We start from the raw sequence: 56,992 nt of genomic DNA on the forward strand, positions 1-56,992 counted from the left end.
CACCTGGATGTGAAGAAGATCGGGAAGATCCCAGACGGGGGCGGTTGGCGCACCCACGGACGTGAAAGTGAAGCAGGCCGTGCTTCCAAGCGTGGTGCAGGCCGGCGGGTCGGCTACACCTACCTGCACTCGGCGATCGACGGGTTCACCCGGCTGGCCTACACCGAAGCGTTGGAGGACGAGCGGGCGGCCACGACCGTGAGCTTCTACTGCCGGGCGAGGGCGTTCTTCGCCGCCCACGGCATCACCGTGGACCGGGTGATCACGGACAACGGAAACAACTACCGGGCTGCGGACTTCACCGCGAAGGTGGTCTCGCTCGGGGGCCGGCATCACCGGATCCGGCCCTACACCCCGCGCCATAACGGGAAGGTGGAGAGGTACAACCGGCTGATGGTCGATGAGGTCATCTACGCCCGCCCCTACACCTCAGAGCAGGCTCGGCGTGAGGCCCTGGCGGTGTGGGTGAACCACTACAACTACCATCGGCCTCATACCTCCTGCGGGGACGCCCCGCCGGCCTCGTTGGCCCCGGCACGAGTCAACAACGTCATGCCCTCCTACAGCTAGGCTCGAAATGACGGCCTTTCCGGGCCCGGCTCAACCCTGAATCGGCTCGGAACTTGGCACTCCGGCAAGTTGCGGCCAGATCACGAATCCGCATTGTTGCATAACGTTCTGGCCACGGACCATTTCGACTAAGTGATAACTTGCTCGACGCGGAATTAGGAGGCCGTGGAAAAAGTCCAGAAAATGTACGCCAATGTCTACCGAGGTAACCCATGTCCTACCCCCACCCGCCGTGCCCGCATCGAGGCTGAAGCACAAGCCCGCCGTTCCCAGTACCGCCGTTCCCTCACCATGGGTGCGATAGGCCTGACCACCGTGGTGGGAGCCACGGTGGCCGGCATGGGCCCGGCCGCAGCCAACGAGGGCGCCTACTCCGCGCCCAGCGGCTCCACTGCTAATTCCTGTACGTGGGAGGGCGGTACCGCCGCCGAGACGTCCCGCTCTTCCAGGGTTCACACGCACTCGTCCGCGACCAGCAGTGAGCCGGCCCAGGATATCCAGCGGGCCTCTTACTCCACCGCTTCCTCCAGTAGTACTGGTTGGGGGGCGGCCGTGCAGTGGGCTACGGCCAAGGCTGCCGATCCGGGCGTCGGTTACGTCTGGGGTGGAAATGGCCCGACCGGCTACGACTGCTCCGGCTTCATTCAGAACGCGTTCGCGCAGGCCGACATTGAGCTGCCTCTGAACTCCAAGGCCCAAGTATGCGGCCGCTAGCCAATACGTCTCCCTGGACGACCTCCAGGTCGGTGACCTGGTCTTCTGGTCCAACAACGGCTCGGCCTCCGGGATCTACCACGTGGCCATGTACATCGGCGACGGCCAGATCGCCCACGCCCGCAACCCGCAAATGGGCGTGGCCGTGACCGCTGTCGACTACAGCCCCTGGAACATGATGGGCACCACCGCCCGCTACTGAACGGCACGCCACCACCCCGGGACGGCCCCGCAAGACGAAAGCCTCGGGGCCGTTCGATCTCAGGAGACCTCAGCCACCGTGCCCACCCCGCTGTCCCGCTGACCGAACCCCCCACCGGACACGCCAGCAGCTCACGTGGACGAACGTTGACATCCCTTGGGCCGCGTCCCGTCGGCCCCGTCCGGTGGTCCTTCCGGTGATGGGGCGTCATATGACACAAGTCTGGATGGCTCCCCCTCCCCTGTTGTCGCTTGCAGACGATGGGGCAGCGCCAAGAGCGCTAATTTGCAGCAGGTATGGCGCGGATGCGTCGGTAGAGGGTGGCTCGGGACATGCCCTAGCCAAGCAATGGCGCGGCTTGGCCACTCGTTACGACAAGCTAGCGATCACCTACCGCGCCGCCGTCACCCTCTGCGCCATCTTCACCTGGCTACGCGCATAAGGGAGACACGCCCTAGTCTGGCTAGAATCCCCTGCCGCACAAAGGACTTCCGATGACTGGAATACCGTTTCTGCTCGTCTTCATCCTCGCCGTCGCCCTGATGATCGTCATGATCTCCAGATGGAAGATCCACCCCTTCCTCTCGATCATGGCCGTCGCCTTCGCCTTGGGGATCATCGGTGGGATACCGCTGGTGAAGTCGACCGGCGCCGAAGGGGAAGCGCCCGTCAAGGGCATCGCCGACGTGATCGGGGAGGGATTCTCCGGGATCTTCACCTCGATCGGCATCGTCATCATCCTGGGCACGCTCATCGGACTCATCTTGGAGCGCACCGGCGGCGCCTTCAGGATCGCCGATGCGCTCGTGAGGGTCGTCGGCAAGCGCTACCCCGTCCTGGCCATGCAGCTCATGGGCTGGGTGGTCTCCATCCCCGTGTTCTGCGACTCCGGATTCGTCATTCTCAACCCCATCCGCAAGGCCCTGGCCCGTCGTACCGGGGCGTCACCCGTGGCGATGACCGTGGCCCTGGCGGCAGGCCTGTACACCTCGCACGTCTTCATCCCGCCGACCCCGGGGCCCATCGCAGCGGCCCAGAACCTCGGCATCGGCGACCACCTTCTGTTGGTGATCGGCCTCGGCGTCCTCGTCTCGATCCCCGCACTCCTCGTCGCGTACCTGTACGCCCTCTACATCGGCAAGCGGGTGACCTCCCCTGAGGAGACCGGCACGGAGGATACGGATGAGCTGGAGGCGGCCTACGACGCGCTTCGCCGGTCCTACGGGCGGATGCCTGGGACCGCTGCGTCCTTCGCGCCCATCATCGCCCCCATCCTGCTCATGGCTCTCGGCTCGCTCGCATCCGTCCAGAAGTGGACCGGCCCCGCGGGTGACTTCGCCCGATTCCTCGGCACGCCGATGATCGCGCTCGCCGTCGGCACCCTCTGCGCAGTCGGCGTGCTGTTCAGCGTGCGCCGTGGCGAGACGTTCTACGACCTGACAGAGGAGACCCTCCGGGTCGTCGGCCCCATTCTGTTCATCACGGCGGCCGGCGGTGTGCTGGGGCGCGTCATCGCCGCCACCGACCTCGTCACCTTCATCGAGAGCAACGCTGCGCCGTTGTCGGTCATCGGACTGTTCTTCCCCTTCCTCGTCTCCGCCGTCCTGAAGACCGCGCAGGGCTCCTCCACCGTGGCCCTCACGACCACGTCGGCCATGGTCTTCCCGATGATGCCCGCACTGGGCTTCGAGACCCCGGTGGCCAGCGCGCTCGTGGTCATGGCCATTGCAGCCGGCGCCATGACCGTCTCCCACGCCAACGACTCGTACTTCTGGGTGGTCACCAACTTCAGCGGCATGACGCCCTCGCAGGGTTACCGCACCCAGACGATGGTCACGCTCCTGATGGGACTCACCTCCATCGTGTTCATCTGGATCCTCGGCCTCGTCCTCGTCTGACCCCGTCACCTGACTCAGGAGATCCACGCGTGCAGCGCATCATCGTCATCCCGGACTCGTTCAAGGGGGCCCTGTCGTCGCGGGAGGCGGGCTCCGCGATCGCGACGGGTCTCGCGTCGGTCACCGACACCGAGGTTCTCGTGGTGCCCATCGCCGACGGCGGGGAGGGCACCGTCGAGGCCTTCGTGGCTGCCGCAGGGGGCGCCTTGCGATCCGCGACCGTCTGCGGGGTGTTCTACGGCGAACGCGTGCCCGTCCACTACGGACTGGTCGAGCCGGACGTGGCGGTGGTGGAGACAGCCTCATGTGCCGGCCTTCCTCTCGCCTCCGGACGCGAGGACACGGGGCGGGCCACGACGTTCGGGGTCGGCGAGCAGATCCTCGACGCGGTGTCCGCTGGCGCGCGCAGAGTCATCGTCGGGGCCGGCGGGAGCGCGACGACGGACGGCGGCACGGGCGCTGCCGCGGCCCTCGGCGTCCGGTTCCTCGACGCCGCAGGTGAGGAGTTCGTCCCGACCGGCGACACCCTCACCCGGATTGCGCGGATCGACTCCACCCCGGCACGAGACCGGCTCCGCGACGTCGACGTGGAGGTGATGTGTGACATCAGCAACCCCCTCACGGGGTCGCAGGGTGCAGCCCACGTGTTCGGCCCCCAGAAGGGGGCGGATCCTGCATCAGTGGCGAGCCTGGACACCGGACTGGTCCATCTCGCGGGCATCATCGAGCGAGACCTCGGGGTCGTGATCGATGCGCTCCCCGGTTCGGGAGCGGCGGGGGGTCTCGCCGGTGGCCTGCACGCCTTCATCGGGGCCACCTTGAAGCCGGGTATCGACGTCGTCCTCGAGACGGCGGGTTTCCACGACCTCGTGAAGACCGCTGACCTCGTCATCACCGGGGAGGGGCGCATCGACGGCCAGTCCCTGGCCGGGAAAGTGCCGGTCGGCGTGGCCCAGGCCGTGCGCGCAGCCGGCCGTGCGATCCCGGTGATCGTCCTCACCGGCTCCGTGGGGCAGGACGCGGACACCCTCTACGACGAGGGCATCACCGCGATCGTGCCCATTGGCCGCGGGCCCCAGGACCTGGCGACAGCGATCCGCCGTACAGCAGAGGACCTGACCGCGACCGCCCGCGACGTCGGGCGGCTGGTGATGGCCTGCTCCCCCGCCGGGCTCACACGGTGAGGAGGGTGAGGACGGGCGGAGGCTCGTCCTAGCCCACGAGGACTCGGTGGCGCTGCGCCGCATGGCGGTGTTCGACGTGATCGTCAACAACGCCGACCGCAAGGGCGCCCACATCCTCGCCATGCCCGGCGGTCACCGGTACGGGGTGGACCACGGGCTCACGTTCCACGTGCAGGACAAGCTGCGGACCGTGCTGTGGGGATGGCTGGGCGAGGCGCTGAGCGAGGAGGAGCGCGACGGCGTCGGCCGGGTAGTCGCGGAGCTCGACGGCGAGCTGGGGCGAAGGCTCGGGGAGTTGCTCAGTGCCGACGAGATCGGCGCCCTTGCCGAACGCTTACCCAGTTGTTCGACGACGGAATCTGCCCTGCCCCGAGCGGGCTGACGCCGACCGTGCCTTGGCCGCTGTTCTGAGCTGAAGGGGCCCTGAGTGCGGCGGGCCAGGAAGGCCGAGGGTCACCGCGTCCGTCGCCCATCACGTGACTCAAGGCGAGCCGACTCCCCTGCGGCGTTCCATAGTTGTGAGCCAGGAGGGACAGAGCACCTCGGACTTAGGGCGTGTCTGACAATGAGTCCAGGGGCCGGCTGACACCCTGAAAGGCATGTCTCGTTTCCAGATGCTCTCCGATGCCCAATGGGAACTGATCGCCCCGATGCTCCCGACCCGGACCGGTCGGCAGGGCCGGCCGTTCTCGGATGCCCGCACGATGGTGGAGGCAATCATCAACCGGTACCGGTGCGGGATTGCCTGGAGGGATCTGCCCGAGGTCTACGGGCCCTGGCAGACCGTGTGGACCTGGCACCGCCGGATGGCGGCCGAGGGCACCTGGGACACGGTGCTGACAAAGCTGACCGCCGCCGCTGACGCGCAGGGCTTGGTGGACTGGTCGGTCTCGGTGGACTCCACGATCGCCCGCGCTCACCAGCACGCCACGAACACCACCCGCCACACAGGGGGATGGATCGAACTACAAGAATCCGCGTGAAGAGCCGGCCGATCACGGCATCGGACGTTCTCGCGGCGGGCTGAGCACGAAGATCCATCAGCTCGTGGACGGGGCCGGGCTGCCGCTGGTCAGCCTGATCACCGCCGGCCAAGCAGGAGACTCGCCCATGCTGCTGCCCCTGCTGGGGCAGCTGCACGTGGCCCGCCCGGTGGGCCGGCCCCGGACCCGCCCGGACGCGCTCCTGGGCGACAAGGCGTACTCATCACGGGCGATCCGCGCCCACCTGCGTGCCCGCCGGATCAAGGCGGTCATCCCCGAGCCGGCCGACCAGCAGGGCCATCGCAGACGCCGCGGCCCCCGCGGTGGTAGGCCCGTGGGCCTCGACGCGGCCGCCTACAAGGGCCGCAACGTCATCCAGCGCCAGTACGCCCAACTCAAGCAGTGGCGCGGGCTGGCAACCCGGTATGACAAGTACTCCACCGTCTACCGGGCCGCCGTGGTGCTGAACGCGGTGATCGCGTGGTCCAAACGATTGTCAGACACGCCCTAGAGGCTCTTCACCCGAGTGAAGAGCTCACGCAGGGCCGCGTCTGAGAGATCAATGATCGGCTCGTACATGAACGAGTTCACGTGGATGTTCTCCGGCGTCATGAGCACGACGTCGTCGAGTATGCGGCGTGACTCGTCGGTTCCGTGGCCCCGGCCCTTGTACGCCTGGAAGAGCGCCTGGGTCTGGTTCCCAGTGATCCCATCCGTGAACGTCGGGTCGTCAAGGACGGCCACCATATGCTGCTCCGCGACAATGCGGGTGGCGATGGACAACACGACCTTGTTCTCGAAGTTGATGGCCTCGTCTGCGATGAGCGCCTCCTCTGCCTGCTCGAGCAGCAAGTCGATAACCGGCTTAGTGCCAGCATTCCACTTCTTCTTTTTGCTCGACTGGAAGGTCTCGTTGAAAATCCGGTCAAGCTCGGCGTTGTCGATGCTCGCCGATTCTGCCTTCCAATGCAACAGCGAGGTCAGCTTCAGGTAGTCGGGGTCATCCTCACCCCTGGTGTATTCGAGGATGTTGCGCACGAACGGCACCGAAGCAATACGCTGCATGCCGTTGCCAAAGAAGTTCTTCTTGAAACCATAGATGAATGGGTTCTTCACGTGGCTGGCTTGGTTCAGCGAGACCTTCCCCTCGCCCTTCTGCGCCATAAAGCACCTGTTGTAGCCAACGACACCTCGACTAAGAAGCGTGCGGAAGAAATCGAAGTTGTGCGTGAGGAGGATCAGCTTGAAGTTTGCGTGATCAGCCATCTCCTTGAGGTATTGGATGATGGCGTATTTGTTTTTGTAGTCGAACGAGTCGGCGAGGTCATCAATGATGAAGACCGTCTCCCGACCCGTCGCCTTGCGTGCTTCCATCTCGAAGAGGACGTTGAGGATGTAAAGCGCCTTCTTCTCGCCGTTGCTGAGCACTGACAGAAGGTCATCCCGCTCGACGCTGGCGGACTCCTGGCCGTCATTAAACTCGAAGACGAGCTTTAGCATGGAGTCCTGGCCGAGGGCCACTTGGTGCTTGTTCTCCGCGCGTAGAGTGAACGGCACGAAAAAGCGCTCGTTGAAGATCTTAATGACCTTGTCCCACTGGGTGCTTTCGGTAGCCGCCTGCTGTTCGATAGCCTTACGGCGCTTCTCGGTGTCTTTGTAGCACGTCACGACGCGCAGGTACGCCTCCTCGTGCGCCTTGAGATAGGACATCCAGACGTTCTGATGGAAGGTCTGGACGTTGGCGAACTCCGGGAGGAGGTCTTCGCGATTCGCGATGAACTCGAAGAACTTTCGCGTGTCCTCATTGCGCTGGACGGCGCGCTCGACACCTTCCATCTTCTTGCGTAGCGCATCATCATCGCTAATACGCTTCTTCTCTTCGGTGATCAGCGCCTGCAGGTCAGCGTCGCTCGTGATCTGGCGGGGCTCGTCCTCGCCGTGCAGTAGAAGCGAATGCTGAGCGGTGAAGAAGCCGTTGACACCGAGGCTCTTCGTAACGTTCGCAGCGTTGTAGTACGTGAACGAACTCCGGTTGAAGAACGTGGACTCGTCGAGAAGCTGGTTCAGCCGGGTCACATACGCTGCCAGCTGGGCTTGGACGTCAGCACCCTTGAGCGCGGTGGCCACCTTGTCGTTGAAGAGCACATCGTGGGGCAGGTCGGCAAACCGAGTGTCCTCGAGCTGCTCGACCTCGTAGGCAATGCGGACGAGAGCATCGTAGAACTTGTCATCGCTCTGCGTGAAGACCCTCGAGATCGTCGAGATTACGTCCTGTTTCGCACCCGACTGAGCCTTCAACTCCTTGACCAAGGCATCGCGGGCATCGAGGAGCTCCACCTGGAGCTCTTCGTACTCCTTCCTAAGCTCAGGGTTCACGAGCAGTGTCGAGGTCGACTCCGTCGGGCCGAGCTCCTCGTCGTAGGACAGGACAACGGCGACGCTGCGGGGGTCTGGCGACTGGCCGTTCTCGTCCGTGATCAAGCGAGAGGACTCCCGGTCAGGGAAGACTCGGTCGGTCGTCTCCTTGCCCGTGGCGAAGTCCTTAAACGTCCGGGCGAAGGAGGTCTTCATCGTGCCGTTGGGCGCGTAGATACCCACTGCGTTGCGGTCTCCAAAGTCCAGCGTCGCGTCAAACGATCGGATACCGTGGCAATTGGTCAGCTCGACCTTAAGCGTCTTCATGCCAACAGACTACGGTGCACACGGGCTCCGCGCGGCATAAACAGGATGAGCCACTGCCGGCAGCAGCACCTTGGGGCCGCCTACTCAGGCATACCATTGCCGAAGAGCACCTCGGAATGGAGCGTCTCGAGCTCGTCTTCAATTTCCCAAAACTCGCGGGAGAGCCATTTCAGGGCCGACTTCATGAAGGCCTTAGTGTCCCTCGCCGGGGCCGCTGTCCGGTACCCGCGCTTCATGGACACGAAGTCGAACGGCTCGCCCGTGTCCGGGTTCTTGACGAACGCGCCGTTGACCCACACGCCATGAACGACGAAGTGGCGGAGCTCAAGCGCTACCTCCAAGCGGTCGACGAGCGCTTTCGGGGCCGTGTCTCGGAGGGCTTTGACGAGACGTGAGCTGGTGTCGTCGTAACCTCTTGCCCGCGTATCCCAGTCGCCCGAGATCGCCTGCAGGAAGGTACCAGCGGCATCCTCGGCCCAGGCCGCCGCCATGACAACCTCACCGATGAGTTGCGGGAGCTCCGGGCTGACCTGCCGCCGGGACATCTGACGGGTGAGTGATTCTGGATCGTTGGCGAGAGCTCCCTTCAGCCGGTGGAGCAGCGCGGTGCCGACGGCAAGCTGCTCGGCCTTGGGTCGCGCCACGAGATCAGGCGGCATTAGCCACTCAACGAGCGCATCGATGAGGACGGGTTCGTCTTCCAAGGCCACGATCCCAATCATGCCAGCGAGCAAGTTCCGAAGTGACATCGGCCCCGCCATAGTCAGCTTCAGGCACGCTCTGACGCCATCCAGGAGAGCCAATCGTCCCATGCACCGAATGCGCCGTCATCCGCGGCGTGGTCAAAGCCGTGCGAATCGATGACCAGGCGAAAGTTGATGCCGACAGCAGTGTCACCGAGGGCCTCCAGCCCGACTATCAACAACTCACAGATGAACAAGGGAGCTGGATCAAGCACATCGTTCGCACTGAAGAAGGCCCTCGCCGCGGGCGGCCACGCACTGACGTACGCACGATCGTCAACGCGGCTTTCTACAAGACCCGCACTGGCATCACGTGGCGCGAGCTCCCAGCAGAGTTCGGGTCATGGCAGACCGCCTTGCGCCGGCACAACCAATTGATCGCGAGCTCCCAGTGGGACGAGATCACCCAAACGCTGGCGGAGGGACCCACTTGAGTGAGGACTTCCGTTTTGAGACAAGCCGACTTTTTGAGTCAGGCACGGGACGCTCTGAGCGACGGCAGGACGCAGATCTGCCCGCTCGACCCGGCAGCTTTTCCGGCGGCCGAGCACTGACCCGAACATCCGCGCACCGCACCCCGTCGAGCAAAACACCTGATGAGAGCCGGTTCCACAGCTGTCCCCCGCTCACGTCGCAATCAGGGAGAAGCAGAAGTCGTGATGCTCTCAAAAGTACGGTCTGACATGCCGTTTCTTAAACATTGAAGCGGAACTCCACGACGTCGCCACAGCTGCCAACCTCTGGCACGACACCGATCTACTCCAGGCGCGCACGACGGACCCCTTCCTTCGGTCGGCTTGACTCGTCATTACCGCAGCACTCGTCGCTCATCGCATGGCTCCTTCGATGTCGCAGCAGCCCGGGACCGTACGCCGGAGGCCGATGCACGGCACGCTCTGGTCGACGGCAAGGGTGACGTCAACCAGAGCGGTGAGCGCGGCGGCGATGTGAGGAGCTGCGGTCTTGTAACGGATCTGCTGACCCTTCGGCCCTGCGACGACGATCCCGCGGCCGCGCAGGCAGGGCGGCTGGTTGGAGACGTTGGTGCGCGCTCCTCGCGGCTCGATGACAGCCTTACGCCGACACGACAACGAGATGCGATTCCTCGGCCTGGATCAGTTCAGTGTCCTCAGGACACTGGAACACCTCGAGGTCGATTCGACTCGTGCCATCAGATGGGCTGTTGTTGCCGTCAGCGTTTTCAACGCGCCCATCCCCGAAATCAGGGAGATCGGTTTCCGGTGATGGCCCGTCGCCGCTGTCGCCATCGACACCGCCAGGACCAGGAGGCGTCGACGCGCTCAAGGCAGTAAGGCCCTGAAGAAGATGACAGAGCCGAACTGCGCCGGGGAGGCTGCCCAACGCTGCATCCTGCGCCGAAACATGCCAGGACCTAGCCGTGCCCGGCGTCGTGCCCTTAGCCCTGAGATGTGCATCAAGCATTGACGCTGGCAGGCACCATGCCCAGTGATTGAACCACGGTTGAAGTTGCACTTCGGGCGGTTCCGACTGCCACCTCGGGAGTATCCCGGACCAACGTCGCCGGGATGCCGCGTCACCTGCTGTCGAACTCGCGTAGCACGCTTGGCACCGTCCCCTGGAGTCAGGATCTGTAGTACAGGCACGCAGCCATGGCATGAACCGATTCGCGGGCTCAGCAGGCAACACGTAGGTGACATTCGCCGCCGTTCCTACGTAGCTGCTCAACTGGGTGCGGGGCACGTCCACGTACCACGGAGCCCCCGTGGCAGTACCAGAAGACAACGTCTTGAGCTCGAACACGATCGATCCAGATGAAACTGTGACCACGTGGTCTGGCGTTCCTGGCCCAGCATTGTTAGCTGGCGAGTAGACCTTTGCCGTTGGCAACGCCGCGAGCACTTCGAAGGCGAAGAGCGAATCGATCGTCCGCTCAGGCAGGATAGTTGGCACTTGCTCAAGATATCTCTACGCGCGCACAGAAGGCCACATGTAGCGCAGCAATCCGGCCGATATAAGCGCGTTCGCCTCGCTACGCTCGCTCAACGACCGCGAAGGGCTCACACGTTGAAGCGGAACTCCACCACGTCGCCGTCCTTCATCACGTAGTCCTTGCCCTCCATGCGCACCTTGCCGGCGGCCTTGGCCTCCGCCATAGAGCCGGCAGCGATCAGGTCTTCGAAGGACACGATCTCCGCCTTGATGAAACCCCGCTGGAAGTCGGTGTGGATCACGCCGGCGGCCTCGGGCGCCGTCGCGCCGACCGGAATCGTCCACGCTCGCGTCTCCTTCGGCCCCGCCGTCAGGTACGTCTGCAGGCCGAGAGTGGAGAAGCCCACGCGGGCCAGCTGGTCCAGCCCGGACTCGTCCTGCCCGGCCATCTCCAGCATCTCGGCGGCCTCCTCCTCGGAGAGCTCCACGAGGTCGGACTCGAGCTTGGCGTCCAGGAACACGGCTTCGGCGGGGGCCACCAGATCGCGCAGCTCCTGCTGCTTGGCCTCATCCCCCAGCACACCCTCGTCCGAGTTGAACACGTAGATGAACGGCTTGGCGGTGAGCAGGCTCAGCTCCCGCAGCCGGTCCATGTCCAGCTTGTCCTTGTCCTTCGCCGCGAAGATCGTCTCGCCCCGCTCCAGCACCGCGAGCGCGGCCTTGAGCGCCTCGAGGTCGGCGGGCTCCTTCTTCTTGCCCTTGACCTCCTTCTCGACGCGCGGGATCGCCTTCTCCACGGTCTGCATGTCCGCGATGATCAGCTCGGTGTTGATGGTCTCCATGTCCGAGGCCGGGTCCACCTTGCCGTCCACGTGGACGACGTCGCCGTCGTCGAACGCGCGCACCACCTGGGCGATCGCGTGGGCCTCGCGGATGTTCGCCAGGAACTGGTTGCCCAGGCCCTCCCCCTCAGAGGCGCCCTTGACGATGCCGGCGATGTCCACGAAGGACACCGTCGCCGGCAGGATGCGCTCGGAGCCGAAGATCTCGGCCAGCTGCGGCAGACGCTCGTCCGGCAGGTTCACCACGCCCACGTTCGGCTCGATCGTCGCGAACGGGTAGTTCGCCGCGAGCACGGTCTGGCGCGTCAGCGCGTTGAACAGGGTCGACTTGCCCACGTTGGGCAGTCCCACGAATCCGATAGTCAAAGCCACAGTCCGGCAGTCTACCGGCGGGCCCGCCGAGGCGGACGCGTCCCGCACCGGCCCCATTCCATGGGCAGAACCAGCAGCCCCGCCCGCTCCGTGGGCAGAAAGCGCGCTCTCCCCCGTTCCGGGGGCAGAACCGGCAGGGTTTTCGCGTCCGGGGGCAAAAACCTTCGCTTTTCCGCCCACGGAACCCAGAGGCCCAGCGGCCACGGGGCCCGCCAGCCCCAGCCCCCACGGAACCCAGAGACTCGCACCGCCCAGCACGCAGCCCCGCCCAGATGACCGATCTGGAGGGTGGTCGGGTCGCCCTGACCCCGATGAGAGGACGCACACCTGTGTCTGCCGAACAGTGGGCGACAGCCGAGACCGCAGGGCCACCGGGTCCGCCCGACGCCGAGGTCCGCGGCACCGTGCGCCTGCGCTCCAACGACTACCGGGACAAGCCGGCCGTGGACCCGCGCTACTTCACCGACCCGGAGGGCCATGACATGGCCGTCGCGGTGGCCGGCATCCGACTGGCCCGGGAGATCGTCTCCCAGCCGGCCATGGCGGAGTGGGTCGGCCGGGAGCTCGCCCCGGGCGAGCAGGCGCAGACGGATGAGCAGATCGCCGACGACGTGCGCCGCACCCACAACACCGTGTATCACCCGGTGGGCTCGGTGCGCATGGGCGCCGACGCCGACGCCGACGCCATGAGCCCGCTCGACGCCCGCCTGCGCGTCAAGGGCGTGACGGGGCTGCGCGTCGCCGACGACTCCGTGATGCCCGAGCACGTGACCGTGAACCCCAACATCACGTGCTTCATGATCGGTGAGAAGGCTGCGCAGCTGATCCTGGCCGACCGCTCCTGACCACCACGCAGATGCGGCGGGCCCCCGCTGGGGCCCGCCGCATCTGCGTTCGGGGGAACGGGCCGCGCGCCGGTCACGCCGGCCACGGCTCCGTCAGAGGGCGATCACTCGCCGGAGGCCTCGGCGGCGGAGCCCTCCACGGCCTCACCCTCTACGGCCTCGCCCTCCACCTGGGCGGCGGAGCCGGTGTGCTTGACCTGGATCTTGCGCGGCTTGGCCTGCTCGGCCACCGGGATGGTCAGCAGCAGCACGCCGTCGCTGTAGTCGGCCTCGATCTTGTCCAGGGCCAGGCCCTGGCCGAGGTTGAGCTGGCGGGCGAAGGTGCCGGCCGGACGCTCCTTGGTGAGCCAGCGACGGTCCTCCCCGGCGGGGGCCTCCTTGCGCTCGGCGCGGACGGTGAGCGTGCGCTCCTCGACGTCCACGTCGATCGAGCTCGGGTCCACGCCCGGCAGCTCCACCTCGGCGACGAACACGTCGCCCTCGCGGTAGAGGTTCATGGGCATGGAGGCGGCGCCGGAGGTGCGGGCGAAGCCGGTCATCAGGCGCTCCATCTCGCGGAACGGATCAATGGGACGAGCCATGGTCGATCACTCCTCATGCAGGGCGGGCCGCTCCGGTTGAGCGGCGACTGTCCTGTGCAACGCCGTCCCCCCACGGGGTATTCCACGGAGTTGAGTCAGTCCCGCTCAACCCTGTCCAGGACGGTCCGGAACGCGGCCTCCGCCGTGTCGCCGTAGGGCACGAACAGCACCTCTTCCACGGTGCCGCCCACCTCGTCCGCCATCGCGTGGCAGGTCTCGACGGCGATCCGCGCCGCGTCCTCCATGGGCCAGCCGTAGATCCCCGCGGAGATCGCCGGGAACGCGACCGTCCGGGCGCCGAGCCCGGCCGCCACCTTCAGGGACTCGCGGTAGCACGAGGCGAGGGTGTCGGACTTGTCGATCGTCTTGGCCCACACCGGGCCCACCGTGTGGATGACCCAGCGCGCGGGCAGGCGCCCCGCCGTCGTCGCGACGGCCTGCCCGGCGGGCAGCCCCTCCGGCAGGTCGGTCTCGCGCAGGCGGCGGCACTCGGCCAGGATCTCGGGGCCGCCGCGCCGGTGGATGGCGCCGTCCACGCCTCCGCCGCCGAGCAGGGTGGAGTTGGCGGCGTTGACGACGGCGTCCGCGTGCGTGGCCGTGATGTCCCCGGGGGCGATGGTGAGCTGCATGGGTTCACGCTAGGCGCGGGTGGGCGCCGTCGGACAGGGCCGGTAGCCTCGGCCCCATGAGCACCCCGACGCCCACCGGACCGACCCCCACGCCTCCCGGCGGCGAGCTGCTGCCGCTGATCAGCCTCGCGGTGGAGCACGTGTTCGACACGCTCGGCCGGCAGCCCGTGTTCGCCCCGACGATCCTCGCCGTCGCCGCCGACGGCCAGCGCGGCATGTGGGAGCACCCGGACCTCGAGCCCGAGCAGGCGGCCGCCACGGTCGCGAAGATCAGCCCGCGCCCCACGCGGGCGGTGGCCGTGTTCGACGGCGAGATCGAGACGGCGGACGGGCCCCGCCCGGCCGTCGCGGTGGAGGCCTTCGACGCCGCCGCCCTGGCCTCGACCCGCATGGTCTTCCCCTATCTGCCCGGTGTGGCCGCGGCGGGCATCGCCGCCCGCGTCGACGGCGACCCGCAGGTCGTGGCCAACGGCCCCAACCCGCTCTTCGGCTGAGCCGCCCACCACGACGACGGCGCGCCGCGGCCTACCGTGTCCGTGCGGCCTGCGAGGGTGGGGTCATGGAGATCCTCAGCCTGCTGCTCGCCCTCATCCTCGGACTTGTGCTGGGTGCCCTGGTGGGCGCGTGGCTCATGTGGCGCCGGGCGGCCGGCGGCGGTGAGGAGGCCCGCCGGGCCCAGGCCGAGCTGGCCGCGCTGCGCACCGAGCACCAGGGGACGCGAGAGGAGCTCGCGGCCGCCCGGGCGGAGCAGCGCGCGCTCACGGCCGCGCGCGCCGAGGACGCCGAACGCCAACGCGCGGAGTCCCAGGTGATGTCCACGCTCGCCCCGCTGGGCCAGCGGCTGGCGGCGCTCCAGGAGCAGGTGAGCGTGCTGGAACGGGACCGGGCGTCCCAGTTCGGCCGGCTCGGGGAGCAGCTCCGCGCCGCCGCGGCCACGGACCGGGACCTGCTGAACCAGACCACGTCGCTCATGGCCACCCTCAAGTCCACCTCCGCGCGGGGCCACTGGGGCGAGGCGCAGCTGCGGCGGGTCGTCGAGGCGGCGGGCATGCTCCACCACGTGGACTTCACGGAGCAGGCCACGCTGTCCGGCAGGGACGGCGAGCGCCTCCGCCCGGACCTCGTGGTGTCCCTGCCCGGCGGCAAGGCCATGGCCGTGGACGCCAAGGCCCCCATCGGGGACGCGCTGGCCGCCGAGGCCCTCGCGGATGAGCCCGGCGAGGAGGCGTACGAGCGGCGTCAGGCGCTGGCCGCCCAGCACGCCGCGGCCGTGCGCCGCCACGTGGACCAGCTCTCCGCGAAGTCCTACTGGGCCGGCCTCGAGCACTCCCCCGAGCTGGTCCTGTGCTTCCTGCCCGCCGAGTCACTCCTGGCCGCGGCCCTGGACGCGGACCCCGGGCTGCTGGACCACGCGTTCTCCCGGAACGTCGCGCTCGTCGCCCCCGTCTCCCTCCTGACCGCCCTGAAGTCCGTGGCCTATGCCTGGCGGCAGGACACCCTGGCCGAGAACGCCCACACCGTGGTGGCCAGCGCGAAGGACCTCTACGAGCGCCTCGGCACGCTCGGCACCCACCTGGACCGCATGGGCGGATCCCTCAAGACCGCCGTGGACCGCTACAACCAGCTCGTCGGCAACGTCGAGTCGCGCGTGCTCCCCGCCGCCCGGCGCCTCCGCGACGCCGACCCGGGCCTGGCCCCCACGCCGGACATCCGCACGCTCGAGTCCGCGCCCCGGCCCCTGGCCGCCCCGGAACTGGTCGCGGGCGTGGAGGAGGACGAGCTGCGCCGTCGTCGGGCGGAGTCGGCGCGGGAGGCGTGAGCAGGGCCGGGCGGGTGGGCCGTCGCGGCCCCGACGTCGTCTTTCCGTGTCCCGGGCCACTTGCTACCGTGAAACTCACAGAGAATTGCCAGGCCGCGCCGAGGGCCTGACTTGATGAGGAGGCCCCGTGGAGTCCCGATCGACCCCCCCGCCGAGCAACGTCAACGAGCACGTCTCCCGCTTCAACCCCCGGGCGGCCGCCCAGGAGTTCGAACACGAGCTCTCCCCGGGCATGCGTGACGAGCCGCTGCCCGGCGGCGAGAACGTCAAGCGCATCATCGGCCTCGTGGCCGGCCCCCTGCTCGCCGTCGCCCTGTTCCTGCTGATGCCGGGCGACCTCGGCGTCTGGCCCCGCCTCGTCGCCGCCACCGCCGTGCTCATGGCCGTGTGGTGGATGACCGAGGCCCTGCCCATCCCCGCCACCGCCCTGCTGCCGCTCGTGGTCTTCCCGCTCGGCGTGCCCGCCGAGGAGTCCGACGGCGGCATCACCTTCGACGCCGTCGGCGCGAGCTACGGCAACAACATCATCTTCCTGTTCATGGGCGGCTTCATGCTCGCCCTGGCCATGCAGCGCTGGAACCTGCACCGGCGCATCGCGCTCGGCGTCCTGACGTTCATGGGCGCCAGGACCGTGAACCTCGTCCTGGGCTTCATGATCGCCACCGGGTTCATCTCCATGTGGGTGTCCAACACCGCCACCGCCGTGATGATGCTCCCCATCGGCGTGTCCATCCTCGTGCTCGTCCAGCGCTACGGCACGGACGGCGCCCTGACCGGGGACGAGGCAGCGGACCAGGCCGACCGCCCCGCCGCGCCCGCATCCGCGCCCGGCGAGGCCCCCACGCAGGCCGAGATCCGCTCCCTGACGAAGACGAACTTCGGCACCGCGCTCATGCTCGGCATCGCCTACGCCGCGTCCATCGGCTCGCTCGGCACCATCATCGGCACCCCGCCCAACACCCTGCTCGCGGGCCACATGGCCGCCGAGCACGGCGTGGAGATCGGCTTCGGCCAGTGGATGCTGGTCGGCGTGCCGATCGCCGTCGTGCTGCTCTTCGCGTGCTGGTTCCTGCTCACCCGCGTGCTGTTCCGCCCCGAGATCGACGAGGTCCCCGGCGGCCGCGACCTGATCGCCACCGAGCTGGCCCGCCTCGGCCGCATGAGCGCCCCCGAGGCCAAGGTCCTCGCCGTCTTCATCCTCGCCGCGCTGGCCTGGATCACCGTGCCGCTGATCTCCGAGTACGTCCTGGGCCTGGAGTCCCCGCTGCTCTCGGACGCGGCCATCGCCATGGTCGTCGGACTCATCCTGTTCCTCCTGCCGGCCGGCGGCGGGGCCGGGCGCGGCGTGCGCCTGCTCGACTGGGAGGCCGCGAAGGAGCTGCCGTGGGGCGTGCTCCTGCTGTTCGGCGGCGGCCTGGCCCTGTCCGGTCAGTTCTCCAAGTCGGGCCTGTCCACGTGGCTCGGTGAGCAGGTCAAGGGCTTCGGCGACATCCCCGTGTGGGTGCTCGTGGTGATCGCCGCCGTCGGCATCCTGCTGCTGACCGAGATGACCTCGAACACGGCCACCGCGGCCACGTTCCTGCCGGTCGCCTCCGGCGTGGCCCTGGGCACCGGCGTCGCCCCGCTCATGCTGGCCGCGCCCGTCGCCCTCGCCGCGACCTGCGCGTTCATGCTGCCCGTGGCCACCCCGCCGAACGCCATCGCGTACGGCTCCGGCTACGTGACCATCGGCCAGATGGTGAAGGGCGGCGTGTGGCTGAACATCATCGCCGCCGTGCTCATCTCCATCGCGTCGATGACCCTGCTCGTCTGGGTCTTCGGGCTCTGAGTCCCTGACCACCCGCCGGCCCGGACACACCGAGGCCCGCAGACTCGCCGCTACGTCGGCGTCGCGACGGCGAGTCTGCGGGCCTCAGCGAGGAGACGAGGGGCGCGGTCAGGCCTCGGCGTCGCGGCGGCGTCCGCCGAGGGCGCGCCCGTCGTCGCCCACGCGCTTCATCTCGGCGCGCAGCTCCTTGGGCAGGGAGAAGATGATGTCCTCCTCGGCGGTCACCACCTCGTCCACCTGCCCGTAGCCGTACTCGGCCAGCAGCGCGAGCACCTCCTGGACCAGCACCTCGGGCACGGACGCGCCCGAGGACAGGCCCACGGTGGCCACGCCCTCGAACCAGGACTCGTCCACCTGGTTGGCGAAGTCCACGCGCTCGGCGCGGGAGGCCCCGTACTCCGCGGCGACCTCCTTGAGGCGCACCGAGTTCGAGGAGTTCGCCGAGCCCACGATGATCACCAGGTCGCACTCCGGCGAGATCGACTTGATGGCCGCCTGTCGGTTGGAGGTGGCGTAGCAGATGTCGTCCGAGGGCGGGTCCTGCAGGTTCGGGAACCGCTCGCGCAGCACGGAGACGATCTCGAGGGTCTCGTCCACGGAGAGCGTGGTCTGGGAGAGCCAGATCAGGTTGTCCGGGTCCTCCACCTGGACGGTGCGGGCCTCGGCGACGTCGTTGATCACCGTGGTGTGCTCGGGCGCCTCGCCGAACGTTCCCTCGACCTCCTCGTGGCCGTCGTGGCCGATCAGCAGGATCCGCTTGTCCTGCTTGGCGAAGCGCACGGCCTCGCGGTGCACCTTGGTCACGAGCGGGCACGTGGCGTCGATGGTGCGCAGGCTGCGCTGGGCGGCCTCCTCGACGACGGCCGGGGACACGCCATGGGCGGAGAACACGGTCAGGGCACCCTCGGGCACCTCGTCCAGCTCGTCGACGAACACCACGCCGCGCTCGGTCAGGGTGTCCACGACGTGCCGGTTGTGGACGATCTCCTTGCGCACGTACACGGGGGCCCCGTGGTGCTCGAGGGCCTTCTCGACGGCGACGACGGCGCGGTCCACGCCGGCGCAGTAGCCACGGGGGGCGGCCAGCAGCACGCGCTTCTCACCGGACACGGGCGCGGCCGCCTCCACCTCCTCACGGGAGCGACGAACGCGCGGGACCTGCGGCATCCCGAGGCCGACGGCGGACGGGCGGGCGGAGACGGAAGGAGCGGACATGCCCTCCATGCTATCGGCCGGGACGCAGACCGGGCCCGGGCTTCGCCGCGGGCTCAGCGCGACGTGACGTCGGCGGCGGTGTGGGAGCGGCCCACCGCGGGGGGACCGTCCGCCCGGGCGGCACGGACCCGGCCACGCCGAGCGACCCAGAGCTCGGCCAGGGCCAGCAGCAGGCCCGCGGCCAGCACGATCCAGCCCAGGGTGGTCAGGGTCTGGGGGTAGGGGGCGACGGCGGCCGCGAACGCCGGGCGGGCGGCCTCCTCCATCTGCTGGACGAACGCGGCCACCCCGGGGGAGGCCCCCTCGGGTGCCGTGAGGTGGACCGCGTCCGGACCCAGGCGGGCGCCGCCGATCAGTCCGCCGGCCAGGGCGACCGCACCCGCCACGGCCACGGCGAGGCCCCGCCGCCCTCGGGGGGCGAGCAGCAGGGCGCCCACGAGCGCCAGCACGGAGGCCGCGGCGGCCCAGCGCCAGTGCGCGGAGGCGTCCACCCAGCGGTGCACGGTGGCCCGGTCCGTGCCGGCCAGGGCGTCGATGCGCGCGTCCATGCGCAGCGCGGTGCTGTCCCGCAGATCCGCGGCGCGGTCGTACAGGGGCGCCAGCAGCGTGTCCGCGGCCCAGTCGCCGACGTCTGCGCCCACGATCCTCTCCAGCAGCCCCTGCGCGGGCAAGTCGAACCGGTCCTCGCGCAGGTCACGTTCGATGTCGCCCAGGGCGGCGGTGATCCCGGACTGCGCGACGGGACCGAACGGGATGGTCACGTCCGCGCCCGAGCCGGGCTCGTCCGCGCCCTCCGGGTCCTCGAGCTGGGCGAGCCAGGCGCGCCGGGCCTCGTCGGCGGTGTCGGACCAGCCCTGCACCACCTGCGGGTCGTCCGCCACGCGCTGGGCCAGCGGGCGCAGCAGGTCCTCGGCCGTCTGGGCCAGCGGGCCCGGCACCTGCTCCGGGACGGCGTCGTGCACGACGTCGTCGATCACCCCCGGCACGGCGGCGCGGACCTCGGGGTCCACCGCGACCTGCTCCGTCACCCCGCGCAGCAGCTCCGGGCGGTGCGTCGCCTCGTCGACGAGGGCGCCGGCCGTCGCGAACACCGCCAGCAGGCCCGCCAGGGCTGCGACGAGGAAGCTGAGGGTGGTGCGCATGAGGTCCTTTCCATTCCGTTCCGACCCCGTCGAGCGTACCGATCCTGGCCGGAGGTTCCCCGGTCTGAGCGCCCCGACCGGGTCGGCGGCGGCCCCGGAGGACGCCCGGGCGCCGTCTTGCGCGTCCGGCGAGGGCGGTACGGTGGGCCCGTGCCCGGGCGGACCGGGCCCGGACAGGAGGGACCCGGATGGACCAGCCCGTGACCGAGGGCGCCTCGGCGGCAACGGACGTGCCCGTCTCAGCACCCGCCCGCGCGGGCGAGACCTCCGCTGAGCGGCCGTGGCCCCTGCGGCGGCTCTCCGAGAACCTCAAGGCCCACATCGAGCGCGCCCCCGCCACGTGGATCGAGGGCCAGCTGATCGAGTTCAAGAACAACCGCGGCAACGTCTACATGACCATGCGGGACCTCGAGGAGGAGGTCTCCCTGCCGCTCACCGCCTGGCGGAACGTCGCCATGACCCTGGACGGGAGCGTCCAGCAGGGCTCCCGCGTGGTGGCGCGCGTGAAGCCGAACTTCTGGCTCAAGGCCGGGCGCCTGTCCATGAACGTGCAGGAGATGCGCCCGGTCGGCCTCGGCGATCTGCTGGCCCGCGTGGAGCTGCTGCGCCGGGCCCTCGCCGAGGAGGGGCTGACCTCCCCCGCGCGCAAACGGCCCCTGCCCCTGCTCCCCCACCGGATCGGGCTCATCACCGGCCGCGACTCGGACGCGAAGAAGGACGTGCTGCGCAACTCCCTGCTGCGCTGGCCCGCCGCCGAGTTCGAGATCCGTGAGGTCGCCGTGCAGGGCGCCGAGGCCCCTCGGCAGGTGGCCGCCGCGCTCGCCGAGCTCGACGCCGACCCGGCCGTGGACGTCATCGTCATCGCCCGCGGCGGCGGCGCGCTCGAGGAGGTCATCCTGCCGTTCTCGGACGAGGCGTTGGTGCGCGCCGTGGCGGTGGCGCGCACGCCCGTCGTCTCGGCGATCGGCCACGAGGCGGACCGCCCGGTCCTCGACGACGTCGCCGACCTGCGTGCCTCCACCCCCACGGACGCGGCCAAGCGGATCGTCCCGGACGCGGCCCAGGAGGCCGCCGGGCTCGCCGACGCGCGCCTGCGGCTGGCCGCGGCCGTCGAGCGCCGCGTGCGCGCCGAGGCCGAGGGGCTCGCGGCCCTGCGCTCCCGGCCCGTGCTGGCCCGTCCGCACGTGATGGTGGACACCCGGCAGGAGGAGACGGACCGGTGGCGCGAGCGCGGCCGGTCCGCCCTGGGCCACCGGCTCGTCCGCGAGCAGGACGCCCTCACGCAGCTGCGCGCCCGCGTCCGCGCCCTGTCCCCGCAGCGCACCCTGGACCGCGGCTACGCCGTGGTCCAGCACGCCGGACAGGTCGTGCGCGACGCGGACCAGGTCGCCCCGGACGACCGGCTCGACATCCTCGTGGCGGCCGGACGGATCGCCGCGGACGTCGTCGCGACGCATCGGCCCACCCCGACCCCATCCCACGAGAGGACACGACAGGCATGAGTGAGCAGGGCATGGAGCAGACGCAGGACGCGGGCCGCCCGAGCGGCGTGGAGGGCTTCACCTCCGCGGACGTCTCGGACGTGGCCCAGATGAGCTACGAGCAGGCGCGCGCCGAGCTGATGGAGACCGTGGGGCGGCTGGAGACCGGGGGCGCCGGCCTGGAGGAGTCCCTGGCCCTGTGGGAGCGCGGCGAGGCCCTGGCCGACCGCTGCCAGGCCTGGCTCGACGGCGCCCGCGTCCGCCTCGACCAGGTGCGCGGCGAAGCCGCCCCCGACGCCAGCTGACCCCGCCCCCCACTTTCGTTCGGGAAACGGCGGCCTCCGCCACGCTTTCGTTCGAGAAACGGTGGGGGCGGGGGCCATCGGCCCCCGCCCCCACGCGGCTCGCTCCCGACGTCGGTCAGGCGGTCTGGTCCTCGTGCTTGCCCTCGCTCAGCTCCTCCACGAGCTTGGCGTTGAAGGCGTCGAGGTCGTCCGGGGAGCGCGAGGTGGTCAGCCCGTTGTCCACGACGACCTCCTCGTCCACCCACTGGGCGCCCGCGTTCTTCAGGTCAGTCTTCAGGGACGGGTAGCTGGTCAGGCGGCGGCCCTCCACGACGCCGGCCTCGATCAGGGTCCACGGGGCGTGGCAGATGGCCGCCACCGGCTTGTGCTGCTCGAAGAAGGCACGCACGAACGCCTGGGCGTCCTTGTTGATGCGCAGGGCGTCCGCGTTCAGGGTGCCGCCCGGCATCACGAGGCCGTCGAAGTCCTCGGCCTTGGCGTCCTTCACCGTCGTGTTCACCTCGAAGGACTCGCCGTGATCCCAGTCGGACTGCATCGCGGTGATGGTGCCGGACTTCGGCGAGACGAGCACGGGGGTCGCGCCGGCGGCGATCACGGCCTCCCACGGGGAGGTCAGCTCGACCTGCTCGACGCCGTTGGTCGCGAGGAACGCGACGGTCTTGCCGGTCAGCGGGGCGTTCTGGACAGCGTTCTCGGACATGGGTCCACCTTTCGGATCGGATCCGGCACGCCTCTGCGGCGACCGGTGTTCCCCATCAACTCACTGCGGCCCCGGGCCTGGCAAGGTCCGGCCACCACTTCCCCGCCCACCGCGACGACGGCGGCGCTCAGCCCGCCAGCAGGCGACGGCGGGCGGCCGCGACGTCGAAGTCGGCCTTCGGCCAGTCCAGCCCCATCCCCTGCACGGTCTCGATGATCAGCTGCTGCACCGCCAGCCGCGCGAACCACTTGCGGTCCGCCGGCACGATGAACCACGGCGCGTCCTCGGTGTCCGTCCGCTCGATCGCGATCCGGTACGCGTCCATGTACTGGTCCCAGTACGCGCGGTCGTCGAGGTCGCTCTCGCTGAACTTCCAGTGCTTCGTGGGGTCGTCCAGGCGGGCCAGCAGGCGCTCGGCCTGCTCCTCCGGCGAGATCCGCAGCATCACCTTGACGATCCGCGTCCCAGCGGCGCGCACGGCCGCCTCGAACTCGCAGATCGCCCCGTATCGCTCCTCCACCTCGGCCAGCGGGGAGAGCCCGCGCACGCGATGCACGAGCACGTCCTCGTAGTGCGAGCGGTCGAACGCGGAGACGAGGCCGGGCCGGGGCAGGTGCGGGCGGATGCGCCACAGGAAGTCGTGGGCGCGCTCCTCCGCTGTCGGCGCCTTGAACGCGTGCACGTGGACGCCCTGCGGGTCCATCGCCCCGATCACGTGGCGCATGATCCCGCCCTTGCCGGCGGTGTCCATGCCCTGCAGGACGACCAGCAGGGACGGCGCCTCCCCCTCGGGCGCGTGGCGCACCGACTGAGCGAACAGCAGTTCCTGCAGGTCGGCGAGCGCCCCGCCGCGCGCGGCCAGGTCCTTCTTGCCCTTCGCCTTGTCCCCGCCGTAGCCGGGCGTCGCGGCGGCGTCGACGTCGGCCGGGCCCCGGACCTCGTCCCCGCGGCGGGCGGCGAACAGCTCCCGCGCGGGGCCGTCGAAGACGCCGTCGTCGGTGGCACGGGCGGGACGGCCCGCCTCGGCGGCCGGGGTGTCAGCCATGGCGCTCCCTCCAGTCCTCGAGGAAGTCCTCGAGGCGGTCCAGGGCCACGTCCAGGTCCTTCACGCTGGGCAGCGTGACGAGCCGGAAGTGGTCGCTGTGCGGGTAGTTGAACGCCCCGCCGTGCGAGACGAGGATCTTCTTCGCCCGCAGCAGCTCGATGACGAACGCCTCGTCGTCGTCGATCGCGTAGACCTCCGGGTCCAGCCGCGGGAACAGGTAGAGGGCGCCGTGGGCCGGCTGCACGGACACGCCGGGGATGGCGTTCAGGCGGTCCTGGGCGAGGTTGCGCTGCTCGAGCAGCCGACCGCCGGGCAGGACGAGGTCGTCGATGGACTGGTAGCCGCCCAGTGCCACCTGGATGGCGTGCTGCGCGGGCACGTTGGCGCACATCCGCATGTTGGCCAGCAGGGTCAGGCCCTCGAGGAAGTCGGCGGCCCGGTGCTTCGGCCCGGACACGGCCACCCAGCCGGAGCGGTAGCCCGCCACCCGGTACGCCTTGGACAGGCCGGAGAACGTCAGGGTGAGCACGTCGTCGGACAGGCCGGCGGCGTTGATGTGGCGGGCGCCGTCGTAGGTGATCTTCTCGTAGATCTCGTCCGCCATGAGGACGAGGTTGTGGCGGCGGGCGACGTCCACGATGCCCTGCAGCACGGCGCGGGAGTAGACCGCGCCGGTGGGGTTGTTCGGGTTGATCAGGACGATGCCCTTGGTGCGCTCCGTGACGAGGGACTCGATGTGCTCGAGGTCGGGCTCCCAGCCCTCCTCCTCGACGCAGCGGTAGTGCACCGCTCGGCCCCCGGCCAGGGTGGTGGCGCCGGTCCACAGCGGGTAGTCGGGCGAGGGGACGAGGATCTCGTCGCCGTCGTCGACCAGGGCCGTGAGGACCATGGTGATCATCTCGGAGACGCCGTTGCCGATGAACACGTCGTCCACGCCGATGTCCCGGATGCCCCGGGACTCGTAGTACTGCGAGACGGCGATGCGCGCCGAGTAGATGCCCTTGGAGTCCGAGTAGCCCTGCGCGTGCGGCAGGTGCTGGTGCATCGCCGCCAGGACGGCGTCCGGCGCCTCGAAGCCGAACGGGGCCGGGTTGCCGATGTTCAGCTTCATGATCCGGTGGCCCGCGGCCTCCATCCGCTGCGCCTCCTCCAGGATGGGGCCGCGCACGTCGTAGCGGACGTTCAGCAGCTTGGCGGACTGGCGGATCTGGCGGGGACGCGGGGTCGGCATGCCCTCCATCATGGCACCCCCGGGCGGTGTGCATCACAGTCGCGCTCGTGCGACGCGGGCCGGCGCCCCGCATCCGTGCGGGCTCAGAACCAGGAGCCGCGGGGCACGAACCAGTCCTCAGGCGCGTCCTCCAGGCCATGGTCCACCAGCCAGTACTGCGCGGCCTCGGCGAGGGGAAGCGGGTCGGCGCCCGTGGTGAGCCGTTCGAGCTCCCGCAGACCGTCGCCGTCGAGGGCGGACATCACCTCGGCGATGCGCCGCTCGGCGTCGTCATCCAGCGTCGCGGCGGAGCCGACGGCGGTCAGCCGCCCCTCCGGGAGCACGCGGCCGTCGTCCTCGAGCGGGACGAGCGAGTTCGCGTCGATCTCCGGATCCGTGCGGGTCAGCAGCGCGACCTGGGCCTCATCCGCGACGACGGCGGCGCTCGGGTCCTCGGTGTCGGCCAGCCAGGTCTCGGGTCGACAGCCGGCGAGCCGGTCCAGGCGGGCGCGCAGGGCCGTGGCCGCGTCCGGATCCGCCGCGGCGGTCAGGGGCGGGGGTGCGACGGCGGTGAGCGACTCGCACCGGCCGTTGAGGTCCGTGATCGACTCGAGCTCGAGCCGGGCCGCGGTGGTCTGGGTGACGACCGCGGTCAGGCGCAGCACGCCCGCCGACGAGGACAGCACAGCCGGGGCCTCGTCCTGCGGTGTCCCCGCTGCGGCCGTCTCCTCGGCAAGCAGCGTCTCCAGGACGCGCCCGGCCGCCTGGGCGTCGGCCGCGGGATCCCCGGCGGGCAGCGCGGTGGGGCTCGGGGCGGCGGTCGAGGCGGTGGCCGAGGGGGTGGGCACGGCGTCCGCGGACGGGCCGGCCTCCGTCCCGGTCGGCGTCGACGACGGCGTCGACGTCGGCGGCGGCGGGGACGGCAGCGCCACTGCGGGGTCGGCGGCGACGGCCAGGGCCAGGGTGTCCACGACGGCGACCGTGTCCCCGCCGGCGGCGGACCACGCCGGCTGCTCCACGGCGACGCCGTCCTCGTCCGCCACGGCGTGGCCGTGCAGGCGCAGGTGACGGGCCAGGACCGCCGCGACGGCGCCCTCCAGGCCCTCGCCGCCGTGCACGACCGTGATCGGTGTGCCTGACGCGGAGGGCGTCGGCGGGGCGTCCGCCTGCCGCGCGCACGCCCCCAGGGCCAGCGACAGCACGAGGGCGGAGGCGGCGAGGGCCGTCGGGCGGCGGTGGGCGGGGCGGCTCACGTGTCCACCCCGGCACGGGCGAGCGCCTCGGTGACCCAGGAGGCGGTGCGCAGCTCGCTGAGCTCCGCGAGGTCGAACCAGCGCGCGTCCGTCGAGGATCCGCCGACCTCAGGGCGCAGGACGCCGCCCGTGATGCGGGCGGTGTAGAGGACCTGCACGGTGAGCAGGGGCAGCGGCTCGCCCCGCAGGCGCTTCTCCACCGGGATCGTCCCGGTCGTGACGCCCAGCAGGCCCGTGAGCTCGGCGGTGTGGCCGGTCTCCTCCCAGACCTCGCGCAGGCACGCCTCCTCCGGGCTCTCGCCGAGCTCGATGCCGCCGCCGGGCAGCGTCCACTGCAGGAACTCGGGCCCCTGCCACGAGCTGAGCAGGACGCGGCCGCCGTCCACGATCAGGGCGTATGCGCCGGCGCGCGTCTGGAACGGGCCGGCGGGGTGCGCTCCGGCGGCGTCCGGGGCGGCGGGGGTGGTGCTCATGGCTGCGGACTCCTGGCGGCAGTGGGACGGCCCGCGGCGGGCGACGCCGGGGCCCGGCCAGTCTACGAGCACCGCCCACCGCGAACAGCGGCACGGTCCACCGACCCGCGCCCTAGGCTGGAGGACCACCCGTCCCACCCCCGGAAGGAGCAGCGCCCGTGGACACCCCGCAGGACCCGCCCCGCCGGGACGACCCCTCCGGCGGCCCCGTGGAGCCAGCCGTCGACGCCGCCCTGGACCGGGTGCACGCCCTGCTCCGGCAGGCCCGCGTCACCGCGGCGCCCGACGCCCCGACCGCCCTGGACGCCCGCGGCTGGTGGGAGCTCTCCCTCGAGGCCGCGCTGCGCGACGAGCCCCGGGAGTCCGCCCGCCTCGCCGACTCCGGCCTCGCCGCGCTCGTGCCCGGCCAGGACGACGTCCGCCTCGCCCTGCTGCGGGCGCTCGCGGTCGCCGCGGGCCAGGTCGGGGACGAGGCCGCCCTGACCCGCTGGGTGGAGGCCCGGGCGGCGCTGCTGCGCCACCTCGGCCGGCCCCGGCAGGCCGGGCTCGAATCCCAGCTCGGTGCCGCCCTCGTGCGTGATCCGGACACGGTCGAGGCGGCGGTGCTGGCCGGCGTCGTGGAGGACGAGCCGGGCGCTCCCGGCGAGGACCCCGGGGACACCGTCCTGCCCGAGGCCGCCCTGGCCCTGGCCGTGCACCGCGTGCACACCGGGGACCTGGACGCCGCGCTCGAGCTGGCCCGCCGCGTCATCGCCGTCCTGGGCGGGCTGCGCGCGGCCGGTGCCCTGCTGCCCACCGGCTCGTGGTCCAGCGCGCACCTGCTGCTCGCCCGCCTGCACCTGTGGCGGGGCGAGCACGCCGAGGCGGACGCGGCGGCCGCCGTCGTCACCGCGCTGCCCGCCGCCCGGGCCGTCCTGGCCTCCGCCACCACGGTGCGGGCGATCGCCGCCCATGAGCTGGACCGTCCGACGGCGGCCCTCGACCTGGCGCTCGAGGCGGCGGAGCGGATGGCCTCGGTCGGTCTGCGGCGCGGCGCGGCCTCCGCGGCGGCCCTGGCCGGGCGCGTGGCCGGCGACCTCGACGGGTACGAGGAGGTCGCCGTGGCCGCGTGGGAGCTGGCCTCCGTGCACGCGGAGAAGGCCGAGGCGCCGGAGGCCTCGAGCCTGAGCTACTGGTGGGCGCACCAGCTCGTGCTCGCCGGCCGCGCCGACGAGGCCGAGCCCCTGCTCGCCCGGTTGGTGCGCCGCGAGGCCACCCACGGCCGGGACGTCGAGCAGGCCCGCGCCCTCGTGGACCTCGGCCACGCGCACCACGACCAGGACCGCGCCGAGAACGCGCTGCCCCTGTGGCGGGAGGCGGCCGGCCTGTTCGAGGCCCACGGCCAGTGGGAGGACGCCGCGCGCACGCTCCTGGCCGCCGGCGCCCTCGTGAACCGCGAGCGCGACGAACGCACCCGGCCCTCGGCCCTCGACCTGTTCGAGCGGGCGGTCGCGGCCGCGCGCCAGGCGGTGGACGAGGACCCGGCGGTGCTGCCGGCCGCGCTGCACGCGCACGGGTACCTGCTGTGCGAGTCCGGCCAGGCGGAGGGCCTCGACCTCCTCGAGGAGGCGCTCGCCCTCGTGCGGGACGCCGGCGCCGACTGGCAGGTGGCCGACTACACGGACACCCGCGCCCGGGCCCTGTGGTCGCTCGAGCGGGGGCCGGAGGCGATCGCCACCGCGCTGCAGGCCGCCGACCTGTTCACGGCCGCCGGGGACCGCGAGGGCGCCGCGCAGGCCGAGCTCTTCGCCGCCTACGTGGTGGCCGAGGACGGCAGCCCCGAGCAGGCCGCGACGCTCTTCCGCCTGGTGTGCGACTCCACCGACTCCACGCTCGTGCGCCTCGGCGCGCTCACGGGCCTGCACCAGTGCCTGTCCGCCCTCGGGGACCACGACGGCGCCGCGCGCGTCCGGGACGAGCTCGACGCGCTCCGGGAGGGGCTCGGCGCGGACTGACCGCCGCTCGAGGCGGCGGCCCGGCGGCCCGGCCCGACGGTGGCGGCAGCCGTCGCGGGTCAGAGGCCGACGCGGGCCAGGGCGGCGTCGGCGGCGGCACGGCGGGCGGCCCGCACGGCGCGGGGCGCGGTCGGCTGCGCCGCGAGGGCGGCGAGCACGGTCGCGACGCGGGCCGCCAGCGCCACCTCGTCGACCTCGCTGCGGGCGTGGCGCCGGAACCGTGCGGCCACGGCGCGCAGCGCGGCGCCGCCGGCACCGAGGTCCACGGCGCCCGCCTCGAGATGGGCGATCAGGACGGCCCAGTCGTCCACGCGGTGCCCCATGCCCAGGTCGTCGGCGTCCAGCACGCCGGTGATCCGCTCCCCCGCCGCGTCCACGTGCAGGTTCCCCGGGTGCAGGTCGCCGTGCACGGGCACGCGCGGGCCGGGGTCCCCGGCCGCGAGCGCCGCGCGGATCCGGTCCGCCCGGGCGGCCGCCTCGTCCTGGGCCTCGGGGTCCAGCACGACGGCGGCCCACGTGGCGTGCTCGAGCAGGACGGCGGGTCCGCCGTCGTCCGCGGCCGCCCCGGCCGTGGGGCCCGCCGGGCCGGGGGGCTCCTCGGGCACCGGCGGCAGCCGGTCCAGCAGCGCGGCAACCCGCGCGGGGTCGAGCGCGGCGGCCTCGGGCCCGGCCAGCAGCGCCCGCCAGGGCAGGCCCGGCACGCTGGCGAGCGGGAGCACCCCGTGCTCCGGCGCCGCGCGGACGGCGGGCACCGGCACCCCGGCCGCCCCCGCCGCGGCCATGCGCCGGGCGACCCGTGCGGCCCGCGCGGGCGGGAGCACCTTCAGGAACGTGCGGGCCACGACGCCGTCGTCGCCGGTCGCCTCGACGGCCAGGACCGCGCGGTCCCGCGGCCGGTAGCCGCGCCACGTGAGGCGGGCCCGGCCCGGCGCCGTGCCGATCAGGGCCGCGAGCGCGTCCGGATCGGCGGTCAGCGTGAGGCCCGGCAGGACGGGGTCGGCGGGGGCCCACCACCACAGGGTGCCGTCCTCCAGGATCCCGCGCTCGCCCGGGACGGGCGGGCACGCCGCGCCGGGGGCGGCGGGGTGTCGGGGGTCGCGGGCGAGGACGAGGGTGCGGGAGCGGACGCGGGCGTCGCCCGCGCGTCCGGTCATCACGTCCAGGTCCAGGACGCGCGCGAGCCGACGTCCCCGCTGCAGGTGCAGGGCGTCGGCTCGGGTGCGCAGCCAGCGCTCGCCCGACGCGCGGACGGCCTGGCGCGCGGCGGCTCGGTCGATGCTCACGGGCGCGCCCGCCCGGCGGGGCTCAGCAGGCCCGGCGCCGCGCCAGGACGTTGTCCAGGTCCAGGGCGGCGATGTCCTGCTCGGCGGCGGCGCTGATCTGATCGTCCGCCGTGCGCGCGGCGTCCTGGGGCCGGGTGTCCGCGCCGGTGGGGGCGGGGGTCTCGAGCGGCGCCGGCAGGGGGCGGGCCATCTCCGGGGCGTCCAGGTAGGTGGGGCGCGGCACCGCGGGGATGGTCACCGCACGGTCCGCTGCGGGGGCGGCGGCGGAGGCGGTCACCACCACGGGCTCGGCCCGGGACGCGGCGGGCGCGGCAGCCGGACGCGGCGCCTCGGTCTCGAAGGCCAGCACGGTCTCCAGCACGCGGCGGTCCCGCTCGGGGTCCGCGGGCGGGGCCTGCCGCTCCTCGGCCGCCGGGGCGGTGGGGCGCTCCGGGACGACGACGGCGGCGGGCCGGGCGCGACGGGTGCGGTCGCGGACCGCGAGGGCCCGCAGGCCGGCCAGCCCGGCCACGGCGAACAGGAGCGACCAGCCTGCCAGGGCGAGCGTGCCCGCGCCGAACGCCGCGGCGAGCCCGGCCACGAGGAACACGAGCAGGGCCACGAGGACGGCGAGGAACAGCGCCGTGCGCCCCCACCGGATGTGCAGGCCGGTCCGGCCGCGGGCGGCGCGCGCCGCGTCGGCGGCGGCGCTCAGGCGGCCCGAGAACCGGGCGGTCAGGGCACGGACGGCGGGCGAGCTCTGCAGGCGGTGCATGAAGGACCTCGGCATCGACGGGCGGGCGGGGGCGGACGCGAGACGATGGCGGCGCAGCACGAGCCGCCAGGCCAGGAAGGCCACGAGGGCCACGATGACCAGCGACGCGCTCACCCGGGCGTCGGCCAGCGCGTCGAGCGCGGCCTGCACGGCCCTCGTCGGCGCGGTGGTCTCGTCCATGCCGTCAGCCTAGCGCCGGAGGCGGACCGGCCCGGCCATCGCGGCGTGTCCGCACGCGGCGTGTCCCGCCGGACCGCTCAGGGGCGCGGCCGGGTGGCCAGCCACCGGGCCAGCAGGCCGTCGGGGACCTCCTCGGCGGTCACCGCGAACGTCCGGTGGTCCCGCCAGGCGCCGTCCACGTGCAGGTACGCGCGCCGCAGGCCCTCGTCGCGCAGGCCGAGCTTCGCCACGACCCGCAGGCTGGCCGCGTTCTCCGGGCGGATGTTGACCTCGACCCGGTGCAGACCGGCGCTGCGGAACGCCCAGTCCGTCGCCATGGCCACGGCCGTCGGCGTCAGCCCCCGGCCGGCCTCGCGACGGTCGATCCAGTAGCCGATCGAGCCGGAGAGCACCGAGCCGTACTGGATCCCGCCCAGGGACAGCAGCCCCACCAGACGGTCCCGGTCCGGGCGGTCGTCGTCGAGGACCATGCCCCACGTGTAGGCGCTGCCGTCCCGGCCCTGGCGGCCGTGCCAGCGGACCATCTGCCCGAACGACGCCGGGCCCGCGCCCGGCACGGGGCTCGTGGCATCCCACGGCGTCAGCCACTCCCGGTTGTGCGCCCGCTGCTCCTCCCACGCCTCCCGGTCCCGCCGCCGCAGCGGCCGCAGGGCGAGGGTGCTGTGCCGCAGGGTCACGGGCCAGGGGGAACGCTGCCAGGACATGGCGTCGATCCTATGCGCGGCCGGGCGCGGCACCGGTGCGGCGGGCATCATGGGGACATGCGCACTCCCCCTCCCGTGCCCGAGCCCGCCGCCACGGGCCCCGTCGCCGGCGTCGACGACGTCGTGGACGCCAAGGCCGCCCTGCGTGCGCGCCTGCGCACCGCCCGCCGCGACCGCTCCCCCGCGCGCCGCGCCGCCGAGTCCGCGGCCGCCGTCGAGCACCTGTGGGCGTGGCTGGGTCCGCGCGTGGCCGCGGCGACCGCGGACGGGGCCGCCCCGGTGGTGGCCACCGTGCTGCCGATGGCCACCGAGCCGGACACCGGTGTGCTGCGCACGCGCCTGCTGGCCGCCGGGTCGCGGGTGCTCGTCCCCGTGATCGAGCCGGAACGCCGCCTGAGCTGGACTCCGTGGCACCCGGAGGTCGCGACGGCGCGCGCGGCGAACGCCCCCGTGGACGAGCCCGTGGGCGAACGGCTCGGGACCGACGCGCTGGCGGCGGCGACCGCGGTGGTCATGCCGGCGCTCGCGGTGGCCGAGGACGGGATGCGCCTGGGCCAGGGCGGGGGCTACTACGACCGCTTCCTCGCCGAGCTGCCGCGGAGCGTGCCCACCGTGGCCCTCGTGTTCGAGGACGAGCTGCTGCCGGCGGGCGCCATCCCCGCCGAGCCCACGGACCGGCCCGTGGACGGCGTCGTCACCGCGGCCGGGCTGCGCTGGGTCTGAGCCCGGCCCGCGGCGCGGAGTAGCATCGGAGGTCGGATCCCCCCAGAACCGCGCGCCCCGGCGCGCCCCGAGCAAGCTGGAGCTGAGCATGCCCACCTACGCCTACCGATGCAAGGACTGCGGCCACGCCTTCGACGTCGTCCAGGCCTTCACCGACGACGCCCTCACCGAGTGCCCCGCGTGCGGCGGCGTCCTGCGCAAGCAGTACGGCTCGGTCGGCGTGAGCTTCAAGGGCTCCGGGTTCTACCGGACCGACTCGCGCTCCGGCACCGGCTCGGCCGGCGGATCGACCTCGGACTCGGCCGCCGGGTCCTCGACGTCGTCCTCGTCCTCCGCCGCCGCGGACTGACCCGGCCGGATCGGGCCGGCTCAGCCCCAGTGGGGCGGGCGCTGCTCGCGCAGCCAGCGGTCGCGCTCGGCCTCGGCCGCACCGGACTCGACCCCGGCCGCGTCCCCGGTCGGCGCGGTCGCCGGCGACGTCCCGGCCTGGCCGGTCAGCCGGGGCATCCCGGGCAGGCGCGGCTCGCGGCCGTCGGCGGCTGCCGGCCCGGTTCCCGGGGCGTCCGCCCGGCGCGGGCCGCGGCGGCGCGGCGCGCCGTCAGCGGACATCGTCGGCGGTCTCGTCCGTCTCGTCCGTCGGCTCCACGCCCAGCCGGTCGGCCAGCTCGCGGGCCACGGACTCCGGGTCCGCGAACACGTCGATCGCCCACAGGGTCCGGGGCTCCCAGCCGCGGGCCTCGAGCCCCTCGGGCAGGGTCCGCGAGCGCTGCCGCACCGTGAGGGCGCGGTACACCTCGCCGCCGTCGCCGGCCAGGGCCAGCGGACGGGGGGCCTCGTTCCGGTCCGCGCGCGGATCGAGCACGGCCAGGTCCATGACGCCGGCGTAGCGGGGCAGGACGCGGGCGCCGTGCTCCTCGAGCCGGTCGCGCAGATCGGCGAGCAGCGGGTCGCCCACCATGCCCACCGGGTCCGCGGCGTCGTCGCCCAGGTAGGCCTCGAGCAGCCGCAGGAACCAGAGGGCGCCGCCGTCGAGCCGGTCCTCGTCCAGGTCCGCGGCGCGCAGCGCCGAGACGAGGTGCAGGCGCCGGCGGGCGCGGGTGAGCGCGACCGTGACCATGCGCTCGCCGTCCGGGTCGGAGAAGGCGCCGAAGTGGTGCACCACGCGGCCGTGCGGGGTGCGGCCGTAGCCGGGGGTGAGGATCACGGCGTCGCGCGTCACGGAGGCAGCGCGCACGACCGGCACGATCACGAACGGCTCGGCGTCGGCGGCATCCTCGCCACGGCCACGGGCGAGGAACTCGTGGGCCCACGGCGCCTGCGCGGCCGTGGCCTGCACGGCGGCGGCCACCCGGCGGGCGTGCTGCTCGGACACCGTGACCACGGCCAGGGACTGTTCGGGCCGGTCGCGGATGTGCTCGAACACCCGCTCCACGGTGCGGGCGACCTCGGCGTTCGTGGACTCGACCACGTCGCCGCCGGTCATCGGGATGCCGGTGCCCTCGGGCAGGTACTCGGCCGTGACGGCACGATCCCGGCCGGTGGCCTCGCCCGCGGTGGGCAGCGCGTCCAGGGCGCCGTCATAGGCGAGCGCGGAGAGCAGGCGCACCAGGCGCCGCTCGAGGGGGCGGTGCACGGTGCGCAGCGGCAAGGTGGGCAGCACCTCGTCCAGCGCGTCGTAGGCCGAGCGCAGCGGGCGCAGGGGCCCGGCGGTCGCCGTCGGGTCCACGGACACCTGGAACGACTGCGGGCGCCCGATCACCGGGTCGCCGAAGGCCACCACCTGGGGGGCGCGGGTGAGCGCGCCCATCGCGGTGGCCAGGGCGGTCGCGTCGGCCTCCAGCAGCACGACGACGTCGGCGCGCCACTCCGGGGGGAACTCGGACAGGGCCATGGGCGAGGTGGTGACCACCGGAACGAGCGGCTGCAGGAGCTCGGGGGTGATCGTGGCCAGGGACTCGACCGTGGGGCTGCCCTGCTTGAGCAGGGTGCGCAGCACGGCCGCGTCCGCGCGATAGGTGCGCAGCGCCTCCCGCCAGCGCGCGGCCAACGCGGCGGAGAGCCGGGCGCCGCCGCGCTCGAGATGGGCGCGGTCCAGGTCGCGGAACCCGCGCTCGACCTCGGCCAGGTCCGTGCCGCTCATCATGGCCAGGAAGTCGTCCCCGGAGATCATGGCCTCGAGCGCGGACTGCCACCACGCCAGCTCGAGCTCGGCGGTCAGGGCCTCGGTGGGCACCTCGCGGTCGCGCAGGTCCTCGAGCAGCTCCGCCAGGCCGTGGTCGCGCAGGCTGTCCAGCACGAGGGTGCGCTCGGGCAGCGTGGCCAGGGTGTCGCGGTCCGCCACGAGCCCGTCGACGGCGGCCACGAGGTCGTCCACGTCCCGCTCCTCCAAGGGCGCCTCGGCCACGGCCTCCGGGGCGAGGACGTCCTCGAGCCGGCGCAGGCGCTCGCGCACCTGGCCGACCTGGCCCATCACGTGCTCGCCCTGGTCCGGCACCTGCGGGGGCGTGCCCGGCTCGGCGGCGTGGCGGTTCCAGTCCTCCAGGACGGCGGCGGCGTCCACGAGGGCGCCGTGCAGGTCCGTGGGCTGCACGCCCGGGCGGACCGCGTCCTTCGCCGCGCGGCGCAGGCGGGACCGGGTCACCGAGGACATCTCGACCAGGTGGAGGCGCCGCCACGCGCTGGTGGCGGTCGCCGCGACCAGCTGGGGCACGTCGAGGGAGAACACCTCGGGGGTGAACTCGGTGAGGGTGCGGGCCACGCGGCGGTAGAGGTCCGCCTGCTCCGCCCAGCCGGCCACCGTGCGCTCAGGGCGCAGGCCGGCCTGGGCGGCGGCGGTGTCCACGGCACGCCGGGTGGTGTGCAGGGCGGCCGCCAGCTCGTCGGCCAGCTCCGAGGCGGCCTCGGTCTCCTGCACGTTGCGCACGCGGGCGCCGAACCAGCGGCTCTCGGTGGCGGCGGCCGAGAACGCGCCGAGCTCCCCGGCGCGCACGAGCTGCTCGCCCACGGCCTGCCGGTTCACGGTGGAGTCCAGCACGGAGCGCTTGAGGCGCACGGTGGTGGCCGGCGGCGTCTCGAGCCCGGTCAGGGCGGCCAGGGCCTGCATCGCCTGGAACGGCGAGCAGCCCCAGCGGGGGCGGACGTGGTGCAGTGAGCCGACGTGCTCCTGCAGCCGGCGCCGTCGTTCGGTCAGGGCGGCCTCGTCCCGGGCGGTGTCGGGGTCCACGGCCCGCTCGGAGCGCAGGACGGCCTGCACGAGCTGGCGGCGGAGCAGCTCGGGGTCCGCGTTGGCGGGCACATCCAGCGCGATCGAGCGCAGGTCCGCCTCCTCGAGGCGGTCGAGCACGTCGGCCAGGGCGGCGGAGCGCTCGGCCACGACCAGCACGCGCCGACCCTCCCAGGCCAGGCGCGCGGCCAGGGCGGCGGCGGTCTGGGTCTGCCCGGTGCCGGGGGCGGCCGCCACCACGAGGGACTCCCCCGCCGCGGCGTGCTCGAGCACGCGTGCCTGGGCGGCGTCGACGTCCAGGACGAGGCGCTCGTCGGCCGGGGCGACGTCGTCCTCCGCGGGCGCGCCCGTGGGCTGCAGCGCCGCCGGGCGCGGCACCATGCCGGTGCCGGCGTCGTACAGGGCCTGCACGACCGGCAGATCCTCGAGGGAGGCGGGCAGCGAGGCGGTCTCGCCGAGGTCAGCGAACGTGGAGACGAGCAGGCGGTCCTCGACGTGCAGGTCCGCGATCGCGGCGGCCTCCTCGCGCAGGCGGGCTAACGCGGGGGCGGGCTCGAGGCGTGCCGTAGCGTAGGCGGCCTGCCGGTACGCCTCGGGGTCCAGGGCGATGCCGTGGTGCCGACGCAGGTTCCGCACGAGCGCCGGGTTCAGGCGGGCCGGCTCGGTGATCTGGATCTCCAGCTCGTCCCGGCCCCGGGCGCCGCGGCGCACCGTCAGGGCCACGCGGGCCAGCAACACGGGCGCGGAGCGGCGCTCCCGCCGGCCGTCCTCCTCGGCCGTCCACGTGGCCACGCCCACGGCGAGCGCACCGACGTCGATGCCGCGTTCCTCCGCCAGTTCGCGGACCTTGGCGCGCAGGCCGAGGGAGACCTCGTGCGCCGCGTCCAGCTCCGGGCCGGCCGGCAGCAGGGTGGACAGGCGGGTGCGCCGCCCCAGCAGCAGCTGCGAGACACCGGAGGAGTTCGCCTCCGTGAGGTCGATGCTGTTGGCCGCCGAGGGCGCGAACCGCAGCATCGTGTCGTTCTCGGCGCCCGAGCCCAGGGAGGACACCCAGGCGGCCGGGTCGGGGCGGGTCTGCCCCTCGTCGGGGCGTGCGGCGGCGCGGGCGCGGGCCAGGCGCGGGAACTCCTGCTCGGTCACGTGCGTGCGGTCCTTCCTCCGTCGCCTGGGTCCAGGCGGTCTTCGTGCGGACGGCCGCCCCGGTCAGGGGCGGCCGGATGCGGCGCCGGACGCGCCGCTCACTCCCACTCGATGGTGCCCGGCGGCTTGCTGGTCACGTCGAGCACGACGCGGTTGACGCCGTCGACCTCGTTGGTGATGCGGTTCGAGATGCGGGACAGGACGTCGTCCGGGATCCGCGCCCAGTCCGCCGTCATGGCGTCCTCGCTGGTGACGGGGCGCAGGACGACCGGGTGGCCGTAGGTGCGGCCGTCGCCCTGAACGCCCACGGAGCGCACGTCCGCGAGCAGCACCACCGGGCACTGCCAGATCTGGCGGTCCAGTCCGGCCGCGGTGAGCTCGGCGCGCACGATCGCGTCCGCGCGGCGCAGCAGGTCCAGGCGCTCCTGGGTGACCTCGCCGATGATGCGGATGCCCAGACCCGGGCCCGGGAACGGCTGGCGGTGCACGATGCCCTCGGGCAGGCCGAGCTCGGCGCCCACGGCGCGGACCTCGTCCTTGAACAGCTCGCGCAGCGGCTCGCACAGCTCGAACTCGATGTCGTCCGGCAGGCCGCCCACGTTGTGGTGGGACTTGATGTTGGCCGCCCCGTCCCCGCCGCCGGACTCGACGACGTCCGGGTAGAGCGTGCCCTGCACGAGGAAGCGGACCTCGGTGGCGTCCGGGTCGTGCTCGGACTCGAGGACGATGTCCGCCTGCGCCTTCTCGAAGGTGCGGATGAACCGCTCGCCGATGATCTTGCGCTTGGTCTCGGGGTCGGTGACGCCGGCCAGCGCGGACAGGAAGTCCTCGCGCGCGTCCACCATCACGAGGCGGGCGCCGCCGTGGGCCTCGCCGAAGGCCTGCTCGATCTCGGCGGACTCACCCTCGCGCATGAGGCCGTGGTCCACGTAGACGCAGGTGAGGCGGTCGCCGATGGCGCGCTGCACGAGGGCCGCGGCCACGGCGGAGTCCACGCCGCCGGACAGGCCGCAGATGGCCCGCTTGTCCCCGATCTGCTCACGGATGCGCTCGACCTGCTCCTCGATCACGCCGCTGGCCGTCCAGTCCGCGCCCAGGCCCGCACCCACGTGCAGGAACTGCTCGAGCACCCGCTGGCCGCGGGAGGAGTGGCCCACCTCGGGATGCCACTGCACGCCGTAGATGCGGCGCTCGCGGTCCTCGAACGCGGCGACGGGGGCGCCCGCGGTGGAGGCCGTCACGGCGAAGCCCTCGGGCGCCTGCGTCACGGCGTCGCCGTGGGACATCCACACGACCTGCTCGAGGTCCTGGTCCGCGAACAGCACGGAGTCGGCATCCACCGAGTCCAGGCGGGTGGAGCCGTACTCCCGGGTACCGGTCTTGGCCACGGTGCCGCCGAGGGCGTGCGCGATCGACTGGAAGCCATAGCACAGGCCCAGCACGGGCACCCCGGCCTCGAGCAGCGCCGGATCCAGCTGCGGGGCGCCGGGCTCGTACACCGACGACGGCCCGCCCGAGAGGATCAGCGCCGCGGGCTCGCGCTCCAGGATCTGCGCCGCCGGGGTGGAGGCGGGCACGACCTCGGAGTAGACGTTGGCCTCGCGCACACGACGCGCGATGAGCTGCGCATACTGGGCGCCGTAGTCCAGCACCAGCACCGTGGGCATCACGTCGCTGAGCGGGGTGGGGGTGTCGGGGTGGGGGGCGTTCTGCGTCACCCGTCCAGGATAGTCGAGGCGCTCAGTAGCGCCGCGCGGCGTCCGGGAAGCGGTGCAGCTCGTCCCGGACCACGCGGGTCATGCGCTTCTCCACCACGAAGGACAGGAACGGCACGACGCCGCCGCCGGCCATCGCCAGCAGGCGCAGCGGCTCCCAGCGCATCAGGGACCACAGGCGGAACGAGGCGAGCAGGTACACCACGTACATCCAGCCGTGGGCGATGAGGATGAACAGGGACAGGTTCACTCCCCCGGTCACGCTGTCCGTGGGGTGCAGCCCCAGGCCGTTGGCGTCCCCGTCCAGGGTGGTGCCCCCCGCGTAGAGCTCCACGTGCATGCCGTACTTCAGCACCATCTCCGCCACGAGCAGCAGGAGCATGATGCCGGTGATCCACGCGCACACCACGTAGAGGCGGGTGGCGGAGCGGATCTGCTGCTGGGTGCCGGCGAAACGGCGCTGCTCCCGGCCCGGCCGCGGGGGCGGCTCGGGCAGGTCGGCCTCCGTGATGTCCTCGGGATCCGGCAGGCTGGCCGGGTCCACCGGCTGGGGGCCGGGGTGCTGGGTGCTCATCGGCTCTGCTCCTCTCGGGGCCCACGGGGGCCCGGGTCGCGGGGGTCGGGGCGCGCGGCCCCGTCGTCGTCGTGGTCCTGGCGTGGGTGCGCCGCGGCCTGCGCCGCGAAGGCCCGCTCCTTGGCCTCGCGCGCGGCCGCCCGACGCCGCTCGAGCTCCTCGGCGCGCCACTGTGCGGCCCACTCCTCGTCGAGCCGGCGCTCGTGCTCGTCCCGGACGTGGTCGTCGCGGACGAACCGCCACCACAGGAACAGGGCGAAGCCGGCGAAGAGCATCCACTCCACGGCGTAGAAGACGTTGAGCCAGATGATCTGGGTCTCCTCCGGCTGCGGGGCCACCCACACCGGCTCGAGCCCGCCGGGGCCGGCCGCGCCCGTCTCGGCGCCCGCGGCGTCGACCATCTCGAACGCCGCCACGAACGCCGCGTAGGACGGCTCGTCCCACACGTTCACCAGCTGGGCCGGGGCCAGGCTGCGGTACAGGAGCCGGTCGGCGGTGTCCTCGGCCGCGGCCTCACGCGGCAGCGGCCCGTCCGGGGGCAGCAGGCGCCCGGTGACGGTGACCTGCCCGGCGGGCGCGGGGTCCACGACGTCGGCGTCGGCCGACCAGCCGCGGACCACCGGGACGACCTCGCCGTCCGGGGCGCCGGCCACCCGCAGGGCCGTGACCGTCCAGTAGCCGTCGCGGCCGTTCAGCAGGCGCGGGCCGACCAGGACGTCCGTGCCGGGCACGAACTCCCCCTCGACCGTGACCACCTGGTCGGCCTGCGAGCCCAGCAGGGCCTCGTAGGGACGCACGTGCTCCAGGAACGGCACGGCGTTCTCGGTCTGGGTGCGCGGCGGCGGCGCGTTCGTCTCCGCGGACTCGAACTGCCACTTGGACAGCGCCACGAAGACCGCGGCCGCCACGAGGGCCAGCACCAGGGTGGCCAGCCAGACGGGCTTGAGGGCGGTGCGCAGCACGCCGTATCAACTCTTCCGGTCGGGGTGCCGCCTCGGGGCGGCGGGGATCAGACGGTCTGGGTGGGGGTCACGAGGACCTCCACCTTCTGGAAGTCCTTGAGCTCGGTGTAGCCGCAGGTGGCCATGGCGCGCTTCAGGCCGCCCATCAGGTTGGACGTGCCGTCCGCGTGGCGGCCGGGCCCCCACAGGACCTCCTCGAGCGGAGCCACCTGGCCCACGTGGGTGCGGTGCCCGCGCGGCAGCTCCGGGTGGGCGGCCTCGAGGCCCCAGTGCCAGCCGCCGCCGGGGGCGTCGGTGGCGCGGGCCAGGGCGGCGCCCAGGACGACGGCGTCCGCACCCATGGCGATCGCCTTGACGATCTCCCCCGAGGTGGAGACGCCGCCGTCGGCGATCACGTGCACGTAGCGGCCGCCGGACTCGTCCATGTAGTCGCGGCGCGCCTCGGCGATGTCCGAGATGGCCGTGGCCATCGGCACGCGGATGCCCATGGCGCGGCGCGTGGTGGTGGACGCGCCGCCGCCGAAGCCGACGAGCACACCGGCCGCGCCGGTGCGCATCAGGTGCAGGGCCGGCGTGTAGCCGGCCGCCCCGCCCACGATCACGGGCACGTCCAGCTCGTAGATGAACTGCTTGAGGTCCAGCGGCTCCTGGGTGGAGGAGACGTGCTCGGCCGAGACGGTGGTGCCGCGGATGACGAACAGGTCCACGCCCGCCGCCACGACGGTGCGGTAGAACTCCTGCGTGTTCTGCGGGGTCAGCGAGCCCGCGACGACGACGCCGGCCTCGCGGATCTGCTCGAGGCGCTCGGTGATCAGATCGGGGCGGATGGGGGCCGCGTAGGCCTCCTGCAGCTTGCGGGTGGCCTCGGTCCCGGCCGGGCCGGCCTCCAGGGCGGCGATCTCCTCGAGCAGCGGGCGCGGATCCTCGTGGCGGGTCCACAGGCCCTCGAGGTTGAGGACGCCGAGACCGCCCAGCCGCCCCATCGCGATGGCGGTCTCCGGACTCATCACGGAGTCCATGGGCGCACCGATCACGGGCATGTCGAACGTGTAGGCGTCGATGCGCCACGTAAGGCTGACGTCCTGGGGATCCCGGGTGCGCCGCGCGGGCACCACGGACACGTCGTCGAGGGAGAAGGCCCGGCGGCCGCGCTTGCCGCGGCCGATCTCAATCTGGTTCGTCACCGGGCCAGCCTAGCCCAGGCGCCACGGGGGCGGCTCCGACCGTGTCGTCGGCGCCGCCCCGTCCGGGGGCTCCCCCGGACCCGACGTGCGGGTCAGCGCGAACGGTAGTTCGGGGCCTCGACGGTCATCATGATGTCGTGCGGGTGGGACTCCTTCAGGCCCGCCGCGGTGATGCGCACGAAGCGGCCGTTCTCCTTGAGATCGGCCACCGTGGACGCGCCCGTGTAGAACATCGTCTGGCGCAGGCCGCCCACGAGCTGGTGGACCACCGAGGCGACCGGGCCGCGGAAGGGCACCTGGCCCTCGATGCCCTCGGGGATCAGCTTGTCCTCGTCCGGCACGTCCGCCTGGAAGTAGCGGTCCTTGGAGAAGGAGCGCGTGCCGTTGCGGGTCTGCATGGCGCCCAGGGAGCCCATGCCGCGGTAGGTCTTGAACTGCTTGCCCTGGTAGAACACGAGGTCGCCCGGGGACTCGGCCGTGCCGGCCAGCAGGGAGCCGAGCATCACCGAGTCGGCGCCCGCCACGAGGGCCTTGCCGATGTCACCGGAGTGCTGCAGGCCGCCGTCGGCGATCAGCGGGACGCCCGCGGGGCGCGTGGCCTTGGCCGCCTCGTAGATGGCGGTGATCTGCGGGACGCCGACGCCGGCCACCACACGGGTCGTGCAGATCGAGCCCGGGCCCACGCCCACCTTCACGGCGTCCGCGCCGGCGTCGACGATCGCCTTGGCGCCCGCGTAGGTCGCGGCCTGACCGCCGATGACGTCGACGTGCGCGGCCGCCTTCTCCTTCTTCAGGCGCGCGATCATGTCCAGCACGCCGTGCGTGTGACCGTTCGCGGTGTCCACCACGAGGGCGTCCACGCCCGCCTCGACGAGCGCCATGGCGCGCTCCCAGCCGTCGCCGAAGAAGCCGACGGCGCCGCCGACGCGCAGCCGACCCTCGTCGTCCTTCGCGGCGTCCGGGTACTGCTCCGCCTTGTCGAAGTCCTTGATGGTGATCAGGCCGGTCAGGCGGCCCGCATCGTCCACGAGCGGCAGCTTCTCCACGCGGTTCTGGGAGAACAGGCGGATGGTCTCGGCGCGCGAGACACCCTCCTGCGCGGTGACCAGCGGCATGCGGGTCATGGCGGTGTCCACCGTGCGGGTGGCCCACTCCTCACGCGGGATGAAGCGGGTGTCGCGGTTGGTGATGATGCCCAGCAGCGTCATGTCCTCGGCCACCACCGGCAGGCCCGAGACGCGGTACTGGGCGCACAGCTCGTCCAGGTCGGCGAGCGTGGCGTCGGGGCCGATGGTCACGGGGTCCTTGATCATCCCCGACTCGGAGCGCTTCACGGTGTCCACGTGGCGGACCTGGTCCTCGATGGACAGGTTGCGGTGGATGATGCCCATGCCGCCCTGGCGGGCCATGGCGATGGCCAGCGGGGCCTCGGTCACGGTGTCCATCGCCGCGGAGACGATGGGGATGTTCAAGCGGATGTTGCGGGTCAGCCGGGTGCCCGGGTCCGCGTCCGCGGGGATCACGTCCGTGGCGTTGGGCAGCAGCAGGACGTCGTCATAGGTGAGGCCGAAGAAGCCGAAGGGATCCGAGGAGGAGTGGACGGGCTCGGGGCTGGGACCGGTGCTGGTGTTGGTCACGAAGGCGCCTTTCGGGACGGGTGTTTCCGCGATTCTATGCCCGGGGGTCAAACCGGCGACCCGGGTGAGGGCCACATCACAGGACCCCCGCGCTGGGCCACGCGGGGGCGAGACGGACGTCACCACGACGTCACATGGAGCAATCCGTTTCGGCGTCATGGTATTGGACCGCCTAACCTCCCCGGATGAGCACCGCACAGTCCTCCCCCGCACCGGCGCCCCGACGCCGGCTCCCCGCCTGGACGTCGAACTTCGGCTGGCAGATCGCCGCCGCCCTCGTCCTCGGCCTCGTCCTGGGCCTGATCGCCCGCGCGACGGGGCACACCTCCGAGCACCCGACCTGGCTCGGCGAGACGCTGGCCACCGTCGGCAGCATCTACATCAGCCTGCTGAAGGCCACGGTCGTCCCGCTGGTCTTCTTCGCCGTCGTCGCCTCCATCGCCAACCTGGCCCAGGTGACCAACGCGGCCCGCCTGGCCGCCAAGACCCTGCTGTGGTTCGCCATCACGAGCCTCATCGCGGTGCTCATCGGCCTCGCCGTCGGCGTCGCGCTGCAGCCGGGCGTGGGCACCGGCCAGACCGCGCCGGCGTCGTACCAGGCCAAGGACGTCGGCTGGCTCGACTTCCTGACCTCCCTGGTGCCGGCGAACTTCCTCGGCCTGACCGTCAAGACCACGGCGGGCGAGGACGGCGCGCTCGCCTCCTCCCCCACGTTCAACGTGCTGCAGATCCTCGTGATCGCGATCGTCGTGGGCGTGGCCGCGCTCAAGGTCGGCGAGAAGGCCGCCCCGTTCCTCACGTTCTCCCGCTCGGTGCTCGCCATCATCCAGAAGCTGCTGTGGTGGATCATCCGCCTGGCCCCGATCGGCACCATCGGCCTGCTGGGCAACGCCGTGGCCTCCTACGGCTGGTCCACGATGGGCACGCTGGCCAAGTTCGTGGTGGCGATCTACGTGGGCCTGGCCCTCGTGATGCTCGTGGTGTACCCGGTGCTGGCGCGCCTGCACGGGCTCTCCGCCAAGCAGTTCTTCACCGGCGTGTGGCCGGCGTTCCAGCTCGGCTTCGTCTCCCGCTCCTCCCTCGGCACGCTGCCCGTCACCCAGCGGGTGGCCGAGCGCAACTTCGGCGTCCCCACCGGCTACGCCTCCTTCGCCGTCCCGCTGGGCGCCACCACCAAGATGGACGGCTGCGCCGCGATCTACCCGGCCGTGGCCGCCGTGTTCATCGCCCAGTTCTACGGGATCGACATGAGCCTGAGCCAGTACGCCCTCGTGGCACTCGTGTCCGTGCTGGGCTCCGCCGCGACCGCCGGCACCACCGGCGCCACCGTGATGCTCACGCTCACGCTGTCCACCGCCGGGCTGCCCCTCGAGGGCATGGCCCTGCTCCTGGCCGTCGACCCGATCGTGGACATGGGCCGCACCGCCCTCAACGTGTCCGGCCAGGCCCTCATCCCCGCCCTCGTGGCCTCCCAGGAGGGCATCCTCGACCGGGACCGCTACGACGCCCCGCGCGGCGACATCTTCGGCGAGGACGAGGAGGAGATCGTCGAGGCCCGCGCCCACGCGACCGCCGACTCCCGCGCCCAGCTCGTCGGCACCTCGGAGCCGCGCGCCTGAGTCAGCGACCGGACGGGCCCGCTCCGGCGGGCCCGTCCGCGCCGTCCCCCTCGTCCAGGTACTCGCCCAGCACGTAGTCGTAGTCCACGGGGTTCCCGTCCTCGTCCGTGCGGCGGTACCAGTCGGTGATCTCCGCGGCGGTGGAGTCGAATCCCTCGCCGGCCGCGTACCAGCTGCCCGGCGGGGTGCGCTCCACCGTGAACGCGAAGTCGTCCCCGTACTCCACCAGGCCCCGCACCGTCGCCTTCTCGACGGCGGCCCGCTGGTACCGGTCACGGATCGCGAAGGGGTCGTTGGCCAGTTCGCGCTGGAGCGCGACCGCCATGAGGACGAGCACCACGGTGAACGGCAGCGCCGTGATGGTGATGAGGTTCTGCAGGCCGGTGAGCGCGGTGTCGCCGCCGGTCAGCAGCATCACGACGGCGATGCCCGCCATGCACAGTGCCCAGAACACCGTGATCGTGCGGCGCGGGGCCGGGGCGCCGCGCTGCGAGAGCTGCGAGTTCACGATCGAGGCGGAGTCCGCCGTCGTGATGAAGAAGACCGCCAGCATGACGATCACGACCGGGGCCACCAGCCCGCCGCCGGGCAGCTGGTCCAGGACCACCCAGAAGATCTCCGCCGGCGCGGGCAGCGACGCGGCCGTGCCGTCCGGCGCCACGGAGCCCTGCGTCCGCTGCGGCCAGATGGTGGTGCCGCCGATGATCGTGAACGCGCCGACGATCACCGCGGCCGGGATGAACAGGGCGCCGAGGACGTACTGGCGGATGGTCCGGCCCTTCGAGATCTTCGCCATGAACACGCCCACGAACGGGGCCCAGCTGACCCACCACGCCCAGTAGAAGATCGTCCAGCTGGAGAGGAACTCCTGCATGTCCTCCCCCTCGGCCATCGAGGCGCCGAGGGCGTCCGGGGCGGAGGAGACGTAGTCCATCAGGACGCCGGGCACGATGTTCAGCAGGAACGCCGTCGGGCCGACGACGAAGAAGAACAGCGCCAGGCCGAGGGCGAGCAGCATGTTGATGTTGGACAGCCACCGGATGCCGCGGGCCACACCGGACACCGCCGAGAAGATGGTGCCGATCGTGAGCACCACGATGATCCCCAGCGCCACCGTGTTCCCCGGCGCGGACCAGCCCGAGACGATCTGCACGCCGCGGCCGATCTGCAGGGCGCCGATGCCCAGCGAGGCCGCCGTGCCGAACAGGGTGGCGATGATCGCGAGCCCGTCGATCAGGCGCGCGCCGACCGAGTCGCTGCGCTGGGAGTCGCCGAACAGCGGCGCGATGATCGAGCTCATCAGCGGCACCCGACCCCGGCGGTAGGACACGTAGCCGACCGACAGGCCGACGATCGCGTAGATCGCCCACGCGTTCACGCCCCAGTGCAGCGCGTCCTGGGCCAGCGCGCCCGTCACCGCCTCCTCGCTCCCCGCCTCATACGCCCCCGGGCGCGGGGCCAGGTAGTAGGTCAGCGGCTCGTACGGGCCGAAGAAGATGATGCCGATGCCGATGCCGGCCGCGAAGAGCATGGCCGACCAGCTCGCCGTGGAGTACTCCGGCTTCTCCCCGTCCAGGCCCAGCGGGATCTCGCCGTACCGGGAGAACGCCAGGGCCAGCAGGAACACCACACCATCCCGATGGCCAGCAGGGCGAACAGCCAGCCGGCGTGGAGCATCACCCAGTCGAGGGCCGCGCTCGAGACGGCCAGGACGGCGTCCGGCTGCAGCACGCCCCACACCACGAAGCCGACCACCAGCAGGCCGACGACGGTGAGGATCGCCCGGTCCACGCCGTAGCGCACCCGGCGGTCCTCCACGGACACGCCCGGCACGAGGGCCGGGTGGATGCCGTGCGGATAGGAGAACTCCCGGACGAAGCGGCGCAGCCGTGGCCGGGCCGGGGTCCGGGTCGGGTGGGACCCGGTGGGACGGGGCGGCGTGGGTGTGTCCATGGGCACACCCTAGGGGGCGCCCCGGACGGCGGTCGTCTCCCGCCCGCACGACGACGGCCCCTCACCCGGGCGGGCGAGGGGCCGTCGTCGTCGACCGGCCGCGTCAGGGCCGACTCAGGGGTCAATGCTGGTGGTCGGCCTCGTCCTCCTCGGCGGGCTTGTCCGCCACGAGGGTTTCGGTGGTCAGCACGAGGGCCGCGATGGAGGCGGCGTTGGCCAGCGCGGAGCGGGTCACCTTGACCGGGTCGATCACGCCGTCGGCGATCAGGTCGCCGTAGACGCCGGTCTTCGCGTTGAAGCCGTGGTTCGGCTCCAGCTCGGCGACCTTGGAGACCACCACGTAGCCGTCCTCGCCCGCGTTCTGGGCGATCCAGCGCAGCGGCTGCTTCAGGGCCTTGCGGACGATGTCCACGCCCACGGCGGCGTCGCCGGTCAGGGCCTGGACGTCGGCGTCGGTGTCGAGCGCGGTCAGCGCGTTGATGAGCGCGGTGCCGCCGCCGGCCACGATGCCCTCCTCGAGGGCGGCGCGGGTCGAGGACACGGCGTCCTCGATGCGGTGCTTGCGCTCCTTGAGCTCCACCTCGGTGGCGGCGCCCACGCGGATCACGCCGATGCCGCCGGAGAGCTTGGCGAGGCGCTCCTGGAGCTTCTCGCGGTCCCAGTCGGAGTCGGTCGCGGCGGCCTCGGCCTTGATCTGGGCGACCCGGGCCTCGACGTCCTCGGCCGCACCGCCGCCGTCGACGATGGTGGTCTCGTCCTTGGTGACGGTGATGCGGCGGGCGGAGCCGAGCACGTCCAGGTCGGCCTGCTCGAGCTTCATGCCGAGGTCCGGGGAGACGACCTGGGCGCCGGTGAGGATCGCGATGTCCTGCATCATGGCCTTGCGGCGGTCGCCGAAGCCCGGGGCCTTGACGGCCACGACGTTCAGGGTGCCGCGGATCTTGTTGACCACGAGGGTGGACAGGGCCTCGCCCTCGACGTCCTCGGCGATCACGAACAGCGGCTTGTTGGCCTGCAGGACCTTCTCCAGCAGTGGCAGCAGCTCCTGCACGTTGGAGATCTTGCCCGAGTTGATCAGGACGTAGGCGTCCTCGAGCACGGCCTCCTGACGCTCGGCGTCGGTGACCATGTACGGGGACAGGAAGCCCTTGTCGAACTGCATGCCCTCGGTGACGTCCAGCTCGGTGGAGGTCGTGGAGGACTCCTCGATGGTGATGACGCCGTCGGTGCCGACCGTGTCGAACGCGCGGGCCAGCAGCTCGCCGACCTCGTCGTTCTGGGCCGAGATGGCGGCCACGTGGGCCACCTCCTGGCCCTCGACCGGGCGGGCGTTCTCCTGCAGGCGCCGCTCGACGGCGGCCACGGCCACCTCGATGCCCTTCTTGACCTCGCCCGGCGCGGCGCCGGCGGCGACCTGGCGCATACCCTCGTTCACGAGGGCCTGGGCCAGCACGGTGGCGGTGGTGGTGCCGTCGCCCGCGATGTCGTTGGTCTTGGTGGCGACCTCCTTGGCGAGCTGGGCGCCCATGTTCTCGTACGGGTCCTCCAGCTCCACCTCACGGGCGATCGTGACGCCGTCGTTGGTGATGGTGGGGGCGCCCCACGCCTTGTCGAGCACCACGTTGCGACCCTTGGGGCCGAGGGTGACCTTGACGGTGTCGGCGAGCTTGTCGATGCCGGCCTGGAGGGCGCGGCGTGCGTCGTCGTTGAAAGCCAGCTGCTTGGCCATGACGGACGCTCCTTTCGTTCAGGGAGTCAGGGGGTGCGGGGACGCGAGGGGCCCGGGGCGCGCGCACCGGTGCGGTGCGCGCCGCTCACCGGGCCCGTCGCGGCGGGGTCACTTGGTGACGACGGCCAGCACGTCGCGGGCGGAGAGCACCAGGTACTCCTCGCCGCCGACCTTGACCTCGGTGCCGCCGTACTTGGAGTACAGCACCACGTCACCCTCGGCGACGTCGACCGGCACGCGGTTGCCGTTCTCGGCGACCCGGCCCGGGCCCACGGCCACGACCTGGCCCTCCTGCGGCTTCTCCTTGGCGGTGTCCGGGATCACGAGGCCCGACGCGGTGGTCTGCTCGGCCTCCAGGGGGCGGACAACGATGCGATCCTCAAGGGGCTTGATGGAGACAGACATGCTGCACACTCCTTCTTCGTCGACGTGCGGCTCCGGCGGGCTCGCCGGACCGCTGATGCTGTGGTCTGCGGGTGCGCCACGGGCGTCAGACCCTCCGTCGTCGCGGTGCCGGACGGTCCACCTCGGGCATTGGCACCCGGTACCCCCGAGTGCCAGTGCCCACTCTACTCCGGGTTCTGGCACTCCTTCAACATGAGTGCCAGCCGTGTCCCCGCCGTCCGCCGTGGGCGGAGGGCGCGGGGCGCGGTGCGGTGGGATGCCGTGGGGCGGCGGGCGGGGCGGGTTCCGAGCCCAAGAGCACGCGGAGTGGTCACGACTGCGGCCCGCAACCTGTCCCTCCCCCACTCCCCACCCTCCCCCCTCGCCACCCTCCGTGGGCAGAAACCGCACCCCCGCCCGTCGCGTGGGCAGCATCCGCAGGTTTTCGGTCTCCGTGGGCAGAAGCGCCCTCTCTTCTGCCCACGGATGTTGCGTGGGCGGAACTCCGCGCAGTTCTGCCCACCGAGCCATGACGACGTCGTCCCGGCGGGACAACCGGCCGCCGCCGAGTCCTGCACAGCCGGCCCACCCTGCGCCGGTGTGCACAGACACGCGGCCCGCCCGGCCGTCGTCAGGCCGACCGCGTCAAGGTCGACCCATGTCCTTCGCCCCCGATCTCCCCCTCGTCCCCGTCTTCACCACCCGCGACGTGCTCGAACGCGGTCTGCCGCCCAGCCGGGTGCGGCGGTCCGACGTCCTCCGCCTCGCCCGCGGCATCCACCGTCGCCGTGACATGCCGCTGCGCACCTGGGAGTCTGCCGGGCTCCCGCCGCCGCACCACGGGGTCGGCCTCGACCTGCTGACCGCCCTCCTGCGGTCCCGTCCCGACGCCGTTCTCTCCCACGAGACGGCGGCGCACCTCCACGGCCTCCCGCTTCCCCCGGGCGGGGCCACGCGACGCGCCGCCGTCGAGATCACGTTGCACCGCGGCACCGCACGGGCGCGGATCCCCGGCGTCATGGAGCACCGCAGACCCCTGCCCGCCGGCCACGTCACCTCCGTGCTCGGGCTACGGGTGACGACGCCGGAACGGACCTGGCTCGATCTGTGCTCGATCGGCCACCCCTGGGACGAGGCATCCCTCGTGTCGGCGGGTGACCACCTGGTCCGTCACCCCTGGTCCCCGCGCGGCCGGCGGCCTCCCATCACCACGGTCACCGCGCTGCACGAGGCGATGCGGCCGCTCGGGCGGTTCGTCGGAAGACCGCGGGCGACGGCGGCGCTCGAGCGCGTACGGGTGGGTGCCGACTCGCCGCAGGAGACCCGGTTGAGGCTGGCGCTCGTCGAGGCGGGGCTGGGCGAGCCGACGCTGCAGCACGTGTTCGACCCCGGGCGGCGGGACGCCCCCGAGGCCGATCTGTGGTTCGAGGACTGCCGGCTCGTCCTCCAGTACGACGGCGAGGTGCACCGGAGTGCCGAGCAACACGCCCGGGACGCCCGGCGAGACCAGTACTACGCGGAGCGTGGGCAGATGACCCTGCACGTCACGAGCCGGGACGTCGGCGAGGGATACGCGCGGGTGATCGAGGCCGTCCTCAGACGACGGGCACAGGTCTCGAACGGCTGGGATGCCTGACGTCGTCGTCGCGTATGGCCCTGCCGTCCATGCGCAGGGGTTCCGTGGGCAGAAGCGAGGGTGCTTCTGCCCACGGAACCTGGAAACACGCGGGTCCTGCCCCCGGAAGGCGAGACCCGGCGGGTTCTGCCCACGGAACGCTCGCGTCGGCCGGGCACCCGACCCCCGCCCGGACCGACCCGGGCCGACCTCACCGTCGCCCCGCTCAGTAGTACACGGCCAGCGGCCCGTGCGGTCCGTCCACCACGCTGCAGGGGGTCTTGAAGATCCGCTCCAGCACCTCAGGGCGCAGGATCTCGGCCGGGGTGCCGGTCTCCACCACCTGACCGTCGCCCATGGCCACGATCCGGTCGGCGTAGTGGGCGGCGAAGTTGATGTCGTGCAGCACGATCACCACGGTCCGGCCCAGCTCGTCGGCGGCCCGGCGCAGCTGCTGCATCATCTGCACCGAGTGCTGCATGTCCAGGTTGTTCAGCGGCTCGTCCAGCAGCACGTACTCGGTGTTCTGCGCCAACACCATCGCCACGTACGCGCGCTGCCGCTGGCCGCCCGAGAGCTGGTCGAGGTACCGGTTCTCGAACGGGCCGAGGTTGAGGAAGTCGATCGCGTCGGACACGTGCCGCTCGTCCTCCAGGGTCAGCCGCCCGCGCGTGTACGGGTAGCGCCCGAACCCCACGAGCTGCCGCACGGTCAGCCGCGTCACGAAGTGGTTCTCCTGCCGCAGGATGGACAGGGTCTGCGCGATCTTCCGGGACGGCGTCGTGGTGATGTCGTGCCCGCCCACGGCGATCGTCCCGGCGTCGGCGTCCTGCAGCCGGCCGATCATCGTCAGCAGCGTGGACTTGCCCGCCCCGTTGGGCCCCACGAGCGCGGTCACTCCCCCGGCCTGGATGTCCAGGTCCACGGGTCCGATGCACACCTCATCGCTGTGGCGCTTCACCACGCCGCGCAGCTCGATCACAGACGTCCCTTTCTCATCACGACGACCAGGAAGGTGATGCCGCCGATCAGCTCGATGACCACCGTGACCGCACCCCCCGCGTAGAACACGTGCCGCAGCACGAAGTAGGCGCTCGTGAGCACCGCGTACCCGGCCAGCGCCGCCACCGGGAGGATGAACCGGTGGTCGTGGGTGTCGACGAGGCTGTACGCCAGCGTCGCCACGAGGAAGCCGAGGAACGTCATCGGGCCCACGAGCGCGGTGGTCATGGCCATCAGCACGGAGACCAGCAGCAGCGTCACCATGAGCTCGCGCCGGTGGTGCAGGCCCAGGTTGGTCGCGGCGTCGGCGCCGAGCGCCACCGTGTTCAGGCGGCGGGAGCGCAGCCACAGCAGCGCGCACACGACGACGGCGATGGGCGCGGCGATCGCCACGTACTCGGTCCGGGCGTTGGAGATGTTGCCGAAGAGCCGCGCGCTCAGCAGGTCGAACGAGTTCGGGTCCAGCAGTCGCTGCATGAACGTGCTCAGCGCGGCCAGCCCGCCGCCCAGCACCACGCCCACGAGCAGCATCAGATGGACGCTGCCGTAGGGCCGGGAGAGCAGCCACGAGTACAGGGCCGTCGCCAGCGCCACCATGAGCGCGGCCTGGGCGAGGAACGGCCCCACCCCGGTCAGCACCGCGACGCCGGCGGCTCCCAGCACGTACACGGCGACGGTCGACACGGCCGTGTAGAGCGCCTCGAACCCCATGATCGAGGGCGTGATGATGCGGTTGCCCGTCACCGTGTGGAAGGTGACGGTCGCGAAGGAGTGGCACAGCGCCACGATGCCGATCACGCCCAGGGACTCCACGCGCATCCGCGCGATCATCCAGAACGCGCGCGAACCGGGTTCGGCCTCGTTGCCCCACAGCAGGATCCCGGCGGTGGAGAGCACGGCGACGGCGGCCAGCACGGCGACGACGACCGCATACCTCCGGCGGTCGGCGGCGGTGACGAACGCGCCGGACCGGCGCGGGGCGTCGGCCTCGACGGGCCCGGCCGCGGTGGCGCCACCGGGCGGGGCGGGGATGCGACCCGGGGCGGTCGCGAGCGGCTCAGCCATGCTTGGCCTGCCTCAGCAGCAGGGCGAGGAACACGATCGCGCCCACGAGGCCCAGGATCAGCGAGATGGGCACCTCGAACGGGGCGATCACGGTGCGCCCGATCAGGTCGCAGACGATCACGATCCACACGCCGACCATGACCACCCAGGGCAGGTTCGTCCGCAGGTTGTCGCCGCGCACCATGGACACGAGGTTGGGGACCACGAGCCCCAGGAACGGGAGGGCCCCGATCACCACGGTGACCACGCCGGTGGCCACGGCCACCATGGCCACGCCGGTGAGGATCACGGCGCCGTAGTTGAGGCCGACGTTCGTGGCGACGTCCTTGCCGAGGCCGGCCACGGTGAAGCGGTCCGCGATGACGAAGACCGCCACGCACACGATCAGCACGAGGAAGAGCAGCTCATACCGGCCGCGGACCACGGAGGTGAACGAGCCCGCGAACCACGCGCCCACCTGCTGCAGCATGTCCGTCTGGAGGGCGAGGAACGTCGACGCGGCGCCCACGACGGCGCCGAGCATGATGCCCACGATCGGCACGATGAGGGAGGACTGCAGGCGCACCCGCCGCAGGAAGAGGAAGAAGACGAGGGTGCCGACGAAGGCGAAGAGGATGGCCCCGACCATCCGGGTCACCAGGCCCGCACCCGGCACGAGCACCATGGTCACCAGCAGGCCGAGGCCGGCCCACTCGGTGGTGCCCGTGGTGCTGGGCTCCACGAAGCGGTTCTGCGTCATGAGCTGCATGATCAGCCCGCACATCGCCATCGAGGCGCCGGCCAGCACGAGGGCGACCGTGCGCGGCACGCGCGTGATGGCGAACATCTCGCGTCCGCCCTCCGCGCCGACGTCGTACACGCCCACGAACAGCGAGACCACGACGAGGGCCGCGGTCACCACGACGCCGACCAGCAGCGGCCAGGTGCGCTGCCAGCGGGTGCGCTCGGGCCGCAGGACGGCGGGCGGGACCCAGCACACGCGGTCGCCCCGCCCCGGCTCCTCGAGCCGGGGCGGGGCGTCGGCGACGTGGTGACGCACGTCGAGAGTCACTGCGCGCCTTCGAAGGCCTTCGCGAGGTCCTCCATGACGGTGGTGTGGTTCTGGATGTCCTCGGCGACGTAGAAGTCGGCGGGCAGGTACACGATGTTGCCCTCCTTCACCGCGGTCACGTCCTGGAGGGCCTCGGAGCGCTCGATCAGCTCGGCGGCGGTGGCGTTCTCCTCGCCGATGGCGGCGTCGCGGTCCATGACGATCAGCCAGTCCGGGTTCGACTTCGCGATGGCCTCGACGGAGATGTCGTCGCCCTGGTGGTTGTCGGTGCCCGACTGCTCGAGGGCCGGGGTCAGCTCCAGCATGTCGAAGAACGGGCCGATGGCGCGACCGGTGCTGGGCGCGACGTACGACAGCTCTCCGCCCGAGGCGATGAGGCCCATGACGGTCTGCTCGGGGTCGTAGGCGTCCTTGGCGCGCTGGGTGGCGGCGTCGAAGTCGGCGATGAGCTTCTCGGCATCGGCCTCGTGGCCGGTGGCCTCGCCCAGCAGGGTGGTCAGCTCCTTCAGGCCCTCGTCCATGGGGGTCTGCGTGACGTCGAAGTCCGTGTCCACGACGGCGGCGTCGCCGGTCAGCTCGTCGATCTCGGCCTTGCGCTCGTTGAACCGCTGGCCGTTGAACACGACGTCCGGCTCGGCGGTGACGAACAGCTCCATGTCCGGCTCCCGGTGGTTGCCGATGTCGGCGACCGAGTCGTCCTGGAGGTAGGAGGGCCCGCCCTCGCCCTTGTACATGATCTGCTTCGGCGCGGCCGACAGCTCGACGCCCCAGTCGTCCAGCGTGCGGAAGGTGCGGTTGTCCGTGGCGATGACGGAGTCGACCTCCTCCGGCAGGGTGACCTCGGCGCCGGACATGTCGGTGACGGTGACCCCGGTCGCGATGCCGCCCGAGGCGGCCGAGGAGCCGCCGGCGGCGCTCGCGGAGGCCGAGGACTCGCCGGAGGCGCTCGCGGAGGACGAGCCCGTGGCCGCGCCGCCGGCGGAGCAGCCGACGAGGGCGAGGGCCGCCACCGAGGTCAGGGCGAGACGGGCGAGGCGGGGGGCGCGGGCGGAACGCGGCATGGTTCTCCTTCTGGGCGGCGGGGCTGCCCCGGGATGAGCAGTCGGGGTGGTGGGCGCGCTCCCGTAGAGGTGAGCCTTGCCTCAGTCGAATACCGTACACGAGGGTGCCGTAATCCCCCAACGGGGGTTCGACGGCTCCCGCCGCCCGGGGCCCCCGGCCTCGAGCCCCGTCAGTCCAACGGCGTCACCTCGAGGGCGAACCGCGACCGACCCACGCGCGCCAGCACGAGGGTGGCGTGCCGTCCGGCCCCGCCACGCCGGCCCGGCTTCGCCCCGCCGAGGACGGCGCGACGCACCTCCTCGGGCGTCTCGCGGATGCCCCGCTTCTTCACGTCCAGCCGGCCCACCCCGGTCTCCTTCGCCCAGCGCCGCAGGGAGGCCAGGTGGAAGCCGTGCACCGCCTCGATCCGATGGGCGCGGGCCAGGCCGTCCCGCACCGGCTCGGGCGCGACGAGGTAGGCCAGGTGGGGGTCCAGCTGCCGCGTCGGCACGGGCCAGGACGCGGCCAGGTCCGTCACGAGTCCGGCCCGGATGACGGCGCCGTCCGGCTCGTGCAGGACCGCGCCGACGAGCCCCGCCATGCCCTCCTCCCCCACGGCCTCGACCTCGGGCGAGTCGCCGAAGTCCGCGCCGGAGACGAGCTGCGCCGTCGTCGTCTTCCCGCCCCGGACGGTCATGACGCGCGCCGCCCGCCGCACCCCGGGGCGGGCCGCCGCGTTGAACCACAGGGCGGCCTCCACGACGTCGCCGTCGACGCTCACCCACTCGGCCTCGGCGCCCTCCGGCACGGCCTCGTGCGGGAGCCCCGGGCCGAGCTTGACCCCGACCGGCACGCCCGTCGCGGCGATGTCCGTCACGACGCTCAGGGGCGGGGAGAACGCCTCGGGGTCGAACACGCGCGCGGACCCGCCCCCGCCGACCTGACGGCGGGCGGGGTCCAGCCACACCGCGTCCGCCTCGGCGGGCACGTGGGCGCGGGCCCAGGCCACGGCGTCGCCGTGCACCACACGCGCACCGCGGTGGCCGGCGAGGTTCACCTCGGCGGCCGCGGCGACGACGGCGTCCCGCTCCACCGCCACGACGTCCAGGCCCCGGTCGGCGAAGGCGCGCGCGTCCAGGCCGAGACCGCAGCCGAGGTCGGCGACGCACCGGGCCCCCGCGGCCGCCAGCCGGTCCGCGTGCAGGCCCGCGACCAGCGGGCGGGTGGCCTGCTCCAGGCCGTCGCGGGTGAACAGCATCCGGCGCGCCTGCCGCCCGAGGCGGGCCTCCGCCCGGGACCGCAGCGCGGCCTGGGTCAGCGCGGCGGCCACGCGCTCCGGAGGATGCCCGGCCGCACGCAGGCGGGAGGAGACCGCGAGCGCGTCGGCCTCGCGGTACCCGGCGAGGGAGTCGAGGAGCGCGCGGCCCTCCGGCTCGAGGACGGGGGCCAGGGCGGTGGCGTCCGCCTCCGAGGCGGCGGCCGTGGGGCGCGGCGGGCGGGAGGCGGGGCGGGGGCGGGCCATGCGCCCCACCCTAGGTCCGAAGCGTGGACCCCGGGCGCAGACCCGGCAGGGGCTTCTAGGATGGGCGGCATGACTCTGCCCTTCGCCGACTCCGCGCAGTCCACTCTCGGAATCGAGTGGGAGCTCGCGCTCGTGGACGCCGTGTCCGGCGAGCTGCGCTCCGAGGCCCCGGACCTGCTGCGCGCCCTGCATGTGACCGAGGGCCTCGCCGAGGACGACGTGAACCCGCACATGACCAGCGAGCTCCTGCAGAACACGGTGGAGCTCGTCACGGGTGTGCACGAGCGCGTCGACGCCGCGACGGCGGACCTCGGCCGGATCGCCGCGCGCGTGGCCGACGCCGCGGCTGCGCGGGGCATCTCCCTGTTCTGCCAGGGCACGCACCCGTTCGCGGAAGCGATCGCGCAGCCCTCGACGCCCAGTGAGCGCTACGACCGCATGCTGGATCTCACCCAGTACTGGGGTCGGCAGCTGCTGATCTTCGGCGTGCACGTGCACGTGGGCCTGGACGACGTCTCCAAGGCCATGCCGGTGGTGAACGGCCTGGTCAACCGAGTGCCGCACCTGCTCGCACTCTCGGCCTCCTCCCCCTTCTGGGCGGGCACGGACACGGGCTACCAGTCCCAGCGCACCCTCCTGTTCCAGCAGCTGCCCACGGCCGGCCTGCCGTTCCAGTTCCAGGAGTGGGAGGACTTCGAGCGCTGCGTGGCCCAGATGGAGCAGGTGGGCATGATCGCGGACGTCACCGAGTGCCGCTGGGACGTGCGGGCCGTGCCCCGCCTGGGCACGGTGGAGATGCGCGCGTGCGACGGCCTGGCCACGCTCGAGGAGATCGCCGCCGTGACCGCCTACACGCAGTGCCTCGTGGATGACCTGTCCGCGAGCCTGGAGCGCGGTGAGACGGTCGAGGTCCTGCCGCCGTGGCACGTGCAGGAGAACAAGTGGCGCGCCGCCCGGTACGGCATGGACGCCACCGTGATCGTGGACGCCCGGGGCACCCAGGTCCCGCTGGCGGAGCACCTGCCGGCGGAGATCGAGCGACTGACCCCGGTCGCCGAGCGGCTGGGCTGCGCGGCGGAGCTCGCCGGCGTCCAGGCGATGATCGACGACGGCGGCGCCGCGCGTCAGCGTCGTGTGGAGGCACAGGCCCTGGCCGGCCCGCCGGCCGCGGGTGAGGACACGGATGACGCGGTGGCCCCGCTGCGCGCGGTCGTGCTGGACGCCGCCGCCCGCACCCGCGCGTCGCTGGACGGCCGCGCCGGCTGAGCGGCCGCTCCCCCGGCGAGGCTGCGGCCCCGCCGCGCCTGCACG

At 72.4% G+C, this 56,992-nt stretch carries 47 protein-coding genes and 4 pseudogenes (1 of these 51 only partly in view); 20 read left to right on the plus strand and 31 right to left on the minus strand.

Features of this window, described 5'->3' with window-relative positions:
- The 7 genes and pseudogenes from O3T09_RS07750 to O3T09_RS07780 all read left to right on the plus strand — a co-directional run.
- Positions 1 to 570: the 3' portion of an IS481 family transposase gene (locus tag O3T09_RS07750; protein WP_269295472.1), read on the plus strand. The gene continues 438 nt to the left of window position 1, outside the view; the window shows 570 of its 1,008 coding nt (coding positions 439-1,008); its start codon lies beyond the left edge, outside the window; the stop codon is at positions 568 to 570.
- A gap of 339 nt (positions 571 to 909) precedes the next feature.
- Positions 910 to 1,284, plus strand: a complete 375-nt coding sequence (locus O3T09_RS07755; protein ID WP_256365920.1) for an NlpC/P60 family protein — start codon at positions 910 to 912, stop codon at positions 1,282 to 1,284.
- A pseudogene (locus tag O3T09_RS07760) lies at positions 1,283 to 1,486 on the plus strand (C40 family peptidase); the annotation flags it as partial. The gene O3T09_RS07755 and the pseudogene O3T09_RS07760, both read left to right, overlap by 2 nt.
- 494 nt (positions 1,487 to 1,980) lie before the next feature.
- Positions 1,981 to 3,384, plus strand: a complete 1,404-nt coding sequence (locus O3T09_RS07765) for a GntP family permease (RefSeq protein WP_100057284.1) — start codon at positions 1,981 to 1,983, stop codon at positions 3,382 to 3,384.
- Between the two features lie 29 nt (positions 3,385 to 3,413).
- Positions 3,414 to 4,568 carry a glycerate kinase family protein gene (locus O3T09_RS07770; RefSeq protein ID WP_100057283.1) on the plus strand — a complete coding sequence of 385 codons (1,155 nt, stop codon included), beginning with the start codon at positions 3,414 to 3,416 and terminating at the stop codon, positions 4,566 to 4,568.
- A gap of 1 nt (position 4,569) precedes the next feature.
- A pseudogene (locus O3T09_RS07775) lies at positions 4,570 to 4,979 on the plus strand (SCO1664 family protein); the annotation flags it as partial.
- Positions 4,980 to 5,167: 188 nt separating this feature from the next.
- Positions 5,168 to 6,062, plus strand: a protein-coding gene (locus tag O3T09_RS07780; protein WP_119217896.1) for an IS5 family transposase whose coding sequence is annotated in 2 segments (ribosomal slippage) — positions 5,168 to 5,524 and positions 5,526 to 6,062 — 894 coding nt in all. Because the reading frame shifts where the segments join, the coding sequence is not laid out codon by codon here.
- Here the strand turns inward: O3T09_RS07780 and O3T09_RS07785 are convergent.
- Positions 6,059 to 8,233: a phage infection protein gene (locus tag O3T09_RS07785; RefSeq protein WP_100057280.1), complete on the minus strand. Its 2,175-nt coding sequence runs from the start codon at positions 8,231 to 8,233 to the stop codon at positions 6,059 to 6,061. The genes O3T09_RS07780 and O3T09_RS07785 overlap by 4 nt on opposite strands.
- An 80-nt stretch (positions 8,234 to 8,313) precedes the next feature.
- Positions 8,314 to 8,943 carry a hypothetical protein gene (locus O3T09_RS07790; protein WP_129866848.1) on the minus strand — a complete coding sequence of 210 codons (630 nt, stop codon included), beginning with the start codon at positions 8,941 to 8,943 and terminating at the stop codon, positions 8,314 to 8,316.
- A gap of 128 nt (positions 8,944 to 9,071) precedes the next feature.
- Here O3T09_RS07790 and O3T09_RS07795 point away from each other — a divergent pair, with 128 nt between their 5' ends.
- Positions 9,072 to 9,410 carry a transposase gene (locus tag O3T09_RS07795; protein WP_240739683.1) on the plus strand — a complete coding sequence of 113 codons (339 nt, stop codon included), beginning with the start codon at positions 9,072 to 9,074 and terminating at the stop codon, positions 9,408 to 9,410.
- Positions 9,411 to 9,803: 393 nt separating this feature from the next.
- On the opposite strand, the pseudogene O3T09_RS07800 reads toward O3T09_RS07795, so the two are convergent.
- Positions 9,804 to 10,025, minus strand: a pseudogene (locus O3T09_RS07800) (Cd(II)/Pb(II)-sensing metalloregulatory transcriptional regulator CmtR); the annotation flags it as partial.
- A 990-nt stretch (positions 10,026 to 11,015) separates the two neighbouring features.
- A complete protein-coding gene (gene ychF, locus O3T09_RS07805; RefSeq protein WP_100058129.1) occupies positions 11,016 to 12,101 on the minus strand; it encodes a redox-regulated ATPase YchF in 1,086 nt (361 codons plus the stop codon).
- Positions 12,102 to 12,487: 386 nt separating this feature from the next.
- On the opposite strand from ychF, the pseudogene O3T09_RS07810 reads away from it, so the two are divergent.
- Positions 12,488 to 12,946: pseudogene (locus O3T09_RS07810) on the plus strand (GMC oxidoreductase); the annotation flags it as partial.
- Positions 12,947 to 13,050: 104 nt separating this feature from the next.
- Here O3T09_RS07810 and O3T09_RS07815 read toward each other — a convergent pair.
- Together O3T09_RS07815 and O3T09_RS07820 are read right to left on the minus strand one after the other, a co-directional pair.
- Positions 13,051 to 13,527 (minus strand): Hsp20/alpha crystallin family protein, encoded by a 477-nt coding sequence (locus tag O3T09_RS07815; protein ID WP_061867069.1) that lies wholly within the window; start codon positions 13,525 to 13,527, stop codon positions 13,051 to 13,053.
- 95 nt (positions 13,528 to 13,622) lie between these two features.
- Positions 13,623 to 14,156, minus strand: coding sequence for an O-acetyl-ADP-ribose deacetylase (locus tag O3T09_RS07820; RefSeq protein ID WP_144819105.1), 534 nt, complete (start codon positions 14,154 to 14,156; stop codon positions 13,623 to 13,625).
- Between the two features lie 56 nt (positions 14,157 to 14,212).
- Here O3T09_RS07820 and O3T09_RS07825 point away from each other — a divergent pair, with 56 nt between their 5' ends.
- The 3 genes from O3T09_RS07825 to O3T09_RS07835 all read left to right on the plus strand — a co-directional run bounded on the left by O3T09_RS07825 (position 14,213) and on the right by O3T09_RS07835 (position 17,803).
- Entirely contained in the window at positions 14,213 to 14,650 is a 438-nt protein-coding gene (locus tag O3T09_RS07825) for a hypothetical protein (protein ID WP_095694819.1), read from the plus strand.
- 65 nt (positions 14,651 to 14,715) lie between these two features.
- Entirely contained in the window at positions 14,716 to 15,975 is a 1,260-nt protein-coding gene (rmuC, locus tag O3T09_RS07830) for a DNA recombination protein RmuC (protein ID WP_136940217.1), read from the plus strand.
- 127 nt (positions 15,976 to 16,102) lie between these two features.
- Positions 16,103 to 17,803 carry an SLC13 family permease gene (locus O3T09_RS07835; RefSeq protein ID WP_144819107.1) on the plus strand — a complete coding sequence of 567 codons (1,701 nt, stop codon included), beginning with the start codon at positions 16,103 to 16,105 and terminating at the stop codon, positions 17,801 to 17,803.
- A 108-nt stretch (positions 17,804 to 17,911) separates the two neighbouring features.
- On the opposite strand, the gene O3T09_RS07840 is transcribed toward O3T09_RS07835, so the two are convergent.
- Positions 17,912 to 19,018: a 4-hydroxy-3-methylbut-2-enyl diphosphate reductase gene (locus O3T09_RS07840; RefSeq protein WP_144819109.1), complete on the minus strand. Its 1,107-nt coding sequence runs from the start codon at positions 19,016 to 19,018 to the stop codon at positions 17,912 to 17,914.
- 53 nt (positions 19,019 to 19,071) lie between these two features.
- Entirely contained in the window at positions 19,072 to 20,160 is a 1,089-nt protein-coding gene (locus O3T09_RS07845; RefSeq protein ID WP_129867343.1) for a hypothetical protein, read from the minus strand.
- A gap of 188 nt (positions 20,161 to 20,348) precedes the next feature.
- Between O3T09_RS07845 and xseA the strand changes: the two genes are divergently transcribed.
- On the plus strand, positions 20,349 to 21,662 hold the full coding sequence (gene xseA / locus O3T09_RS07850) for an exodeoxyribonuclease VII large subunit (RefSeq protein ID WP_144819660.1): 1,314 nt from the start codon (positions 20,349 to 20,351) through the stop codon (positions 21,660 to 21,662).
- Positions 21,659 to 21,946, plus strand: a complete 288-nt coding sequence (locus O3T09_RS07855) for an exodeoxyribonuclease VII small subunit (protein WP_129867339.1) — start codon at positions 21,659 to 21,661, stop codon at positions 21,944 to 21,946. Before xseA ends, O3T09_RS07855 begins: the two co-directional genes overlap by 4 nt.
- 115 nt (positions 21,947 to 22,061) lie before the next feature.
- On the opposite strand, the gene O3T09_RS07860 is transcribed toward O3T09_RS07855, so the two are convergent.
- From O3T09_RS07860 to O3T09_RS07880, 5 genes are all read right to left on the minus strand, one after another.
- Positions 22,062 to 22,646 (minus strand): type 1 glutamine amidotransferase domain-containing protein, encoded by a 585-nt coding sequence (locus O3T09_RS07860; RefSeq protein ID WP_100058491.1) that lies wholly within the window; start codon positions 22,644 to 22,646, stop codon positions 22,062 to 22,064.
- A gap of 127 nt (positions 22,647 to 22,773) precedes the next feature.
- Positions 22,774 to 23,691, minus strand: a complete 918-nt coding sequence (locus tag O3T09_RS07865; RefSeq protein ID WP_129867340.1) for a PPK2 family polyphosphate kinase — start codon at positions 23,689 to 23,691, stop codon at positions 22,774 to 22,776.
- Positions 23,684 to 24,922: a pyridoxal phosphate-dependent aminotransferase gene (locus O3T09_RS07870; RefSeq protein WP_070708759.1), complete on the minus strand. Its 1,239-nt coding sequence runs from the start codon at positions 24,920 to 24,922 to the stop codon at positions 23,684 to 23,686. Before O3T09_RS07870 ends, O3T09_RS07865 begins: the two co-directional genes overlap by 8 nt.
- A gap of 83 nt (positions 24,923 to 25,005) precedes the next feature.
- Entirely contained in the window at positions 25,006 to 26,154 is a 1,149-nt protein-coding gene (locus O3T09_RS07875) for a glycine betaine ABC transporter substrate-binding protein (RefSeq protein WP_144819115.1), read from the minus strand.
- Positions 26,151 to 26,627: an NUDIX hydrolase gene (locus tag O3T09_RS07880; protein WP_036316610.1), complete on the minus strand. Its 477-nt coding sequence runs from the start codon at positions 26,625 to 26,627 to the stop codon at positions 26,151 to 26,153. Before O3T09_RS07880 ends, O3T09_RS07875 begins: the two co-directional genes overlap by 4 nt.
- A gap of 158 nt (positions 26,628 to 26,785) precedes the next feature.
- Between O3T09_RS07880 and O3T09_RS07885 the strand changes: the two genes are divergently transcribed.
- On the plus strand, positions 26,786 to 28,621 hold the full coding sequence (locus O3T09_RS07885; RefSeq protein ID WP_269295473.1) for a hypothetical protein: 1,836 nt from the start codon (positions 26,786 to 26,788) through the stop codon (positions 28,619 to 28,621).
- Between the two features lie 59 nt (positions 28,622 to 28,680).
- On the opposite strand, the gene O3T09_RS07890 is transcribed toward O3T09_RS07885, so the two are convergent.
- From O3T09_RS07890 to O3T09_RS07900, 3 genes are all read right to left on the minus strand, one after another.
- Positions 28,681 to 29,904 carry a phosphotransferase gene (locus O3T09_RS07890; RefSeq protein ID WP_269295474.1) on the minus strand — a complete coding sequence of 408 codons (1,224 nt, stop codon included), beginning with the start codon at positions 29,902 to 29,904 and terminating at the stop codon, positions 28,681 to 28,683.
- A 22-nt stretch (positions 29,905 to 29,926) separates the two neighbouring features.
- The gene (locus tag O3T09_RS07895) at positions 29,927 to 30,838 is read right to left on the minus strand and encodes a hypothetical protein (RefSeq protein WP_144825267.1); all 912 of its coding nucleotides are present in this window, start codon (positions 30,836 to 30,838) and stop codon (positions 29,927 to 29,929) included.
- Positions 30,839 to 30,915: 77 nt separating this feature from the next.
- Entirely contained in the window at positions 30,916 to 31,542 is a 627-nt protein-coding gene (locus tag O3T09_RS07900; protein ID WP_044659461.1) for a GNAT family N-acetyltransferase, read from the minus strand.
- Positions 31,543 to 31,599: 57 nt separating this feature from the next.
- On the opposite strand from O3T09_RS07900, the gene O3T09_RS07905 reads away from it, so the two are divergent.
- Together O3T09_RS07905 and O3T09_RS07910 are read left to right on the plus strand one after the other, a co-directional pair.
- Complete coding sequence (locus O3T09_RS07905; protein ID WP_260843453.1) at positions 31,600 to 32,265, plus strand: 5-formyltetrahydrofolate cyclo-ligase; 666 nt, start codon at positions 31,600 to 31,602, stop codon at positions 32,263 to 32,265.
- Between the two features lie 88 nt (positions 32,266 to 32,353).
- Positions 32,354 to 32,614 carry an FmdB family zinc ribbon protein gene (locus tag O3T09_RS07910; protein WP_098094663.1) on the plus strand — a complete coding sequence of 87 codons (261 nt, stop codon included), beginning with the start codon at positions 32,354 to 32,356 and terminating at the stop codon, positions 32,612 to 32,614.
- Between the two features lie 20 nt (positions 32,615 to 32,634).
- Here O3T09_RS07910 and O3T09_RS07915 read toward each other — a convergent pair whose 3' ends face one another.
- From O3T09_RS07915 to guaB, 7 genes are all read right to left on the minus strand, one after another.
- Positions 32,635 to 32,874 (minus strand): hypothetical protein, encoded by a 240-nt coding sequence (locus O3T09_RS07915; protein ID WP_269295475.1) that lies wholly within the window; start codon positions 32,872 to 32,874, stop codon positions 32,635 to 32,637.
- Complete coding sequence (locus O3T09_RS07920) at positions 32,864 to 36,628, minus strand: DUF4011 domain-containing protein (protein ID WP_269295476.1); 3,765 nt, start codon at positions 36,626 to 36,628, stop codon at positions 32,864 to 32,866. Before O3T09_RS07920 ends, O3T09_RS07915 begins: the two co-directional genes overlap by 11 nt.
- Before the next feature lie 98 nt (positions 36,629 to 36,726).
- Complete coding sequence (gene guaA / locus O3T09_RS07925; RefSeq protein ID WP_158530772.1) at positions 36,727 to 38,346, minus strand: glutamine-hydrolyzing GMP synthase; 1,620 nt, start codon at positions 38,344 to 38,346, stop codon at positions 36,727 to 36,729.
- 22 nt (positions 38,347 to 38,368) lie between these two features.
- Positions 38,369 to 38,917: a DUF3817 domain-containing protein gene (locus O3T09_RS07930; RefSeq protein WP_010080440.1), complete on the minus strand. Its 549-nt coding sequence runs from the start codon at positions 38,915 to 38,917 to the stop codon at positions 38,369 to 38,371.
- On the minus strand, positions 38,914 to 39,879 hold the full coding sequence (locus tag O3T09_RS07935; RefSeq protein WP_036384661.1) for an SURF1 family protein: 966 nt from the start codon (positions 39,877 to 39,879) through the stop codon (positions 38,914 to 38,916). Before O3T09_RS07935 ends, O3T09_RS07930 begins: the two co-directional genes overlap by 4 nt.
- 47 nt (positions 39,880 to 39,926) lie before the next feature.
- On the minus strand, positions 39,927 to 41,063 hold the full coding sequence (locus O3T09_RS07940) for a GuaB3 family IMP dehydrogenase-related protein (protein WP_210078926.1): 1,137 nt from the start codon (positions 41,061 to 41,063) through the stop codon (positions 39,927 to 39,929).
- A gap of 92 nt (positions 41,064 to 41,155) precedes the next feature.
- Positions 41,156 to 42,700: an IMP dehydrogenase gene (gene guaB / locus O3T09_RS07945; protein WP_041104382.1), complete on the minus strand. Its 1,545-nt coding sequence runs from the start codon at positions 42,698 to 42,700 to the stop codon at positions 41,156 to 41,158.
- Between the two features lie 185 nt (positions 42,701 to 42,885).
- On the opposite strand from guaB, the gene O3T09_RS07950 reads away from it, so the two are divergent.
- Complete coding sequence (locus O3T09_RS07950; protein WP_269295477.1) at positions 42,886 to 44,319, plus strand: dicarboxylate/amino acid:cation symporter; 1,434 nt, start codon at positions 42,886 to 42,888, stop codon at positions 44,317 to 44,319.
- Between the two features lies 1 nt (position 44,320).
- Here the strand turns inward: O3T09_RS07950 and O3T09_RS07955 are convergent, their stop codons facing one another.
- From O3T09_RS07955 to groES, 3 genes are all read right to left on the minus strand, one after another.
- Positions 44,321 to 45,946 (minus strand): BCCT family transporter, encoded by a 1,626-nt coding sequence (locus O3T09_RS07955; protein WP_331282720.1) that lies wholly within the window; start codon positions 45,944 to 45,946, stop codon positions 44,321 to 44,323.
- A 447-nt stretch (positions 45,947 to 46,393) separates the two neighbouring features.
- Complete coding sequence (gene groL, locus O3T09_RS07960) at positions 46,394 to 48,001, minus strand: chaperonin GroEL (RefSeq protein WP_123244326.1); 1,608 nt, start codon at positions 47,999 to 48,001, stop codon at positions 46,394 to 46,396.
- Positions 48,002 to 48,109: 108 nt separating this feature from the next.
- Positions 48,110 to 48,406, minus strand: a complete 297-nt coding sequence (gene groES / locus O3T09_RS07965) for a co-chaperone GroES (protein WP_002857590.1) — start codon at positions 48,404 to 48,406, stop codon at positions 48,110 to 48,112.
- Positions 48,407 to 49,043: 637 nt separating this feature from the next.
- On the opposite strand from groES, the gene O3T09_RS07970 reads away from it, so the two are divergent.
- Positions 49,044 to 50,021, plus strand: a complete 978-nt coding sequence (locus tag O3T09_RS07970) for a hypothetical protein (RefSeq protein WP_036315903.1) — start codon at positions 49,044 to 49,046, stop codon at positions 50,019 to 50,021.
- A gap of 205 nt (positions 50,022 to 50,226) precedes the next feature.
- On the opposite strand, the gene O3T09_RS07975 is transcribed toward O3T09_RS07970, so the two are convergent.
- The 5 genes from O3T09_RS07975 to O3T09_RS07995 form a co-directional block, all read right to left on the minus strand.
- Complete coding sequence (locus O3T09_RS07975) at positions 50,227 to 50,982, minus strand: iron ABC transporter ATP-binding protein (protein WP_002857584.1); 756 nt, start codon at positions 50,980 to 50,982, stop codon at positions 50,227 to 50,229.
- A complete protein-coding gene (locus O3T09_RS07980) occupies positions 50,979 to 52,067 on the minus strand; it encodes an iron chelate uptake ABC transporter family permease subunit (RefSeq protein WP_036315899.1) in 1,089 nt (362 codons plus the stop codon). Before O3T09_RS07980 ends, O3T09_RS07975 begins: the two co-directional genes overlap by 4 nt.
- On the minus strand, positions 52,060 to 53,118 hold the full coding sequence (locus O3T09_RS07985; RefSeq protein WP_081339222.1) for an ABC transporter permease: 1,059 nt from the start codon (positions 53,116 to 53,118) through the stop codon (positions 52,060 to 52,062). Before O3T09_RS07985 ends, O3T09_RS07980 begins: the two co-directional genes overlap by 8 nt.
- Positions 53,115 to 54,179 (minus strand): siderophore ABC transporter substrate-binding protein, encoded by a 1,065-nt coding sequence (locus O3T09_RS07990; protein ID WP_069941273.1) that lies wholly within the window; start codon positions 54,177 to 54,179, stop codon positions 53,115 to 53,117. The genes O3T09_RS07985 and O3T09_RS07990 overlap by 4 nt, the downstream gene beginning before the upstream one ends.
- 170 nt (positions 54,180 to 54,349) lie before the next feature.
- Positions 54,350 to 55,681 (minus strand): THUMP-like domain-containing protein, encoded by a 1,332-nt coding sequence (locus O3T09_RS07995; protein WP_269295478.1) that lies wholly within the window; start codon positions 55,679 to 55,681, stop codon positions 54,350 to 54,352.
- Between the two features lie 69 nt (positions 55,682 to 55,750).
- Between O3T09_RS07995 and O3T09_RS08000 the strand changes: the two genes are divergently transcribed.
- Positions 55,751 to 56,947 carry a glutamate--cysteine ligase gene (locus O3T09_RS08000; RefSeq protein ID WP_269295479.1) on the plus strand — a complete coding sequence of 399 codons (1,197 nt, stop codon included), beginning with the start codon at positions 55,751 to 55,753 and terminating at the stop codon, positions 56,945 to 56,947.
- Positions 56,948 to 56,992 lie beyond the last annotated feature (45 nt).

Source organism: Micrococcus sp. H39-S4 (assembly GCF_027158145.1).
Taxonomy (GTDB): domain Bacteria; phylum Actinomycetota; class Actinomycetes; order Actinomycetales; family Micrococcaceae; genus Micrococcus; species Micrococcus luteus.

Excerpts from the sequence above, each read along its gene's own strand:
- O3T09_RS07755 (WP_256365920.1), top strand. The coding sequence starts at position 910 with ATGGGCCCGGCCGCAGCCAACGAGGGCGCCTACTCCGCGCCCAGCGGC.
- O3T09_RS07765 (WP_100057284.1), top strand. The coding sequence starts at position 1,981 with ATGACTGGAATACCGTTTCTGCTCGTCTTCATCCTCGCCGTCGCCCTG.
- O3T09_RS07785 (WP_100057280.1), bottom strand. The coding sequence starts at position 8,233 with ATGAAGACGCTTAAGGTCGAGCTGACCAATTGCCACGGTATCCGATCG.
- O3T09_RS07815 (WP_061867069.1), bottom strand. The coding sequence starts at position 13,527 with ATGGCTCGTCCCATTGATCCGTTCCGCGAGATGGAGCGCCTGATGACC.
- O3T09_RS07820 (WP_144819105.1), bottom strand. The coding sequence starts at position 14,156 with ATGCAGCTCACCATCGCCCCCGGGGACATCACGGCCACGCACGCGGAC.
- O3T09_RS07825 (WP_095694819.1), top strand. The coding sequence starts at position 14,213 with ATGAGCACCCCGACGCCCACCGGACCGACCCCCACGCCTCCCGGCGGC.
- rmuC (WP_136940217.1), top strand. The coding sequence starts at position 14,716 with ATGGAGATCCTCAGCCTGCTGCTCGCCCTCATCCTCGGACTTGTGCTG.
- O3T09_RS07840 (WP_144819109.1), bottom strand. The coding sequence starts at position 19,018 with ATGTCCGCTCCTTCCGTCTCCGCCCGCCCGTCCGCCGTCGGCCTCGGG.
- O3T09_RS07845 (WP_129867343.1), bottom strand. The coding sequence starts at position 20,160 with ATGCGCACCACCCTCAGCTTCCTCGTCGCAGCCCTGGCGGGCCTGCTG.
- xseA (WP_144819660.1), top strand. The coding sequence starts at position 20,349 with ATGGACCAGCCCGTGACCGAGGGCGCCTCGGCGGCAACGGACGTGCCC.
- O3T09_RS07855 (WP_129867339.1), top strand. The coding sequence starts at position 21,659 with ATGAGTGAGCAGGGCATGGAGCAGACGCAGGACGCGGGCCGCCCGAGC.
- O3T09_RS07860 (WP_100058491.1), bottom strand. The coding sequence starts at position 22,646 with ATGTCCGAGAACGCTGTCCAGAACGCCCCGCTGACCGGCAAGACCGTC.
- O3T09_RS07865 (WP_129867340.1), bottom strand. The coding sequence starts at position 23,691 with ATGGCTGACACCCCGGCCGCCGAGGCGGGCCGTCCCGCCCGTGCCACC.
- O3T09_RS07870 (WP_070708759.1), bottom strand. The coding sequence starts at position 24,922 with ATGCCGACCCCGCGTCCCCGCCAGATCCGCCAGTCCGCCAAGCTGCTG.
- O3T09_RS07880 (WP_036316610.1), bottom strand. The coding sequence starts at position 26,627 with ATGAGCACCACCCCCGCCGCCCCGGACGCCGCCGGAGCGCACCCCGCC.
- O3T09_RS07895 (WP_144825267.1), bottom strand. The coding sequence starts at position 30,838 with ATGGACGAGACCACCGCGCCGACGAGGGCCGTGCAGGCCGCGCTCGAC.
- O3T09_RS07900 (WP_044659461.1), bottom strand. The coding sequence starts at position 31,542 with ATGTCCTGGCAGCGTTCCCCCTGGCCCGTGACCCTGCGGCACAGCACC.
- O3T09_RS07905 (WP_260843453.1), top strand. The coding sequence starts at position 31,600 with ATGCGCACTCCCCCTCCCGTGCCCGAGCCCGCCGCCACGGGCCCCGTC.
- O3T09_RS07910 (WP_098094663.1), top strand. The coding sequence starts at position 32,354 with ATGCCCACCTACGCCTACCGATGCAAGGACTGCGGCCACGCCTTCGAC.
- O3T09_RS07915 (WP_269295475.1), bottom strand. The coding sequence starts at position 32,874 with ATGTCCGCTGACGGCGCGCCGCGCCGCCGCGGCCCGCGCCGGGCGGAC.
- O3T09_RS07930 (WP_010080440.1), bottom strand. The coding sequence starts at position 38,917 with ATGAGCACCCAGCACCCCGGCCCCCAGCCGGTGGACCCGGCCAGCCTG.
- O3T09_RS07950 (WP_269295477.1), top strand. The coding sequence starts at position 42,886 with ATGAGCACCGCACAGTCCTCCCCCGCACCGGCGCCCCGACGCCGGCTC.
- groL (WP_123244326.1), bottom strand. The coding sequence starts at position 48,001 with ATGGCCAAGCAGCTGGCTTTCAACGACGACGCACGCCGCGCCCTCCAG.
- groES (WP_002857590.1), bottom strand. The coding sequence starts at position 48,406 with ATGTCTGTCTCCATCAAGCCCCTTGAGGATCGCATCGTTGTCCGCCCC.
- O3T09_RS07970 (WP_036315903.1), top strand. The coding sequence starts at position 49,044 with ATGTCCTTCGCCCCCGATCTCCCCCTCGTCCCCGTCTTCACCACCCGC.
- O3T09_RS07980 (WP_036315899.1), bottom strand. The coding sequence starts at position 52,067 with ATGGCTGAGCCGCTCGCGACCGCCCCGGGTCGCATCCCCGCCCCGCCC.
- O3T09_RS07990 (WP_069941273.1), bottom strand. The coding sequence starts at position 54,179 with ATGCCGCGTTCCGCCCGCGCCCCCCGCCTCGCCCGTCTCGCCCTGACC.
- O3T09_RS07995 (WP_269295478.1), bottom strand. The coding sequence starts at position 55,681 with ATGGCCCGCCCCCGCCCCGCCTCCCGCCCGCCGCGCCCCACGGCCGCC.
- O3T09_RS08000 (WP_269295479.1), top strand. The coding sequence starts at position 55,751 with ATGACTCTGCCCTTCGCCGACTCCGCGCAGTCCACTCTCGGAATCGAG.